Origin of the sequence: Mobiluncus porci (assembly GCF_009695935.1) — a bacterium.
Lineage (GTDB): Bacteria > Actinomycetota > Actinomycetes > Actinomycetales > Actinomycetaceae > Mobiluncus > Mobiluncus porci.
Map to the genome: position 1 here is coordinate 57,672 of NZ_VUMY01000010.1, position 45,145 is coordinate 102,816.

The following is a 45,145-nucleotide window of genomic DNA, read 5'->3' on the forward strand; positions in this document are numbered from 1 at the left end:
GGGAAGCCAGGACGCAACTGGGACGAGCCGGGGCTACAGTGGTGGCATTTGCTCCTTTTGATGATCTGGAATACCTGTGCCACCTAGGTGGGATTTCGGTGTTAACGAAACCGGATCCGCGACTCGACGAATTTGAAGACAGCGATGCTACGCGGATTTTGAACCAGGTGATGACGCTCCTCATGCCGCCGCCACCTCCGGATCCGCGCCAGATTCAGGTCTCGACTTCAACCGGTAATTCCGAGTTGGATGTCTCTGAAACCGGTAAAGTAATTGCCTTTTGGGGAGCGGCTGGATCACCCGGAAAATCCACCCTGCTGGTGAACGTGGCGGCTAGCTTGCGAGCCTACGGGCGAGTTTTGATGGTGGATGCGGATACGGTCGAGCCCGCTTTGAGCCAGATGTTGGGGATACCCTTGGAGACCTCGGGACTGGTGGCCGCTTGTAGGCTCGCCGAACAGGGTCGGCTCAATGCGGCGTCTTTTGAAACTACCCTAACCAGCGTTGGTTTGGAGGTAGACCTCCTGACCGGAATGACAAAGGCGGATCGGTGGCGGGAAGTCGGTGAAAAACCACTGGCGACTTTACTGGATTGGGCGCGGGAAACTTACCGCTGGATTCTCGTGGATTTGGCTTCCGGAGCTGACGATCCGGAGGATTTTTTCGCCACCATGGGACCGTCAAGATTCGGGGCCCAACGAGGCGCTTTTTCAGAAACCGATCTCTTAGTCGAGGTTGGTCTGGCCGATCCGGTGGGTTTGCGGAGGTTGATTGTGAACCACGAACGGGCGGCGGCTCGGGGGCTGTGGACCTGTCCGCAACTGGTGGTGGTAAACCGCGGGAGGGAAAGCGTGGGTGGCAGCCAGTGGTCGAGGTCTTTGCGCCAGATATTGAGCCAAGAGCTTCCGGAAGTGAAAGTGGCTTTGGTCCGAGAAGCTCGTGAGGAAATTGATCGAGCCTTGGTGGCAGGTTGTGATGTCGCGACCTCGAATCCAGAAGCGGCCGTGCTGGAAGACTTCACTTCAGTTCAAAATGAAATTCTCCGCGTATTCGGAATGGTTCCGAGCCGGAGCGTCTCGCGAGGAAGAAAGCTTCCTAAAGGCGAAGGTCAGGCCATGATCTGGCGTTCCTGGAAAGAGCATTTTTCCGCGGATTCTCCGGCCCTGCAAGCGCAACCCGCCGACTGAGGAGGAAAAGATGTCGACACATAACGTTAAGCGTCTATATATTTCACTAACTCCGGAAGCCTTGAACGAGGCGGCCTTGAACTCGGAGTTTGCCCTTATCGTGGATAAAAACTTTCTTAGTTCCAGGGGTTTTTCTCCCGAGGAAGAGCCACGAGGAGAGGAACTCGAGATTCTTGAAGACGAGGCGCTATATCGAGCGGCCGCAGACTCCCTCGAGAGGCAAAATGGCAGCGAGATACCCCGACGGGTAGTTGCGGTGGCTGAACTGGGCGAAGGGTTCGAAGCGTTACCCGAGGGAGAGGCCGGCCAATATCGGTTAACTCGCCCGCTCCAGTTTTCCGAAGTGGTGTCTTATCACGTAGACGAACCGGAAGCTGCTTCCTATCTCGTAGAGTACCTGCAAGCCCGCGGCGACCTCGATTTACCCGCGCCGAATGAATCACCGGAGTTGCTTTCGCCTGGGGACGCTTCTAAGTCCCTTTCGGCGGAGGTTTCTCCCGAGGTTTCCCACGAAGGAACCGCCCCGCTAGCTCCCCCCGATCTCTCCGCGTACTCTGAGTTACCCGACCTGCTGTGGTTCGATGGCACTGAACTCGACCTCGTGCGTCAATTCTTGGCCGGAAGACCATAGAACTCCATCTTGCTAACTGATTGGGGTTTTTCGCCCTCGTCAGAGATGTCCTCACGGTAAATCTTGATACCGGTTGGAATCTCGTCGACGAGCTTGTTCTTGTGGGAAATGATTCCCACCGTAAGTTTCGATTCCGAGATGTCATTCATGCGCTTGAGCACGTCAATGACCTCTTGGAGTCGGTTGTCGTCCAAGGTGTCAAAGCCCTCGTCAATGAAAATATTTTCCAGAGAGGCGTTTCCGCTTTCCATCTTCACCACTTGAGACAAGGCTAGAGCGACCGCCAAAGAGACATAGAACTGTTCACCACCCGAAAGTGAGCCGGGCGTGTTGAGCTGGTTGGTTTCCAGGTTACGTACCATCAGGCCGAGCCCGCGGCTTTTACCGCGTCCCTTGGGCTTTTGAGTGGCGCCAGCGTCGTCACTCTCGAGAGTCGGTTCCGACTCGGCTGTCTCGATTTGGTGCAGTCCGGAGGAAAACACTTGAATGTTGTGATTTGCTACTTGCAGGATTTGCTCCAGGCGCTGCTCTAAGAAGTAGGTGGTGAGCCTCTGACCGGTGGTAGACCCGTCGAGCAGTCTGCTTAGCTCCTCCCAGACCCGATATTCCTGGTACTCCTTCTCCAGACGCTGATGGGTTCGAGTGAAATCCTTTGTGGAGTCAACAATATTGGAGGAGATCTCCTTGATGGAACCGGCTTTTCTGGAGACCAGTTCCGATTCCCGCGTTACTTCATCGAGGGCGGTTTTGGCCTTATCGCGTTCTTGACGGGTTGCTTCCCGGTCTCGCTTGTCCTTACCGCGATAGGGGGATTCTTCACCCTCCAAATAGCCTTGAAGTTTGGCGACTTCCTGTTTGTAATCCGAAACGGTTTTTTCGTCCATCTCGAGAACCTGAGGAACCTTGTGCCATTTCTTCGCTTCAGTCACTGAATCGAAACTGCTCTTCTCGAGGGTTTTGCGAAGAATATCCTCCCTTTCGGTGTAGATATTGGCGCTCAACTGTAGCGACCGTATCGCCTCGCGCAGCTTCTTAGTGCGCGAGATCCACAGGTTGTTTTGCTTGATTAGCTCATTGGCGTCAACATCATCGATTTCTTCTTTCAGCATCGCCGCTAACTCTGCTTCGCTTTCTGCCAGTTGTTTGCGCAGAGGGGCGAGCTTGCCATTCAGTCCCGAAATCTTGTTTTCAAGCTTTGTAATTTCTTCGTCAAAAGACTTGCGGGATTTTTCCAAGGCATCCATCTCTTGGTGGGATTGGCTGAAAGTTGATTCCAGCTTCTTGACTGTTTTTCCCTCCTTTTCCACCTGAGCCCTAATTTTCTTCACGGTGTCACTGTCCTCAGACTGCCCTAAAGCCTCCAGCTTCGTTACCAACTCGGTGGCCTCATGGAAACGTTGGGCCGCCTTACCGGCGTCGCTCAGCGCAGTTTGTTGCGCCGTCAGAGCCTCATCGAACTGCTCCTTAGTGGCACTCTTGCTGGTGGAAGGGACCTCCCCGAGGGAAACCGCTTTAGTGCTTTGATAAGGCACGTGACAGATGGGGCAGGGTTCACCCTCCACGAGCTCGCTAGCCAGCTCTGCGGAAACGGAATGTAGCCAGGCCTCATGAATAGCGCTGGTGCGCTGGCTGGCTTCGACTAGCGTTTTTTGGGCAGAGTCATCCAAAAGCTGCGCTGATTCGCGAGCCCGAATCGCTTGAGCCAAAATCAGCTCCGGAAGAGTGTCCCGATTCTTTTCCACGCTTTCCTTATTGGCTTGGTATTCCTTGAGTTCTCTTTCGAGTTCGGTGATTTCTTTCTCGCGGGTTTGCTTGACCTTGAGACTCGCGGAGATGGCGCTGTTGCTTGATTGCAACTGGGTGGCGGCGGTTTCAAGAATCGGGGCGAAACTGAAGAGCGGATTATCCTCCGGGTGCTCTGACAGCTGTGGCAAGTCCGTTTTCAAAGCCGCCTCGGCTTGAGTCCGCAAATCTTTCTCGGTTCGGGAGTCGGCGATGAGGGATTCCAACAACTTATGCGCGGAATCTATATCGGTGTCCGTTTTGCGATGCGCCTTTTCCAGATTTGTGGCTGCTTCCAAGACTGGAAGCGCTGATTTGGCCTTGGAGTTGGCTTCTTCCAACTCGCTCATTTTTTCGCTTTCATCGCCCAATTCATCGAGTTTTTTACGGAAAAGGTGGGCCTTCTCTACTCTCTCATGGAGGGTCTTCTTTTCGCCGTAAACGTCGTTAGCCGTTTTCACCGCGGCGGATTTCGCGGCGGCCTCTGCGCTGATGGTTCTTTCCAAATTGGCGGCTTGCGCCGCAAAAGCTTTGAGGATCTCCTGGAGCGAATCGCCGGAATCGTAGTAGTAGGTGGCGGCTCTGGAACGATACTCGTCGAGCTCTTTGAGGCGTTCCTGCCAGTCGAGGTCGTCGGCAAAAATATCTTTCTTCAGCTGACTATCCAGACGAGACAACAGTTCCTTCTGGGCGGCCTCATCGGTTTCTTTCCCGACCTTGACTTCGGCAAGATGGTTCTTGGCGGTCTCGATTATCTTGTCATAGATCCCCGCATTGAACACGGATTTGAGCAGATCCTCGCGTTCTTTATCAGTGGAGTTGAGAAACCTGGAGAATTTTCCCTGCTGTAAGATAACCGTTTGTGCAAACCGGGTTGGATCCATTCCGAGGATTGCCTCAACATTTTTGCCTTCAACCTTCTCGGGGCGGGGAAAGCCGATTTCACTGTCGCGGAAAATATGGGTGGTGAGGGTTTGCTTGGCGCCTGCTGTCCGCGGGATGGAGAGACGCTGTGTCACCTTATAGAACACATTCCCCTTAGAAAAAACGATTTCGGAAGTGGTGGGTAGTTTCTCGTCGGCGTACTGGGAACGCAGGCGTCCATTCTCCAAAATCGATTTAGAAGCAGATCTTCCATATAGCCCGAAAATTAAGGCATCAAGGATAGAGGATTTTCCCGAGCCGGTCCCCCCGTGGATGAGAAATAGATCGTTGAACCCCAGATCATCAAAATTGATCAAAGGAGAATTCCGATAAGAAGTAATTCCTTGGAATTTCAAAGTTCGAATGCGGATGTTATCAGTCATTATTAACTCCTTTCACTTCGTCGATGAGGGCGGGAATGCGCTTCAAAATTTCTTCTTTGAACTCGCTATGTTCCAGCAGAGGCCTGAGGAAATCAGTGGTGACGCTGAGCTCGGAGGCGGCGCTCAGGTTCTGCATAGTCAGGTGAACGGTGTCGAGACTGTAGCCCACCCGCACTAGAGAATGCGGGAATAATGCTTGTACCTGGAGCCGAGAATCATTGGAAGATGAGTCCAAAATCGTGATTTCACACCACCAGTCGCGGTAGTCTTGATATTTGTCAGATTTGAGGTTTTCAACCGTATCCTGAATTACTTTGACGTGGTAGGGCATTGGAGCGGGAATTTCCCGTATCGAGGGGGGCTTTCCCGCCTCAACTTCCACGAGTAGAGAAACCTTAGCTTTTTCCTCCGAGGCTCGGTAAGGCAAAGGCGAACCGGAGTACTGGATATGGGTCTTAGCGGGTACTTTTCCGCAACTGTGGAGGTGCCCGAGAGCCAAGTAGTCAAACAACCGCCCCTGCTGATTGTATTCTTCGAGCTCATCGACGACTGAGGCGCGAATCGGCAGGAGATTTCCCGCAGCGCTCAAGGTGTCGGCAAAGTCAGACTTACAGAAATAATCGTGAGCCATCGCGACGATGGGCACCTTAACCTCGCCGCGTTGATCCAGATCCCGTCCGATGCGACGTAGCGCCGCACCAAATAGCGCTTCCGAAGTGTCCGGCAACAGCCCCTCCCCAAGACTATTCCCATCTGCATCGACGGTTTCCACCCCTTCATCAAGATGTGTCCCCTCCTTGTCCCGCCAACGAGAGAGCTCGACCACATCGGAGTAGGGGCTGAGATAGGGGATGGGATAAACCAAACCTTTCAGCATGTTTTTCTCACGGATTTCAACGGCCTGTCCGACTTGAGTCGCGGAGGTGAAGAGATGGAGACGCTCTCTTACCAGGTTTATATAGCTCCGCATCCGAGAAGCGCCGTCGTGATTACCGGAGATAAGGATAACATCAGTGAGTTCAATGGCTCGTTCCATGAACCCGCCGTAAAGGTCGTTACTAATGTCGGAGGGGTTAATCTTGTCGAACACGTCGCCCGCAACCAGCAGGGCATCGACTTGTTCTTCTTCAATGACCGCGAGGAGGTGGTCAAGGTAAGCGCGTTGATACTCTTCCAAATCCCTAGAGTAAAAGGACCGGCCGAGGTGCCAATCGGAGGTGTGTAAAAGTTTCATGCTTCCAGCATAAACCGAGGCTAGAAACGAAAATTTCCCTAACTTGCATTCGAGTTTTTCGCTGAAAATACAACAGAAAACTGGGTTTGCTGAATTTATTAGTCTGTGGGGGAGCCAATCAAGTCCAGCACCTGAGAATGTAGCCGACCGTTGGTGACTACCGCTCCGGGACCCTTCACCCCATCCGTGCCATCTAGGCCGGTAAAATGTCCGCCCGCCTCCGTCACAATCGGGTAGAGAGCCCCCATATCCCACAGGTTCAGTTCCGGTTCGGAGGCAATATCCACCACGCCTTCAGCCACTAGCATGTATGACCAGAAATCCCCGTAGGCTCGAGTTCGCCACACCTGTTGGCTCAGATTCATGAAACCGCGTAGCCGCTTGGCTTCGGCCCATTCCCCGATCTCGGAGTACGAGAAGGAGGCCTGCTCCAAGGTTCTTATTTTGGAGACGTGAATTTGGCGCGCGGAAGAGCGAGACCGTCCGGTCCAAGCGCCGCTACCCGCTGCGGCCCACCAGCGACATCCCAGAGCCGGGGCACTAGCCACGCCGACGACCATTCTTCCCTCCTCCATCAGCCCAATCAGGGTCGCCCAAACCGGAACTCCGCGAAGAAAATTGGAGGTGCCATCGATCGGATCAATGACCCAGCGTCGCGAAGCATACCCACTGGACCCCTCTTCCTCCCCGACAACGGCATCGCGGGAACGAGAATGAGAAAGTTGGGTGCGAATCATGTGTTCAGCGCTTCTGTCCGCATCGGTAACTGGTGTGAGGTCGGGCTTATCGTTTACCTCGAGGTCATCGGCGCGGAAACGGGACATGGTGAGGGCATCCACCTGGTCAGCCATCACCAGAGCCAACTGTAAATCTTCTTCCCAACGTTTAGAATCCATAGTCTAAACCTAGCCTAAAATCTGGACTTTTCCAGGAAGCAACGCGGTTTTCGGCTAAGCTAAGACGGTGAAGGAAACAGCGTCAAGCCCCGTCTGGGTGGCTCCGCGCGCCGCGGGCCCAATTTTTGCCTCCGTAAGACTTCCGGGGTCGAAGTCATTAAGCGCTCGCGAGCTACTTCTCAGTGCCATAGCAGATCAAGACAGCGAAATCTACGGACTGCTTTATGCCCGCGATACCGATTTGATGGTGAAAGGATTGACCGGACTCGGAGCGACGATAACCCCCTGGCCACCCCTTGTTGACCAACCGGTACAAATTAGCCCCATTCCGGGGATTTGGAGGAAACCCCCCGCAGATGGAATAACACCACCGGCTGCAGAAGATTCGGAACAACCGGTACAAATTGAATGTGGATTGGCGGGAACGGTGATGCGATTTCTGCCTGCTTTGGCGGTGGCTCTGGGACGGTCTGTTCGTTTCACTGCAGACGACAGTGCAAATGCGCGCCCACTATTGCCACTATTGGCGGCGCTCGAGGAGTTGGGTGCCACTTGGAAAAGCGAGAACCCGACTCAAGGTCTGTTTCCTTTCGTAATCCATCCCCCGAAAGCTCAGATTCCGAGAGAGGTCAGTGTCGACGCGTCTGCTTCCTCGCAATTTGTGTCTGCACTGTTGTTGAGTGCTCCACTTTTCGGAAAAAACTTTACCATTCGTTCCAAAACGGCAGAGGTGCCGTCCTTGCCGCATCTGCAGATGACTTTGGAATCCCTAACTTTGCGCGGGATTGACGCTAGCGGCGCCAAGCAAACCGACGGTACTTGGGAGTGGAGCGTCGAGCCGAGTCCTGTCCTGGGCCAGGTGCTTAGCATCGAGCCGGATTTATCCAACGCGGGACCATTTCTGGCGGCGGTGGGCATTGCCGGTGGCAGAGTCTCAATCCCTGGTTGGCCCACTCGCACGACTCAGGCTGGTGATGCCTGGCGCAGCATACTTCCTGAATTTGGTTTGAAAGTCGAGTTGAAATACGGAATTCTCAGTGTCCAAAGCGAGCGGCCCCTGAAACCGATAAGGATGGACTTTTCAGAGATGGGCGAGCTCGTCCCCACCGTGGCGGCCTTGGCCGCCTGTGCTGACGGTACGTCCGTTTTGAGTGGCCTGCACCATCTGCGCGGACACGAAACGGATCGACTGGAGGCACTTTCCACAGAGCTAAAAAACCTCGGAATCCATTGTGAAATCACCCCCGACGAGGGGCTCCTGATTGAGGGTATCTCTAAAGAAAGCCTCGCGCTGGCGGAATCCTCCCAGCAGCCGATGCTGATGCATGCCTATGGGGATCATCGCATGGCCACGTTTGCTGCACTGATGGGTCTGTACCGCCCGGTACAAATCGACGATATTGGTGCCACCTCCAAGACCATGCCCGATTTTCCCCAGATGTGGACCCGCTTTTTAGGGGTCACCAATGACTAGGCGCGATATTGGAACCGATGACCCGCGAGTGCGAGTGCGCCCCGGTAAAGGGACCCGTCCTCGCACCAAGAAACGCCCCAGCTTTGAAGACGCCATTCCTGGCTTGGTGACAGCAGTGGATCGGGGACGTTTCACCCTGGCTATCAAAGGGCAAACCGCTTCCGTGCAAGCCGTGAAAGCGCGGGCTCTCGGCCGGAAAGGGATTATCGTCGGGGATCGCGTGGGGCTGGAAGGGGATACCTCGGGAACTCCCGATACCCTGGCGCGAATCGTCACCCTCCAAGAGCGAACCACCGTTCTGCGTCGCTCATTTGATGAATCGGAAACCGGAACCAAGGAAAAACTTATCGTGGCTAACGCCACGCAGATGCTGATTGTGGTGGCCGCAGCAAATCCCGAGCCGAAGACGGGGATGATAGACCGAGCCATGGTGACGGCTTTGGATGCGGGAGTGAAACCGCTGCTGGTCATAACGAAAACGGATCTTGACGCCGGAGAAGGATTGACGCGTGAATACGAGAAGCTACTGCCGGTATATCTTTTACGGAGAGAGGACTATGACGCTACGCCATCAAGCACCGTCCCCACTGGTGTCCCTGCTACGACGACTACGCCACCAGACCCGTCCCCGCTTGTTGCGCTAAAAGCAGCTCTAGAAGACGAGGTGACGGTGCTCTTGGGTCATTCCGGGGTAGGGAAATCCACGCTCATCAATGCCCTGGTTCCGAGCGCGCAAAGGGTTACTGGGCAGGTCAATACCGTAACCGGAAAGGGTCGCCACACCTCATCTTCTGCTGTCGCTTTCTCGTACCGTGGAGGCTGGGTTATAGACACCCCCGGAGTGCGGTCTTTCGGGTTGGCCCATATTGATGCGGATGGTCTCTTGGCGGGGTTCACGGAACTGGCGACAATCGCCAAAGACTGCCCTCGCGGATGTACTCACCGCGAAGATGCCCCCGATTGCTTGTTGGACTCCCACCCGGAATGTCGCGCCCGAGTCGCATCATTTCGCCATCTTCTAGCGGAAATTCCCAAACCTTACTGAAAACAAGCGCAATGAATATGAAATTTGAGGAAAGTCGCCATAATTCAAAAGCTAAACCCGCGCTTCATTAAACAATGCCATGGGCTTGGTAAAACTTTTCTAAGTTTCTCGAGTTGAGGTGATTTCCTAGGCATTTAGTCCTAAATTAATACTGTTAACGGAAATATTTTCCAACCACCGCGAAAGGGAATAATAGTGGCCCAGACAGAGACGTCAGCAAATCAACCATCCGAAGAATTCATTGCCGAATTCCATAAACAATACCTCCAGAATCCAGATTCCGTTCCTCCGGAATGGCAGACCTACTTCCAGCAGATGGAAGAACTGGGTCTGATGGAAAAGGGCGAGAAATCTGGAACCGACGAGGCAACCCCGACTCCAGGCGATGCGGATTCAGCTACAGGATCCGAAACTGACAGTCAACAAATCCGTTCCGAGGACGTGTCGCGTTCCGACCTCCCTCCAGCTCCCCGCTCCCAAGTGCATCCCCCGAGCTCGCCCTATGCGGCGAAACAGGCCGCGGAAATGCTACAGAACCGAGCGGAAGTCGCCAAAGCCGAGGATGTCTCGGAGCGAATGAAGGGCGTTTCGGCAGCCATTGCGAAGAATATGGATGCTTCCCTGTCGGTTCCGACCGCCACATCCTATCGTCAGATTCCCGCCAAGGTGCTTATCGAAAACCGGCTCCAGATTAATGACCACTTGAAGCGCACCCGCGGCGGTAAGGTTTCCTTCACCCACCTGATTGGCTATGCCATTGTGGAAGCCCTTTCCGAGCTCCCCGAGATGAATGTCCGCTACGAGCTCAAAGACGGCAAACCCTATATCGACCACCTGGCGCATGTGGGGTTTGGTCTCGCTATTGACCTGCCAAAAGATGACGGTTCTCGCCTCCTGGTAACCCCGGTGGTTCACGATGCTGACACGCTGTCCTTCCAGGAATTCGTCAACGCCTATGAGGAGCTCGTGAAGAAGGCACGCGACGGAAAACTCACCATGGATGACTATTCGGGAGGTACCGTCACCCTCACGAACCCCGGAACTCTGGGTACTCTCATGAGCCAGCCGCGACTTGTGGTTGGTCAAGGTTCCATAATCGGGGTTGGTGCCACCGGCTATCCGGCGGAATGGGCCGGGGCGAGTGACGCCCAGATGGCAAAAGCCGGTATCGGCAAAATCTTCCACATGTCCTCGACCTACGACCACCGCGTTATCCAAGGTGCCCTGTCCGGTTCTTTCCTGGGATTGGTGGAAAAGAAGCTCAAAGGTGAAGACGGCTTCTATGACCGCGTGTTTGATTCTATGAAGGTTCCCTACGAGCCTTACGTGTGGACTCGCAACGAGGTTTACAACTCCTACAGCGAGCAGTCCAAGCCCGCGCGCATCCAGCGTTTTATCCACGCCTATCGCTCGCGGGGACACCTCATTGCTGACACCGATCCGCTCGATTACCGCGTGCGTCGCCACCCGGATTTGCGTTTGGATCGCTACGGCCTGTCGATTTGGGATTTGGATACGGAGTTCCCGATTGGGGTTTTCGGCGGCAAGAAGAACCAGCGGATGACCCTGCGCGAATTGCTCGGCCAGTTGCGCGACACCTACACGCGCACTTGTGGCGTGGAATACATGCATATTCAAGATCCGGAACAGCGGATTTGGATGCAGGAAGCTTTGGAAAAACCCTATGAGCCACCGAGCAAGGTTGTTCGCGGCGCCATCCTGGATCGCTTGAACGCGGCCGAGGCTTTTGAAAACTTCTTGCAAACGAAATATGTGGGACAGAAGCGTTTCTCCCTCGAAGGTGGGGAGTCCCTTATTCCGCTGATGTTGCGGATTATGGACGATGCCGCTCACGATGGACTAGCGGGCGTGACTATCGGGATGGCCCACCGTGGACGTCTCAATATGCTCGTGAACGTGGCCGGTAAATCCAATGCTCAAATCTTCTCCGAGTTTGAGGGCAACATGGATCCGGGCTCAGTGCAGGGCTCTGGTGACGTGAAATACCACTTGGGAACCGAATCGGTCTACGAGTCCTACGAGGGTAAACACACCCAGGTTTACATTGCCGCGAACCCCTCTCACCTGGAGGCGGCTGATCCGGTGGTGGAAGGCATCGTTCGGGCTCAACAGGACAAGATGGGGCTTGATGATGACTACGGTTATCTCCCCGTCTTGATTCACGGCGACGCGGCTTTCATCGGCCAAGGCGTCGTCTATGAAACCCTGAATATGAGCCAGCTGGAGGCTTATAAGACCGGCGGAACCGTCCATATTATTGTGAATAACCAAATCGGTTTCACCACTTCGCCGACCAACGGACGCTCCACCAATTACTGCACTGACCTTGCTAAAGGCTTGCAGGTGCCGATTTTCCACGTCAACGGGGATGATCCGGAAATGGTGACTCGGGTCGCTGGCTTGGCCTACCGTTTCCAGCAGACTTTCCACAAAGACGTCATTATCGATATGCTCTGCTACCGGCGTCGTGGCCACAATGAAGGCGACGATCCCTCGATGACCCAGCCGGTTATGTACGGGCTGATTGATAATCTTCCCTCCACTCGCACGGTTTACGTCAACAACCTCATTGGTCGTGGCGACTTGACTCACGAGGAAGCCAAGGCGGCGATGGATGACTTCCACAAGAAGCTAGAGAAGATTTTTGAGGAAACGAAAGAACACGGTTACACCCCGACTCGTCAAGGCGAGCAGGGCGGCAACGACTGGAATCTTCCGTCTTCCAACGATGACCTGGGTGGCCAGATGGTGGGTTGGTCCTCAGCGGTGTCTCCCGAAGTGCTGGGAAGAATCGGTGATTCCCAAGTGTCCTATCCCGAAGGCTTTACCCCTCACCCGAAGGTGGCGAAGCTGCTCGAAAAGCGCCAAAAGATGTCTCGAGAAGGCAATATCGATTGGGGCTTCGGGGAGCTCCTCGCCTTCGGTTCCATCTTGATGGAAGGCACTCCCATCCGGATGTCTGGCGAGGATGCGCGGCGCGCGACCTTCGTCCAGCGCCACGCGGTCATCCACGACCACAACACGGGTGAAGAGTGGACCCCGCTGTCATTCCTAACTCCGGGCCAGGGCAAGTTCATGATCTATGATTCTTCCCTTTCCGAATATGGCCCTCTCGGTTTCGAATACGGCTATTCTGTGGAACGCCCCGAGGCCTTGACCCTGTGGGAAGCCCAGTTCGGTGACTTTGCTTTTGCGGCCCAGACGATTATTGATGAATACATCAGTTCTTCGGAACAGAAGTGGCACCAGCACTCTTCTTTGGTCATGCTCTTGCCCCACGGTTTCGAGGGGCAAGGCCCCGATCACTCTTCGGCGCGCATCGAGCGGTACCTGGATTTGTGTGCCCAAGACAATATGTGGGTTGTCCAGCCCTCCACTCCGGCTAACCACTTCCACATGCTGCGGATTCAGGCCTATCGCCGCCCGCGGACTCCTTTGATTGTTTTCACCCCGAAGCAACTGCTGCGTTTGAAAGCCGCGGTTTCCTCGGTGGAAGACTTCACCCATGGTTCTTTCCAGCGGGCTATCGGCGACCAAGGCGGCCTCGATCCAAGCGCCGTGAATCGCGTGATTATCTGCACGGGTCGTGTGTATTACGACCTCGTAGCCGAGCGGGAAAAGCGCGGAGATAAGGCGACCGCGATTGTGCGCCTCGAACAGTACTACCCGCTCCACGATGATCTCAAGGCGATTGTGGATCAGTATCCGAACGCGGAGCTGGTCTGGGTGCAGGACGAGCCGGAAAACCAAGGCGCCTGGCCATTCTTCTACATCCACCACGACCGTTTCGTCGGGGGACGCGACGTTCGCGTGGTGTCTCGACCGGCTATGGCGGCTCCGTCCACCGGCATCGCCAAAACCCACAAGGCACAGGCCGCGACCTTGATGGATGCGGCTTTCGCCCGGTAAGTAGCGGGTTTTGCGATGACAGGCGGGGGCTCCCGAGTTCAGGAGCCCCCGTTTGCTGGAATATTTCAGCGTGCGGTGGATAGTTCGAGAGGGCTAGCCGCGATAGGCTCAGGGTATGTATCTATCCGGAGAGCGAATTAAGCGCGTGATGACGCCGTGGCGCATCGTCATCGTGGTCACTTTGCTGTTCGCCCTCGCCCAAGACGCGTGGACTATCTTGGACGAGCCTCCCTTCATCAAACCCCAAAACTGGGTCATTGAGGCGGTGGGTTTGTTCCTTTTTGCCCTGATGGCGCACTATCCGCGAGTGTGTGGTTCCCTAGTCGTCATTATGTGGGCGGTGTGCGCCTATTTTCCCGAATACATCGTCTTCTTCGGAACGGCAGTCTGCGGATTGGTGACGATGGCCTATTTTTCCTCTCGGCGGCTCTACCAATTCCTTATCCCATCCATAATCCTGATGGCGATTTCAGATTTCACAGCCGGAAGTTTCGATGCGCTTACTGCCCTATTCGTCGTCCTCGGCTACCTCATTGTTTCTGCAGTCGGCTGGTCTTTCGGACACTACCAACGTCTAGCCGAGAAAGCGGGTCGCGAAACGGAAAAAATCCGGCTCCAAGCCGGAGTTGACCAGGTGCAACTGCGCAATGCTCTCGCCCAAGATTTGCACGACTCCCTGGCGGCTGACCTAACGAGGCTGACTCTGATTACGGAAAATTTGGCCAAGAATCCTCAACTCGAAGACTCAGTGCGGGAGTCGCTAGATTTGGTATCCGGCCAATCCCGAGAAGCCTTGGTGGATCTTCGCACCACTATCAGGCAGTTGAAGACTCCCGTTGATGAACAAAGCTCGGGGAGGACACTGTGCGAGATTCTGCAAGACAGCGTGAATGTGGCGAAAACCGCCAATATTACTTTGGAACTGGAAATTCCAGACGATCTCGAAAACCAGTTGAATCGCTACGAAGAAACCACCTTGCAAATGCTAGTGACCGAATCGACAACGAACCTCGTGAAATACGGGAAATCAGGGACCACCGCCGAGATTTCGGTCGAGATTGCGGGGGATGATATCGAGTTCATGGCGACCAATGAAATCGGCGGGAACCGCGTGGACTACGCCATGACTTCGGGCCTGGGATTGAAACAGATGACCGCCTACCTGGAGAGACGAGGGGGAAGTCTCGAATACGTAGCCAGCCAGGGTAAGTGGCTGGTGCACGCGGAGATTCCTCGTGACATGCATAACAAAATGTTGAACACGCCCCTGAACCATCGGGGACAGCGGGCGAAGAGACAAGATGAGATAAAGGGAGAGATAAATGGCTGAAAACCAAATCCTGCCGTTGAAGGTTCTGATGGTGGACGATGACCAGATTGTGCGCACCTACCTCGGAGCGTCACTGCAATCTGATCCGCGGGTATTCCTTCTCAAAACCGCAGAAGATGGCGTGGAGGCGCTGAAAATCATGGAGGAGTGGACTCCGGACGTGGTTTTGATGGACGTGGATATGCCGCGGATGGACGGAATTGAAGCCACTAAACAGATTCGGGAAAAATACCCCCAGGTGCGGATTCTCATCTTCACGAACTTCGAGCAGCGCCCCTCGGTGATGAAGGCCATACAGGCTGGCGCGTCCGGTTTCGTCACCAAGGACAAGCCGGTGGAAGAAATGGTGGATGCCCTGTTGGCGACCCGAGACGGGAAACGGATTATTAGCGAAGATCCGGCCTCAGCTTTGGCTGACATGGTGGCTGGAGCGGGGAACCGCGAGCCTGTTGATACCGCATTTGTGGAATCGGTCCAGGCAATCCCCGACCGGCTCAAGAAAGTCGTGCCGCTCCTGATTGAGGGGAAATCCAATCGGATTATCGCTAAAGAACTCCATACTTCCGAGGGAACTGTGGGGGACTATGTCTCCAAGATTTTGAAGTTGACGAATTGCGAGTCGCGCACGAGTTTTGTCGTCAAGGCGTTTAAGAACCAGATTAAGTTCTGAGCCTTGGCGAGCAGGGGACGGTTCCGCTTTGTTCCGGCTACGCCGACGGGTCAGACCCTTTGGCTATACTTCGTTACGCCAAGAGGCATGACCCGTCCGCTGTGCCTTCGCAGAGTCTAAGTCTTCCCAGTCGAAAAAAGGCTCCGGCGGAATTCGCCGGAGCCTTTTGAGGCTTAGAACTTAAGCGTTAGGGCGCTTGCCGTGGTTAGCGGCATTTTTGGCCCGCGAACGACGCTTGCGACCGCGCTTGGACATAGTCAGGCTCCTTTTCATAAACATTTGAACCTAGATATTCTCGCACAAATCAGCCACGCGCTCAATTCCGAAGCCGTCCGCGGAGCCAATCTAGGAATTTTCCCGAATCGTCACCATAATCCGTTCCCGCAGCTCCACCGGCGCTTCGCAGTGGCAAGAGGCCTGGAGTTTGGTGACAATCTTTTCCAGCTCTGCTGATTGCGCAGCGCAATGGGGGCATTCTTTCAAATGTGCCTGCAGCGGCGCCAATAGGCTCGGGGCTAAATCGTGGTGAATAATTTCCCACAAGTGCTCTTCCACCATCCCGCAGTCATAGTCTTGGAATGGCCCACAATGGTAATCAGGATTCTTCGTCTGGGGTTTTTCTACCGACTCTAGCTTCTCCGCGGCGTTTGGCGGAATTTCCTGTCCCAGTAGCTGATGAAGATGACTGTCAGAGGCGTGCCCCGATGATTCATCAAAGGGTTCGGTGCCTGTTGACTCACTCATTTTATTTCCCTCCCTGACTTGTTACCAGGTTGCGGTCGGTAGCTTCTCCGACCGGACGGCTGAGAATCAACCGATCCTGCAGTAGGTCCTTTAGCTTCTTTCGACCGCGGTGGAGGCGGGACATTACCGTTCCCTGTTTAATCTCGAGAATCTCGGCAATTTCCTTGTATGAAAATCCCTCTACGTCAGCCAAATACACGGCCTCGCGGTACTCCTGGGGTAAAGCATCCATGGCGGCCAGAATGTCTTCGGTTCCCAGCCTATCCAAAGCGGTCGCCTCGGCGGAACGTGTTTCCGGATGAGAAGTGTCTTGAGCCAGTTGGTAGTCTTGAATCTCATCCACGGTGGAAGTCTTAGGCTCCCGCGTCTTCTTCCGATAGGCATTGATGAAGGTGTTGTTCATAATGCGATAGAGCCAAGCCAAAAGATTCGTTCCAGGTTGGAAAGAATCAAAGTGTTTGAACGCTTTCAAAAACGTTTCTTGCACCAGATCCTCGGCATCGGCATTGTTGCGCGTCAGGCGCAACGCCCCGGAATAGAGCTGGTTCAAATAGGGCATGACCTCAGATTCAAAGGTCCCGGTTGCTGTCTTCGTAGTCATTAAGAAGAAGTCTAGCGGCAAAATGGGTCCAGACGGGTGAAACGAAACCCGCAGTAAGAGGGGACAATCATTTATCGCATTCAAAGACACATTACTGTAAACGCTCTCAGCACCAGTTTTATTCCCGTCCCGTGGTTTTTGCTCGATTACTTCTCCGCGGTTTCGACAGTTTGTAGATAAAAACCTCGGCAAAACTTGGAGATTTGTGGTGAGATAGAGTTATGAAAACTCTGCTTCGTTTGTTGGCTCGCCCCATGTTGGCCTCGGTATTTGTGTTTGATGGGTTGGATGCGTTGCGTAACCCTGATGACCATGTGGAACGCTTCAAAAAGATTGAGCCGGCGCTCGAAAAACTGGGGCTTCCTCCCGTGCTGACTTCTGATGCGAAACTCCTTTCTCGTCTTGCTGGAGCTGTGACGGCGATCACCGCCACCGGATTAGCGCTGGGAAAATACCCGCGGACCTGCGCTGCTATTTTGGCGGCGGTTAACTTCCCCATTACGGTCGTGAACAACCCGATTTGGGTGGCAAAAACCGATCGTGAACGACAGGATTATTCGCGCGGCCTCATCGTTGGAGCATCCTTAGCCGGAGGCTTGGGGATGGCGATTCTAGACAACAACGGTCAGCCCTCCTGGAAGGTGCGTCGTGAAATCGTCAAAGCAACAAAGGCGGATTTGGCTAAATAGGCCGAGCAATATATGGATCCAGTACTTATAGATTGGCTGCTGGTTGCAGTAGGGGTGGTTCTCACCCTCGGCACTGCTCTTTTCGTAGCAGCCGAGTTCTCTTTTGTCGCCGTGGACACGACCAAGGTGGCGATGCGAAGCGCGAATGGTGACAAGCGTGCGACGCTCATCAAGAAGGCCATTTCGAAACTCTCCACCCAATTGTCGGGAACCCAAGTGGGGATTACCCTGACCACGATCCTGCTTGGTTACACCACGCAATCCGCTTTAGCGCGTCTCATCACCGGAGGGTTAGGCCATACCGCGCTGGCTTTGGGGGTGGCCACTGCTATCGGAAGTGTGGTAGCGCTACTGTTGACCAACCTGTTCTCCATGGTTTTCGGAGAGTTAGTTCCTAAAAATTTGGCGCTGGCTGACCCACTGGCCACTGCCGGAGCAGTAGTTCGTTTCCAAAAAGCGTTTACCTTCGTGTTTAGTCCCATCATTGCGGTGCTGAATGGTTCAGCCAACTGGGTGCTTCGGCGTATGGGGGTCGAGCCTGCCGAAGAATTGTCCTCCACGCGCTCAGCCCAGGAACTCGCGGCTTTGGTGAGGCAAAGCGCGGAGGCAGGAAAACTCGATGTTTCTACCGCTTCTCTGTTCACAAGGTCCATTCACATCTCGAAGTTGAGCGCCAAAGACGTCATGACGGATCGGGGGCGAATCCACTATCTCCAACAGGATGACACCGCTCAAGATCTCATCAATAAGGCCAAAGAAACCGGTCACTCGCGGTTTCCGGTGGTGGGCGAGGACGGTCTGGATGACATTCTCGGTTTCGCTAACCTGCGTCGCGCGGTTTCGGTTCCGTATGAGCGGCGTTCTGAGGTGGTAGTCGCCTCCTCCTCTCTCATGTTTGAGGTGCCGCGGGCTCCGGAGACTATGGGGTTGGCTGACCTGCTGTTACTGCTGCGGGATGCGGGAAGTCAAAGCGCTGTGGTGGTTGATGAATACGGTGGCACTTCCGGAATGGTGACCCTGGAGGACGCGGTGGAAGAAATCGTCGGTGAGGTGAGCGATGAACACGACCAGCGCGCTGCGGGGATCAATGCGGTGACGGAGAGCTCCTGGCTGGTTCCAGGGTTGATTCGTCCCGATGAGCTCATGCTCCAAACCCATGTTGAGCTCCCCGATGAGGGTCCGTACGAGACGCTGGGCGGGTTGATGATGAACGAACTCCGAAGGATTCCAACCCAAGGCGATGAGATTGAAGTCAGCGGCTACTTACTCCATGTAGAACAGATGGAAGGCCGAAGAATCGCGAGGGTTCGTATCACTAAACTGAATCCTGCGGACACTGCCGAGGGGGACCACCATGAATGATTTGCTGGGGCTCTTGGCTATGGTGGTTTTGCTGGGAGTAAACGTTTTCTTTGTCGGGGCAGAGTTTGCCATTACGGCTTCGCGTCGCGCCGAGATTGAGCCCTTGTTGAAGGAAGGGAAACGTGGAGCCGCTGGGGCGCTTTTCGCTGTGGAGCACGTCTCGGAGATGCTCGCCGTCTGTCAACTTGGTATCACGCTGGCCTCAACGGGGTTGGGTGTGGTGGCGGAACCCGCCTTGGCGCACTTGTTGACGCCCCTGGTGGAACTGCTTGGAGCGCCGCCCCTTACTGCCCATGCGGCGGCGGTTCTAATCGCCCTCTTGATTGTGTTGTATCTTCACGTGGTAGTGGGGGAGATGATTCCGAAGAATCTTTCGGTCTCCGCCCACAGTTCGCTAGTGTTGTTCTACGGCCCGATTATGGTGGCTCTCGCTCGGGCAGTGAGGCCTCTGGTTGACGGCATGAACAAGTTTGCGAATGTATTTGTCAGGCTCTTCGGAAAGGAACCTCGAGACGAGGTTATCAATACTTTCACGGTGGAGGAAATGACCTCGATTGTTGAAAAGTCTCGCGCCGAGGGAACGCTGGAAGACGATTTGGGGCTGTTGTCTGGAACTTTAGAGTTTTCCACCGAAGTTGTTTCCGGAGTCATGCTGGGGCGTGAATCCCTGGTAACTTTACCGGTGGATGTCGTCGTGTCCCAGGCGGAAAAAGCCGTGGCACGAACCGGATTTTCTCGGTTTCCGGTGGTGAACGAGGCTGACGAAATCTGTGGCTATCTCCACATTAAAGATGTCATTGCCGTTGCTGAATCGCGCCGAGAGCAGCCCCTGGAATCGTGGAGAATTCGTGAGCTAACGGAGGTCACTCCGCAGATGGAAGTCGAAGACGCGTTGCGTGTCATGCAAAAGCAGGGCACTCACCTTGCCGGAGTGGTTGATGCTCCCGGCGAGCCCATTAAAGGTGTGATTTTCTTGGAAGATATTTTGGAGGAACTCGTGGGCGAGGTGAGGGATTCGTTGCAGCGGGAAAATGACTAGAATCGTGGGGAAAAGCCGCTGAGACCAGATATGGTTTGAAATAAATTCGCAACAATTTCTCCGGTGAATTATCAAGAACTTTTCAGATTTCTCTCAACTAGGCGGGAAAAATGTGGACAAATGTTACTAAAGTGACAAATGAGGTTTGAAACTCGTTGCAATTTGTTACCGACTTGTTATAAACTCAATTCCAAGTTGTGATGCATCGAGGAAGGTGACTTGTGGAAAGCGAAAGGCCTCGCTCCCGCAAAGAGCTCAGGGAACTGGAACGGCGCCGTAATCGCCGTCATAATCGTCTAAATCTATCTCCCAAACGAAACTTAGCCTCCGATTTACCGCGGATAGGATTACTTGGTTTTTTGGCTTCGGTGACCGTGGTGGCTCCCTTGTCCGGCTTGGTTTCTCCGGATTTATCCATCGCCGCTCCGAGTGGAGATTTCGAAACCAATGAGACCCTCCTATCCATCATTGCTTCTGCCGACGAGGTGTCCGTCTATGACTCGGATTTGAATGCTGTTCCTGCCTCGGCGCGGACTCGATTGATGGAAGCGAAACAGCTCGGTAACTGTGTTTCCAAAGAAAACTCCGCTAACGGAGACGTTCGGGCTGCCGCTAAAGACCAGTCCATCGTCTGGCCGATGTATGCTGGATCCTACAATTTCACCTCCCCTTGGGGAATGCGGATCCATCCGATTACCGGACAACGCACGATGCACGAGGGTGTGGATTGGTCGGCTCCAGTGGGAACCGCTATCTACGCCGTAGCGGATGGGGAAGTCACGTTCGCGGGAATGGAAGGTTCTACCGGAACCATCACCATCAAACACGAAATCGATGGCCAAGTATTTTATTCTCGTTATCTCCACATGTACGCTAACGGAATCTACGTTTCCAAGGGCGACAAGGTAAAAGCCGGAGATCTGATTGCCGGCGTGGGATCCACCGGTCGTTCCACGGGGGCTCATCTTCATTTCGAGATTCGACTAACCGAAGACAAAACTGTTGACCCCATGACTTTCATGAAGAAGCAGGGCGCGGTCTATATCAATGACGTCTGCGAATAACGCTAGCGTTTTTGGGTGGCCGATTTGATGAAGGACAATGGGAGTGTGCCCTCCCATCCGGTTTCTTCGCGTTCGGTGTATCCTCGTCCGGCGCAACTTTTCCCGCTCGGTGTCGCCGGAAAACCCGCGCTCCTGGCGCATCGGGGAGCGCCCCGCCAAGGGGTCCCGGAAAACTCGCGCGAAGCATTTGATGAGTGTCTTGCCGGAGGGGAAGCGGCGGGGTTAGAAACGGACTTGCAAGCCACCCGTGATGGCTATCCGGTAATCAGCCACGATCCTTTCTGGCACGGGGCAAAAGGCGACGTGGAAATAGCCGCTGTAACTTGGAAAGAACTCTCCCGTCACCGGCTTCTCAACGGGGAGGTCCCCTTGGGTCTGGAAGAATTTTTGGACCGATACCCAGGGATTTATGTCAACATTGACTTCAAGGTTTCCGCGGTCGTTCCTCAAGCGCTGAAAATCCTGGAGGGGAGAGGAGACCTCGGAAGAATGGCCTTGGCTTCTTTCTCAGCCCCGCGAGTGTGGAAAATTGCGCGGCGACTGGGACCCCAGCCAGGCTATCTTCCCGGCGGCTTGGATGTGGCTAGGTTCTTGCTGGCCTGTGAAAGTGGGGTAATCTTTGGCGGAAAAAGCCGGCGGGAGTGGGAGACAAATGAAGATTCTCTAGGGGGAAAAAGAGAATCATGGCAAAAAATCCTTTGGGAACTGCGCGAAAAACAGCGTTTGGGTCGCCTGCGCGACTTCGGGATACTTCCGAGACTGCTGTTCGATTACCACTGTGCTTTTGCGGTTCCCGAGACCTTTCGCGGCTGGCCCTTGGTGACCCGAAGATTCGTCGCGGGGGCCCACGCGGTGGGATGTCCGGTCTATGTTTGGACGGTCAACGATGCCAACCAATATCGTCGGCTGGCGGCTTGGGGAGTAGACGCGGTTTATAGCGATATTGTCCATACATTACGCCACGCTTCCACTAAGTGATTTCACAGTAATAATTATGAAAAATCGTTGAAAATATGGGAAAAAATCGGAGATGGCTGAATTTGGTGTCAGAAAAACCTAAAAAGATGCTTGGAACTGTCGAAGAGAACTGGTAGATTACTAAAGGTAAGAGATTCTTGAAAGGAGTAAGGCAATGGAACGTTCGGCAGTCCGCCTGGCCGCTGTAGTCGCTAAGCAGCGTCAGAATGACGCTATCGCCAGCGCAAAGTCCGTTGTCGACGAGCATACCCAGTGGGTTTTGTCTCATCTTTCCCAATCCGATCGGGATCTCATTCACTCTGTTACCGGTGAGGTTATCGCCCCGGGAGCCGACACTGCCTCTTTGTTCGCTTTGACCTTGGCGGAGTCGCGAGTTTCTAGCGCTCCGGCAGCCCGTTCGGCTCAGTCACAGATGGTGTTGCGTCGCCCCCAGCCCATGAGCCAGCACGACCGCGTGGCGACCTTCACTTCGATGCGTTCCATGATGGGCAGTGGCTCGGTGGGACGTGCCCTCGATACTGAGGCGTAAAAGTTCTTGAAATAATCAAACCCGACCCCTACGGTCGGGTTTTTGTTTTCTTGGTGGTAGGGACGCTTTCGCTCTGTTTTGCGTAAAGGTGCTACGCGTAGACAAACTGTCTCTTGGTGCCATTAATCTGTCGTGCCCTGGACGGGACTCGAACCCACGACCTTTTGCTCCGGAGGCAAACGCTCTATCCACTGAGCTACCAGGGCTTGCTAGAAGTAGCCCCTCAATAATAGCGCGATTAACCGGCGCCGGTGAAACTGAGGACCAGGAGACCGAGGTTTAGGGCAATAATGAGGCCGGCCACGATGATGTTTATGGCAAGTAAAGGCTTGGGGTCGGCAAACTCTCCCATAATGTCTCGCCTCGAAGTGTAGACCACCAGCGGAATCAGGGCGAAAGGAATCCCTAAAGACAAAAGCACCTGGCTCAAAACCAGTGCCCAAGTCGGTTCAAAACCGATGGCCAAAATAACCAACGCGGGAATGAGAGTCACCAAGCGGCGCGCCAGCAGCGGCACGTGAATCTTCAACAAGCCGTGCATGATTTCTGAACCGGCATAGGCTCCTACTGAGGTGGATGCCAATCCGGAAGCCAATAGTCCCACCGCGAAAACCGTGGCTACTCCCATTCCGAGTGCTTGGGCAATGACCTGGTAGGCGCCGTCGATAGTATCCGTCTCGATCCCGCCGTGGTCGCCCTGTAAGGCAGAGGCGGCGAGAAGCACCAGGCTGATGTTGACCGATCCGGCAATCAGCAGTGCCCAAAACACATCCAGTTTCGTGGCCTTGAGGATGCGGCGTTTCCAAACGTTATCTTCCTCGTGGCCGTGACGATCTTTGGTTAAAGAAGAATGTAGATAAATCGCGTGGGGCATCACGGTAGCGCCGAGCATGGAGGCGGCCACGAGAACCGAATCGGAGGAAGGAAATGTGGGACGGAGCCCGGCTACGGCAGCTTGCCACTGGGGCGGAGCCACTACCAGGCCGCCCACGAATCCCAAGGTGATAATGAGCAGTAATCCCATGACAATGCGTTCAAACACAATCTGTCCGGAGGTGTTTTGCAAAGCCAGCAAGGCGATGGAAACGGCTCCCACGATAACCCCGCCGACTAGGAGTGGGGTGTGGAACAGCAAGTTCAGCGCGATAGCCCCGCCCATGACTTCCGCGAGGTCAGTGGCGGCTGCCACGAGTTCTGCCTGGACCCAGAAAGCCAGACGGGAGCGCTTCTTCAGGCGGCTGCCCAGCATTTCCGGCAGCGACTTGCCGGTGACAATCCCGAATTTGGCGCTCTCGTATTGAATCAGCATTGCCATGAAGTTAGCCAGCACCAAGACCCACACCAGGGCGTAACCGTAGCGGGAACCGGCAGTGATGTTGGCCGCGACGTTTCCGGGATCAACGTAGGCGACTGCGGCCACGAAGGCGGGCCCCATCAACGCTACCAATGACTTACGCCCCACGGCTTTGGCAGGGTCATTATCGAAGCTAGAATCCAAGTTAGGTTCACCTTGCCTGTTCATGCAGTAAATTTATCGCATTTGCTGCCCTGATTTTACCGATTAATCGCGAGCGAATTAGTGCCCTTGATTGGGATGAATCGGGCTTGACCGGTAGGCTTGGGGGGTGACTCCAGAAGAATTAACTAAACGGATTATTGCAGCTTTAACCGAGGCTGTGGACGCAAAATCGCTTCCCCTCACCCCCGAGGTTTTGACAGAAAAGGTCAAGGTAGAGCGACCAAAGTCCCGTGATCACGGGGACTGGTCGACCAATATTGCGATGCAACTTGCGAAAACTGCGGGAATGAATCCGCGGGAACTCGCAGAAATTTTTGCCGCAGCGATTGGTGACCTTGAGGGAGTGGACGCTACGGAAGTCGCCGGTCCCGGGTTTATTAACATCCGTCTCGAAGCGGGGGCTGCGGGTGCGCTGGTAGAAGATATCCTGGGGGCCAGTTCGCGTTTTGGAGCCGGTGAAGCCTTGCAGGGCCAACACGTGAACCTCGAATATGTTTCTGCCAATCCCACCGGTCCGATTCACCTGGGTGGGGCGCGTTGGGCAGCGACTGGGGATTCCCTGGCGCGTCTGCTGGCGTTTTCGGGGGCGAAAGTAACTCGCGAATACTACTTCAACGATCACGGCACCCAGATTGACCGTTTTGCGGCGTCTGTGCTAGCAGCGGCTCGCGGGTTGCCGGCTCCGGAGGACGGATACGGCGGGCAGTATATTGCTGACATTGCCGCTGCGGTGAGGGAAAAAGCCCAGGCGGCGGGGGATCCCGATCCTGTGGAGCTCGAAGACGCGGCGGCGCAAGAATATTTCCGCGCCCACGGTGTCGAGATGATGTTTGCTGAAATTAAAGATTCACTCAAGAACTTCCGCACCGAATTCGACGTGTTCTTCCACGAAAACTCCCTGTACGAGACCGGCAAAGTTGAGGCCGCCTTGGAGTTTTTGCGCACCAAAGGCGAGGTCGAGGAAAAAGACGGAGCAACTTGGCTGCTCACCACGAAACACGGGGACGACAAAGACCGTGTGGTCATCAAATCCGATGGGAACGCCGCGTATTTTGCTGCCGATATCGCCTATTACCGCGACAAGCGCGAGCGTGGAGCAGACTGTGCGATTTACCTCCTCGGAGCCGATCACCACGGCTATATCGGACGCATGATGGCGATGTGTGCGGCCTTCGGAGACAAACCGGGCGTGAATATGCAGATTCTTATCGGCCAGATGGTGAACCTTTACCGCAATGGCGAGCCGGTGAGGATGTCGAAGCGAGCCGGCAACATTGTCACCCTGGAGGATTTTGTGGACGCGGTCGGGGTGGATGCGGCTCGCTACGCCCTGGTGCGTTCCTCCATGGATACCCAACTTGACATTGACCTCGATGTTTTGGCGTCGCATACGAATGACAATCCTGTTTATTATGTGCAATACGCTCATGCGCGCACCGTGAATGTGGCGAAAAACGCCGCTGAACACGGGGTTAGCAGAGCCGGTGGCTTCGATCCCGCGCTGTTGTCAGATCCGGCTGACGCGGAGCTTATTGGCGTCCTGGCGCAATTCCCCTCCGTGGTGGCCACCGGCGCGAAAGAACGCGAGGCCCACCTGGTGCCCCGCTACCTGGAAACTCTCGCGGGGGCGTATCACACCTGGTATGGGCGTCGGCGTGTGACTCCGGCGGGAGACGATCCGGTCACGGGCGAACACCGCGCGTTGCTCGCATTGAATGACGCGGTGGAAATCGTCATCAAGAATGGCTTGGACCTGCTCGGAGTTACCGCCCCGGAGCGGATGTGAGTTTTCACCACACCGACCAAGAGCCCACTGACCAAGAATTATTAGGAAAGAGGATTTATGAGCGGACATGCCCTAACAGCAGATGATCCAGCGCGTTTCCCGGCAGGTGCCCAGGAGTTGGATGCGCTTGCGGCCGCGGATCCCAGCGAACGCCGCGATATGTGGCCGGCTGGTCTGAGTCGCAGCGCGCGGGGGGAGATGGAGCTGTGCGGGCGCTCCGTGGCGGACTTGATTAGCTCAGAAGCGAAAACCCCCGTATTCGTGATGGATGTGGCGGATTTTCGCGCGCGAGCCCGTGCCTACAAGACAGCCTTCGATAAGGCCTTTGGTTCGGGTCGCTCCCAGGTCCACTATGCCGGAAAGGCGTTTTTGACCCTGGAACTGGCGCGAATCGCCGCAAAGGAAGGCCTCGGTCTCGATACCGCTTCAGCAGGTGAGCTGACCCTCGCGATTGCTAGTGGCTGTGACCCGAAACTCATCGGTTTGCACGGCAACGGGAAATCTGAGGATTTGTTGCACCATGCGGTAACTGCCGGCATCGGGCGGATTATCGTGGATTCTCTGGCGGAGATAGAGCGATTGCAGCGGGTCTTGGATGGGCTACCCCAGGCGGCGAAAATTCCGGTCATGGTGCGTATCACTACCGGAGTTCACGCCGGAGGACACGAGTTTATTGCAACGGCCCATGAGGACCAAAAATTTGGGCTCTCCTTACTGGGCGGAGCTAGTGAAGGGCTTTCTCCGGAACATCAAAATTGGACTGGGCGTTACAATATTGCCTCGAATGATTCTCCCGCTATGGTGGCGGTGAAGCTGATTTTGGCTGATGAAAGGCTCGATCTCGCCGGCCTACACTCCCACATCGGCTCCCAGATTCTGGATTTCGAAGGTTTCAAGGCGGCCGCAAAGAAGGTTCTGGAGTTTCGGGCTGAAATCGAGCGGAAAACCGGTTATCTCGTTGACGAGTTGGATCTTGGTGGGGGCTACGGGGTGGCCTACACGCCGGCCAGCGAACCCGGACCCAATCCCGAGGAAGTTGCCCAAGGTTTGTACCAGACGGTACAGGAAGTCTGCAATGAGCTGGACGAGCCTATGCCTTTTGTTTCCGTGGAGCCGGGACGTTCCCTGGTAGCGTCCACCATGATCACTTTGTACCGAGTGTTAAACATTAAGGACCAGCCGGTAGGAACGCGCGAAGACGGGTCTATCATCTACCGCCGCTATGTGGCGGTTGACGGGGGAATGAGTGATAATATCCGCCCTGCCCTCTACGAGGCTGACTACACTGCGGCCTTGGCTAATCGTGTTTCCGAAGCTCCGCTCGTAGCCGCTCGTGTGGTCGGCTCGCACTGCGAATCCGGAGATATCGTGGTTCACAATGTGGCTCTGCCTAGCGACCTCGATGAGGGAGATATTCTCGCCGTGCCGATGGTCGGCGCTTACGGCTGGTCAATGAGCTCGAACTATAACTGGTTCACTCGACTCGGGGTTCTCGGAGTGGATCAAGGCAGCCAAGATAGTGATGGAACGCCCGTTACAAAATGGTTGTTGGAGCCGGAGACAGTTGATTCCATGCTGGCTCATTTCGATCCGGCCTATCGCGAATACTTGAACGCCTCGCCCCAGCCGAACGCGTGAGCGATAGCGGCATCAGGCGCTTTGCTGAATATAAAACAGGGAAGGAACACCCATGAAAGAAGTAAGAATCGGACTCCTCGGCGCGGGCACGGTGGGCTCCCAAGTGGCTCGCATCCTCTCGGAACAAAACCGAGAGTTGTCAGAACGCGCCGGGGCGAACCTGGTGCTGTCCGGGGTCGCGGTGCGGGATGTCTCCAAGACACGCGAGGGGATTGATCCGGCCTTGATCACTGACGATATTGAACGGGTGATTCAAGAAGCCGACTTGGTGATTGAACTCATGGGCGGGATGGAACCGGCTCGCAGCGCCATGCTCGCGGCTTTGAACCAGGGGAAAACGGTCGTGACCGGCAACAAGGCCGTGTTGGCCGCTCACGGACCGGAACTCAACGAAGCTGCCGAAGCCCACGATGCCAGCCTCTATTTCGAAGCCGCCGTAGCGGGGGCAGTGCCGGTAGTTTACGGCTTGCGCGAATCTCTGGCAGGGGATCGGATTAACCAGGTTCTCGGAATCGTCAACGGCACCACGAATTTCATTCTGGACCAAATGACCACCCAGGGCTGGTCCTATGAACAGGCTCTGAAAGTGGCCCAGGATCTCGGCTATGCCGAGGCGGATCCGAGCGCCGACGTGGAAGGACACGATGCTGCCGCAAAATGCGCCATTTTGGCGTCATTGGCTTTCCACACCAGAGTTTCCATTGCTGACGTCCCTACCAAGGGCATTACCGACATCACTGCCGAAGACATCGAGCAGGCGCGCGAGGCCGGATACGCGGTGAAACTTCTTGCGAAAGCTCAACGAGTCTTGGTGGACGGAGTCGAGCAAATCGCTCTGGGAGTTGAACCTACCTTGGTGCCCTTGACCCATCCTCTGGCTGGAATCAATGGGCCCTACAATGCGATCGTTTTAGAGACCGAGTTCGCCGGTCGGCTCATGTTTTATGGGGCAGGAGCGGGCGGCGCTCCCACGGCCTCGGCAGTCCTTTCAGATGTGGTCGCGGGAGCGGGACATATAGCCCACGGGGGACACGCGCCTAGAGAATCCGTCTACGCCGATTTGCCGATTTGCGAACCCGGGAAGGTACTTTCCAGCCTCCAAGTCCGCCTCGAGGTGTCTCAACAGATTGGTGCCCTGGCCCAAGTTGTGCAGGCATACCAGGAAGGTGGTGTTTCGGTGGCTTCAGTGCGCCAACCCCCTGTGGGAGACCAAGAAGACCAGGCCACACTGATTATTTCCACCCACCGCGCCACGAAGAACCAGCACGACGATATCCTCGCAGTTTTGGCTAAATCTCCGTTAGTGCATAAAATCGCATCAGTGATGTCTGTTGAAGAAGGCTAGTAATCACAAGCGAAGGGGATCGAATTAAACATGGCTAATATGTGGAGCGGCCTGCTGGAAGAATACCGCAATAGGCTCCCCGTGGAAGTCTCTGACCCGATTGTGACCCTCTATGAGGGCAACACGCCCTTGGTGCGTTCCCCCAGATTGGAGACTCGTGTTGCTGAAGCCTCCGCGGGTGCGGGGGTAGACGGGAGCGGCACCGAAATCTACGTGAAATTCGAGGGCGCCAACCCGACCGGTTCCTTCAAAGACCGCGGGATGACGATGGCGATGACGAAGGTCAAAGCCGCGGGAACCCAGATGGTTGCCTGTGCCTCGACGGGAAACACCTCCGCTTCGGCCGCGGCCTATGCGGTGGCTGCCGCAATCGGGTGTGCGGTCATTCTTCCCGCCGGAAAGATTGCGCTAGGGAAACTCGCCCAAGCCGTCATGCACGGAGCGCAGTTGGTGGCAGTGGACGGAAACTTCGACGACTGCCTACGCATCACCCGCGAACTCACCGAACAGTATCCGGTGGCTTTGGTGAACTCGATTAATCCCTATCGCTTGCAGGGGCAAAAAACCGCTGCCTTCGAGATATGTGACGCGCTGGGGGATGCGCCGGATATTCATGTTCTCCCTGTCGGGAACGCCGGCAACATCAGCGCTTACTGGATGGGGTACAACGAATATTTCGGGCGCAAAGTGACTTCATCAATCGAAGACTCGGCTCTGCATCTGAAGCCTTTGACGACAAAACTTCCGCGGATGTGGGGGATTCAAGCCGAGGGAGCGGCGCCTTTCGTGGTGGGCCATCCGGTTGACAATCCGGAAACAATCGCGACGGCGATTCGGATCGGGAATCCGGCTTCCTGGGCCTATGCGGCTGCGGCGCGCGACGATTCCGGCGGTTTGATTACTGCCGTTTCCGACCAAGCGATTATGGAAGCCCAAGCGATTATTGCCGCCGAGGTGGGGGTGTTCTGTGAGCCGGCTTCCGCGGCTTCGGTGGCGGGATTGTTAGCTTTGGCATCCGCGGGGCAGGTACCGGCCGGAGCCCGCATTGTTTGTACCCTGACCGGCAACGGATTGAAAGACACTGCGACGGCAATGGAAGTTCGCGGAGACGTGACTCCGCCGGTCATCGCTCCGGAACTATCCGCGGCGGTGCAAGCTCTCGGCTTATAAAAGTGGGACGACAAAGCACGCCCCCATCGTCCCAGAGATAATGAGTAAGGATTTGTTGATGAACTTTGTGCGCGATGAGGTGACAGTTTCGGTTCCCGCTTCTTCAGCGAACCTCGGGCCCGGATTCGATGCCATCGGGGTGGCCCTGGAGATGCGAGACGAGGTCACGGTGCGAGCCACTACTGGTAAGACCCGCGTCACTGTCGAAGGTGAAGGCGCGGGCGAAGTTCCCACCGATGACTCCAACATGGTGGTTGAGGCTCTGCGGGCCGGCCTTGACGCGGTCGGAGCCTCCCAGATTGGCATCGAGATGCGCTGCGTGAACCGCGTCCCCCACGGGCGCGGGCTCGGCTCGTCCTCGGCGGCGATTGTTTCGGGTCTTGCAACGGCTTCTGCTCTCCTCGAGCCGGGGGCCTTGACTCGCGACGAGATCTTCGAGATTGCTGCCCACATGGAGGGTCACCCTGATAACGCGGCTCCCGCAGTTTATGGCGGGGCGGCTCTGGGATGGATTGAACCCGCGGATCCTCTAACCGGCGCTCCGGCACAGGCCTTTGCCAGGTCCTTTGAGGTCTCTCAGGACGTCCGTGTCACCGTGTTGATTCCCGAGTTCGAGTTTTCGACCTCGAAGGCGCGCGCGATGCTTCCTGATGCGGTGCCACACCGTGATGCCGCCTTCAACGCGGGGCGAGCGGCGCTGTTGCCGATTGCGCTGTCCCAACACCCGAGCCTGCTCTACTATGCCACCGAAGACCGTCTCCACCAGGAATATCGCCGTGCGGGGATGCCCTCGACCCTGGATCTGATTGACCGGCTGCGCGCTGAGAAACTTCCGGCCGCGGTCTCCGGCGCCGGCCCCACGGTCATTGTTTTTGCCCACTTGAACGCCGCAAAGCGCCAAGAAATTGCCCGAGAAGGCTGGAAACCCCTTGAGCTCCCCGTTGCCACTCAGGGGATCATCGTCAAAGAGTGACTCAAACGAGTCCGAGGAAATCCCTAATCGCAGGTAACTCGCGGGTCATTTGGGCGTAGCCAGCTTCGAAGTTGGTGGCGAGCTTTGCCGGATCATCCTCATAGTTTTGGACTCTCATGTTCTCCGGATAGAACAGATAGGCTTGGCCTTCCGCTTCCAAGCCGCGCAGCCGCGCCAGGGTTCGGTTATAGTTTTCCGCGCGGTGCCTCAGCGCGCGCGCCGCCAGGGGATAGTTCCCCAAGAGGCGGTTTGCGAGGCGGGAGGCCGGAGAAGTCTCCTTCACATAGCCGCGCGGACGAGTTAAAACCACAAAAAACTTGCGGTATCCCTCAAGTTCCGCCACATCTAAGGGAATCCCGCCGCTGGCTCCGATAGCACCGTCCATATAGGGCTCCCCAGCAATCAAAGTCACGGGTGTGACCACCGGCATCGAGGAGGAGGCTTTACAGACGTGGGCTAGTTTCAATTCGCTATCCACTTGCGCGGAGGAAAAATACACGCAGGCTCCTCGTGCGGCGTTATACGCCCCAATCCGCCACTTCGCGGGATTGGCTTGGAACCGCTCGTAGGGGAGTTCCAAGAGTTCCCCCTCCTGAGTCATCTCATAATAGATTCGATCCAGGTTGAAAACACCGTGGCCAGTGAGAAGACTGCGTTTACCGGCGAAAAACCTGTCCTCAGCGATATCAACAGAGCTTTGGCGGGAACGTTTGGGAAGCCGCGCAATGTAGTTCACGAGATTTGCGGCTCCGGAAGAAATCCCGCAAACATAATCTAGGTAGACCTCCGACTCCAAAAGGGCGTTGATTGCCCCGGCGGTGTAGCTCCCGCGCATCCCGCCGCCCTCAAGAACTAAGGCGGTGTCGAAAACGTTGTTTTCCAGCAGATTTACCAAGATATCCCGTCCCTTTTGGAAAAAACTACTCGTTGCGAAGCACGTAACGGACTTTGAAGCCGGCTGCAGTGAAAGTCTGTTCGAGATCGTCAGTGTTCAAGGTATTCACCCCGAGAATCACCAGAGAGCTTTCCATTCCAGTTCGGTAGACCGCGATATGGGTGATGTTGGTTTCGGTTTCTCCGGTAACGGCAGCGAGACGGGACATAACCCCGGGCTGGTCATCGGCTTCGATCACTAAGCGGGTGCCCTTTTCGCGGGCTCCGTTGATTTCCACAAAGGCATCCAAAACATCGGACTCGGTAATCACCCCAACGAGTTTTTCCCCGTCCAGCACCGGAAGAATCTCGACTTCCTCGTTGCGCATCAGAATCGCGGCCTCTTCCAGGAGGGCATCCGCGCTGATGGTCGGCGGATTCTTATGCATGACCTTGTAGACCTTCAACTTGGAAAGCAGATACGCCACCTCCCCGAAAGACAGGGAAGTTGCATCCGAAGGCGAGGCTCGGTTGATGTCGGCTTGGGACACGATGCCGACGAGCTTCCCGTCACGCAAAGCCGGTAGCTTCGTCACATGGTGTTCCTTCATCATCTCGATAGCGTCCGGCACCGTCGCGCCAGAGTCAATCGTGAAAGGGTTCGCGGTCATCCGCCACTTCACAAACATCTTTATCCTCCCAGGTAGGCGTGTTTAACATCTTCGCTAGCCAGAAGTTCTGAAGCTTCACCGCTCAAAACAATCTTGCCAGTTTCCATCACGTAGGCGCGGTTTGCAATCCGCAAAGCCATATTGGCATTTTGCTCCACCAAGAGGATGGTTGTCCCGGTTTCGCGAATTTTCACAATGATATCGAAAATTTCTTGAACAAACAGCGGGGCGAGACCCATTGATGGTTCGTCGAGCAAGAGCACCTTCGGACGCGCCATGAGCCCGCGTCCCATCGCGAGCATTTGCTGCTCCCCGCCGGACAAGGTGCCAGCGAGCTGGGTCTTGCGGTCGGCGAGAACCGGAAAACGTTCAAACACCATCTTCAAATCGGCGGCGATTCCCGCGCGGTCGCGACGCTGGAAAGCCCCCAAGTCAAGATTTTCCATCACGGTGAGTTGCGGGAAAACCCGCCGCCCTTCCGGAACGTGGATGAGTCCGGCCTTTACTCGATCCCGCGCGGAGGTCTTGGTAATCTCTTTCCCGTCGAGGAAAACCGAGCCCTCCAAGGGCTTTTCGAGACCGGAGGCAGTCCGGAGAGTGGTGGTTTTCCCCGCCCCGTTGGCGCCAATCAAGGTGACAATCTCGCCCTCGCGGACTTCTAAAGAAATCCCTTTGAGGGCTTGAATCCCCCCGAAAGAAACCTTCAAATCGCGAATCTCAAACATCTTCCACCTCTTCCCCGAGGTAAGCCTCAATCACCTTCGGGTTATTGCGCACCTCGTCAGGAGTTCCCGAAGCAATCACGATGCCGTGGTCGAGAACGTAAATCCGCTCACAGATCTTCATGACCAGGCTCATATCGTGCTCAATCAGGAGAATCGTCAAGTTGTAGGTCTTGCGAATGAATTCAATCAGCTCCGTCAACTGCGCGGTTTCCGCCGGGTTCATGCCGGCCGCGGGCTCGTCGAGCAGCAGGAGCTTCGGGTCGGTGGCGAGCGCGCGCGCAATCTCTAGGTGGCGCTGGTCTCCGTAAGACAGGTTTCGCGCCAGCTCTTCGGCTTTGGTCTCCAGATTCATCATCCGCAATAGCTCCAAAGAACGCTCGCGAACTTTCTGCTTGGATTTTCCCCAAGACGGCAGGTGGAAAAACGACGACAGCAGCGAGTACTTTTCGCGCTGTTCCATCGCGAAAACCACGTTGTCGAGAACGGTTAGCTCCTTGAATAGCCGAATGTTTTGGAAGGTACGAGCCATTCCGGCGTGAGAAATCATGTAGGGTTTTTTCCCGCCGAGTTGGATTTCCTTGGTATCGGGGGTGAAACCGATAGTGCCCGAAGACGGCGGGTAAACGCCGGTCAGCAAGTTGAATACGGTAGTTTTTCCCGCACCGTTGGGTCCAATCAGGCCGATGAGCTCCCCGCGTTCGAGGTGCATCTCCACATCGGTTACCGCGGCGAGACCACCGAAGTTGCGGGTCAGTTTGTGGACATCAAGAATCGTGGTCATTTCGCCGCCTCCTGCTCCGCCTTCTGCTCGGTTTTCGGCTCGGTCTCCCGCTCCGTTTTCGGCTCGGTATCTACCGCGGCCTCGCCCGAATTCGGCTTTCTTCCGGGAATGAGAGAGCCCAGTAATTTCAAAGATAGCTCCTTCGTTCCGAGCAGCCCTTGTGGACGGAACACCATCAGGATGACCAGCACCAGCGAGTAGAGAATCATCCGAATCTCGGGGAAGGGCTGGAGTAGGGTCGAGACCACCGCCAAGAGAATGGCCGCAATCACCGAACCGGTCAAAGAACCAAGACCGCCCAACACCACGATGACGAGGATATTGATTGACATCATGAAGTTGAATAGGTCGGGTTTGATGAAGAAGAAGTTGGCCGCGTAAATCCCGCCGGCGAGAGCCCCGAAAGCCGCGCCGACCGTGAAGGCCAGGGTCTTGGTGCGGGTCGAATAAACCCCGATGGATTCCGCCGCGATTTCGTCCTCACGCACGGCGATGCAGGAATGGCCGTGGCGAGAGTTCAAGAAATTCTTGATGAGGACGATGGTTCCGGCAGTGAAGATGAATAGCCAGTTCCAGTTGACGAATTGCGGCGTCGTCAAACCGGCCGCCCCGTTGGTGAAGTCGAAGTTCAACAAGAGCACACGGATAATCTCGGCCATACCGAGCGTCGCGATTGCGAGATAGTCGCCTTTCAAACGCAAGGTCGGCAACCCAATCAAAACTCCAATCAGCGCCGCCAAGAGGCACCCGACCAGGATCCCCAGCAAAAAGCCCCACACGGTCGGAATCGAGATAGTGATTAGCGCGGTAGAGTAGGCGCCCACCGCCATGAAACCGGCGTGGCCCAAAGAAAACTGGCCGGTGAAGCCGGTGACGAGGTTTAAAGACACCGCGAGAATGATGTTGACACAGATGGTCACCATCGTGTTTTGGATGTAGGCATCAATGATGCCACCCATGATGAGCCCCTGCACGATGCCGTAAATCGCAAGCAGAATTAAGAGTTGAATCAAGAAGCTTTTCTTACCGGACATGGCTCACACCTTCTCTCTCACGTTCTTGCCGAGAAGACCGGTCGGTTTGAAAATCAGCACAATAATCAAGACGAAGAACACGACCGCATCGCGGTAGGTGGAGAAGCCGAGTCCCGAAACGATAGTCTCCAAGATACCGATGATGAAACCGCCGATTAGCGCGCCGGGGATGAGTCCGATTCCGCCCAAAACGGCGGCCACAAAGGCCTTCAAACCGGGCATAATGCCCATCAGCGGATTGATGGAGTTGTAATAGGCTCCGACCAAAACGCCAGCCGCGCCAGCTAGGGAAGAGCCGAGGATGAAAGTGAAAGAAATCGTGTTATCAACACTGATACCCATGAGTTTCGCAGCATCTTGGTCTTGAGACACCGCGCGCATTGCCTTACCCATGCGGGTCTTTTTCACGATGAACTGCAGGGCGATCATGAGGAACAGCGATACCCCGATGATGACGATTTGCATTCCGGAAATCGTGGCTCCCGCCACCTTGAAAGAAGCAGCCATGAATCCGGTTTGGGTGGGATAGGAACGAACTGAGGCTCCCACAAAATACATCATGGTGTATTCGAGAAGGAGCGAGACCCCGATGGCCGTAATCAAAACGGCGATGCGAGTCGAATTCCGCAAGGGCTTGTAGGCGACACGTTCAATGACCATTCCCAACACCCCACAAAGCGCCATCGCCACAATCAGCGAGGTGAAGATGTCGAGGCGGAAAATCGTCATGCAGGCAAAGCCAATATAGGCGCCAACCATATACACATCGCCGTGGGCAAAGTTGATGAGCTGAATAATGCCGTAAATCATGGTGTAACCCAAGGCAATCAGCGCATAGATGCTCCCCAGCGATAGCCCATTAATGAGCTGTTGGAGTATCAGTTCCATAAGTTTCCCTTTTCGGACTTGGGGGAGGGGCACCGCCGGACAGAGCCGCGGTCACCCCTCCCACAAGCAGTTTAGCGATTACTTCAGCCCGTAAGCTTCCGCCGCCGCCTGTTCGCCGTCTTTCAGGTTGATGACAACAGCGGTCTTAATCGGGTCGTGGGTCTTCGGATCGATATCGAACTTACCGGTCACACCATCGAAGCCTTTGTAACTAGCCATGGCTTCCTTCACCGCGTCGCCGGTTAGCTCCTTGGCGTTGCCCAAGGCGCCCGCCACGAAGTACGCCGTATCGTAGCCCAGAGCGTTGAAGGAGGACGGATCTTCACCAAACTTCGCTTTGAAGTCCGTGATGAACTTCTGGAGTTTCTCGTTGGAGGCATCCAAAGCGGAATAGTGGGAGGTGAAGTAGACATTGTTGAGAGCCTGGGCGCCGGCGAGTTCCAGCAAGGTCGGGGAGTCGAAGCCGTCGCCACCGAGAATCTTGGAGTCGATGCCCAGTCCGCGAGCCTGCTTGATGATGAGGCCGACTTCCTGGTAGTAACCCGGGATGTACATCACATCGAAGGTCTCGCCCTTCAAACGGGTCAAAACGGAGTTGAAGTCGGTGTCACCAGCCACGTAGGCTTCCTCACCGGTAATCTTGCCGCCGGCCTCTTCGAAGGTCTTCTTGAAGTTTTCAGCCAAGCCCTTGGCGTAGTCGGAGGAGTTGTCCTTGTAGATAACCGCAGTCTTCGCGCCCAACTTGTCGAAGGCGTACTTCGCCATTACCCCGCCCTGGTAGGAGTCGGAGAAGCAGGTGCGGAAAGCGAAGTCCTGGAGCTTGCCCTTGGTCACCGTCACATCATCGGCGGTGGCAGAACCGGAGACAACCGGAACCTTGGACTGGTTTCCCACGGGAATGACCGCTTTGAAAGAACCGGAGGTGGCCGGACCAATCATGGTCACAACCTTGTCCTGGTTCATGAGTTTAGTGGCCAAAGTCGTGGCCTCGGCGGGCTCAGATTTAGAGTCGTATTTCACGACTTCAATCTTCTTGCCGTTCACGCCACCGGCGGCGTTGATTTCGTCAAAAGCCATCTCGATGCCGTCAACATTTTGCTGACCGTAAGTCGCGACCGCTCCGGAAAGCTCGTAGTTGACACCAACCTTGATGGTGTCGCCCTGGGCGGCATTACCGCCGGTATTAGCTCCGGAGCAAGCGCTGAGGCCGGCTGCGGTCAGGGTAGCGAGAGCAAGTGTTGCCATAATGCGTTTCATTAATATGCCTCATTCTCTATTTAGTATCCGATAGGGGAGCTGGGGAAAATCCCCAAAGTCATAACGGTTACTTTAGTTTGACGAGATATCTTGAGCCAAATTTCGATAAGAAAAGTTTCAATAGTTGAACATCGTTGTGGTAGGGCCACGGTATCGGAAGAGAAAGATTGAATGGTAAAGAAACTGGAGGGTCGATTAATAGTGTTGAGTGAACAGGCATTTTAGACATAACGCTGCAAAATGGTTTCTACTGCTGACAAGTAGCCAGCTCCAAAAAGAGCCAGATGCAGGGTCAACATATAGATCCGATGCAGCGGAACCCGTTCTTCCCAGCCTTTTGCTAGTGGGGAGACACTGTTGTATCCGGCATAAATTTCGCTCATTAAGGGAGTGCCGAAAAGACCGCACTCCGCGAGGTCAGTTTCCGCGTGTCCCCCGTAGGCGCTCGGGTCAATCAGAGTGATGCCTTGATTGGTCCACATGAGGTTTCCGGCCCAAAGATCCCCGTGGAGGCGAGCCGCGGGGGTTTTCACCAAGGGAGGCTGCGGGGTGTCGAATTCGCCACTTTCCAACAAGTGATAGACCTTTTCGAGGCGTTTTGCGGTGGTAGCGGGGAGGTCACCATTCATCGCGGAGGCTTCGGCGACGGGTCGAAGTCTCTCGGCAACCAGCCACTCGCCGAAGCTTGAGTACGTCGATTCTTCACTAAGTGGGACTACGGACATGGGCATTTTCCCCTTATTGGCCCTTGTCGAATCCCAAGTATCGGGAGCGGCTCCCCAACAGCGCGCCCCTTTCGCATGAGTGAGAGCCAGCGCGGCGCCAAAAGCGCGCGCGGCAGCCTCGGTGGGAGTGGTGCTTTCAAGATAATCGAGGTGGAGGCCCTCGCCGTCCAAGCCTCTAATCGCGACGATGTGCGCCCCGCCGTCGGGTTCGGCCTCTCGCAGCCAGTTGAGTCCCGCAGCCTCGTACTCGAGCTCCGCGTTGGTGGCGCGCTTGATGAATTCCCCGTGGTTCATACCTCCACCCTACCGGAGCAAAACCTTTCCGCGCGGGAGCATTTGGCAAGATGGTTTCGGGAAGGTATGATTCTATCTATGCGGTTTTACCGCGAGGTTCGAAGCTAATCCCGAACCGTTTTCCCTGATTCTTTTTCTTTCGAATCAGTGTGCCCAGGACAAAAGCCCTTCGGGCTGGACCCATTTCAAGATAAGGACCCTTGTGAACGACAACCAATCACTTGCTGCAATGAAACTTAACGAACTGCGTGAACTAGCAAAGTCGCTGGGAATCAAAGGCATTTCGCAGGCTCGTAAACCCCAACTTATTGAGGCTATCCAAGAAAACCAAGCCGCGCAGGGATTCGGACCTGCCCAGAATGCAAAGCCGACAAAAGCGGAAGACACGGCTGAAAAAGACACCGCTGCTTCCACCCGCGGACGGACTCGCCGTCGCGCTTCGTCCCCCGCCGGAGAACCCGAACATGAAGCCGCTACTCTCGATGTGAAGGCAGCATTGGCCCACGATTTGGGAGCCACCCCGTCCAAGCGAGATGCCGAGGAAACCGACCGCGAGTTGGAAAACAATCCGGCTCTCGAGGCAGTCGCTAATGAAGCCAGCGCGAAACGAGAGCACAACCAGGAGCGTTCCGAGCGTTCCGACCGCTTTGAGCGCCGGAACCGGAACCAGGATCGCAACTCGGATCGTGGGCGCGGGCGAAACCGTAATCGCAACCGCGGTCGGGATCGCGATGATTACGACAACAATCAGAACAACAATGGTGAAGATTTGAGTCCGGAAGAAATGCTCCCCATCGCGGGCATTTTGGACGTGAAAGAAAATCACGCCTTTGTTCGGACCTCCGGTTATCTCCCGGGGCCAAACGATGTCTATGTCACTTTGGGGCAGGTGCGTCGTTGGGGATTGCGTGCGGGAGACGCGATTGTGGGGGCCATCCGTAAGCCGCGGGAAGGTGAAGTCCAGCGCGTCAAACACAACGCCTTGGTTCATCTCGAATCCATCAACGGGATGGCGATTGAAGAAGCCGCTGAACGGGTCCAATTCGAGAAACTGACTCCGCTCTATCCCGATGAACAGCTTCGTTTGGAAACCACCGCGAAGGCTATCACTCCGCGGGTTATCGACCTGGTGGCGCCCATCGGCAAGGGCCAGCGCGGTTTGATTGTCTCCCCGCCGAAAGCCGGTAAGACCATCATTTTGCAACAAATTGCCAACGCGATTTCGGCCAACAACCCCGAAGTTCACATCATGGTGGTTCTGGTTGATGAGCGTCCGGAGGAAGTTACCGATATGCAGCGCACCGTGAAGGGTGAAGTGATTGCTTCGACTTTCGACCGGCCAGCCAATGAACACACGACTGTCGCGGAGCTCGCAATTGAACGGGCCAAGCGCCTCGTGGAGCTCGGCGGCGATGTGGTGGTGTTGCTCGACTCCATCACGCGTTTGGGCCGTGCCTATAACTTGGCTGCGCCGGCCTCAGGTCGCATCTTGTCCGGCGGTGTGGATGCCTCCGCGCTCTATCCGCCGAAGCGTTTCTTCGGTGCGGCCCGCAATGTTGAAAACGGGGGTTCCTTGACGATTCTCGCGACCGCCCTGGTTGAGACCGGTTCGAAGATGGACGAAGTGATTTTCGAAGAGTTCAAGGGGACCGGCAATATGGAGCTTCGGTTATCGCGCGAGCTTTCTGAGAAGCGCATTTATCCGGCGGTGGATGTCAATGCTTCCGGTACGCGCCACGAGGAAGTCCTGTTCAACAAGGATGAGCTCGCGATTATGTGGCGGCTGCGTCGTTTGTTGGCTGGCCTCGAGACCCAACCGGCGACCGAGCTAGTGTTGAAGAAACTCAAGGATACCCAGTCCAATGCGGAGTTCCTGATGGTGGTCGCGAAGACGACACCTGCTGAGTAAGTTTTTGGGACGATGGGGACACGCCCCCATCGTCCCATTTTGTCCGGACAAATGTTACTAAAGTTACAAAAGTTTCTGGTGTTAAAGATGTTAATTTCGTGAAAAATGTTAAATTTGTTGCGAACTGCCGATTGATGCGACTAGAGTTATAAAAGCTTATACCTCGGGAGGAAGTCTTGGCTCGCAATTACCTAGGCAACAAGTGGAGAAATCGAATCGTCATCGGTACCGCCGCCATGGCGATTACCCTCAGTCTGGGGACGATTCCGGCAGCTATTGGTGCGCCCGGCTCTAAAGAAGAGCGCATTGCCCAACTCGAAAGCCAAATCGCCCAGAACCGCGTCCGCGCTGACAAAGCCGCGCTGGCTGTTGATGAAACCGCTGCCGCTTATGCCGCGGCCTTTGATGAACTCAGCGCTGCCCAGGCTTTGGCCACCGCGGCTAGCGAAAAAGCCAAGAAAGCCGCGGAAGAAGCCGACGCCGCCAAAGCCAAACTCGGTCTGTTGGCAGTGGCTAAATACCGGCAGGATAAGAACAATTTTGCCGGTTTTGAGGCCGTTACGGAAACGGACGCCTTCCACACCCAAGCCCTGAAACAGGAAGTCAACGACATTCTGGGTGCGCAAGCAGATGACCAGGCGCAGGGGCTCACGGCCTTGCAAAACGTGGCGGAAGTCCTGCAGGATGAGGCCGCTAGGGCGATAGCCGGCAAAAAGGCAGCCGCCGAGAACCTAGCGCAAACTGAGCGCAGCGCTCGGGCTGAAGCCGAATCTGCGGTAGAAGATCTCCAAAACGCTCGTGCGGAACGGGAAAAAATCATTGTTGAGCTAGCGAAGGCTCGCGAGGTGAGCCTCGCCCAGGAACGTGAGCGTCAAGCGAAGGTAGAAGCCGTTCACCAAGCAGCTTTGGCTGCCGCTGCGGAAAAGAAGCGCGCTGAAGAAGCCGCTTTAGCGGCCCGGCAGGCTGAAATCAAGAAGGCTCAAGACCTTCGTGACGCCCAGGCTCGAGCCCAGCGAGAAGCAGCGGCAGCAGCTAAAGCCCAAGCCGAGGCTCAGGCCGCCCAGCAGGCGCGTGCCGACGCCCAGGAACAGGCTCGCGCTCAGCAAGCCGCCCAGCAGGCGCAACAACGCGCCAATCAAGCTCGCCAAAAGGCCCAGCAAGTTGCACAGAAACCGGCCACAACCGCACCTAGCGGAGCGGCAGCGACGGGCGCAGGCGGCGCCTTGCTGAACTGGGCGAAGGGAAAGATTGGACTGCCGTACATCTGGGGAGGAAATGGCCCGGGCGGCTACGATTGCTCCGGATTGATTTACGCCGGCATGCAGGCGCAAGGGCGTAACATTGCACGGGTGGCTTCGGGGCAATATTCGAGCTTGGCTAATGTTAGCTACGACCAGCGGCAGCCGGGAGACCTGATTTTCTATTCCTCAAACGGCAGCGCCTCAGGCGTGTACCACGTGGGTATTTACGCCGGTAATGGCCAGATGCTGCATGCTCCCAGCCCGGGGCGCAACATCGCAATCGTGCCCATCTACAGCCCCGATAAAATCATGCCCTATGTGGCAAGGCTCTAGTCTAGGTCTATGAATCAGAGTGCTCCTTACATAACTTCCGCGGGAACGGACGCGCGGGTGTGGGAACGCGATGCGGGCGGAGCCCTGGGGGAAATCCAGCTTGCGCTGAAGGATTTTTTGGAAGGCGTTAAGCGTGAACGGGTGCTCCTGGTCGCGGCCTTGTCTGGCGGACCGGATTCCCTGGCTTTAGCAGCGGCGATGTCTCGGGTGGCAATTGCGCGCGAGGATCCGTGGCAGGTGGCGGCTTTCACTGTCGACCACGGGTGGCGCGCGGAATCCGCGGCGGAGGCTGAGGCTGCCGCGGCTTGCGCCAGAGAGTTCGGTTTCGAGGTGGCAAAGGTGCTGCGCGCGCAAATCCCCGAAGCGACCGGTGGGCCGGAGCGAGCGGCGCGCGAAATGCGCTGGCGTTTACTCGCTCGCGCGAGCGTTTCCGAAGCGAAAGCGCGGGGTTTGGACTCGGCGGTGATTCTGACCGGTCACACCCTTGACGACCAGGCAGAAACTGTGCTGTTGCGCCTAGGTCGGGGGGCTTCGCTTCAGGCCGTAGGGGCTATGGGTAAGGTGGGTTCGCTCAACCCGAAAACCGGACTGCCTTTACGGAACCTGCCTCTTGAGGAGGATCTGGATGAACTTTATGAAGACGAGATAGGCCTCGAAGTAGGGCGACCCCTGCTCGGGGTGCGGCGCGTAACTACCCACGCGGCCTGTGAAGAAACCGGCCTGGTGGCGGTGGTGGACCCCACCAACAAAGCCGATGGCCCCGCGCGGCGTGCGGACGGGGAAGCTCTCCCGCGAGCCGCTATTCGGGAACGGGTTTTGCCTGAGTTGGCACGGGCTCTAGGTCAAGACCCCGCCCCGGCTTTGGCCAGATTCGCTCGCCAAGCCCAGGATGATGAAATGGCTTTGCACGGGGAGGCCAACAAAATATTGTGGAAAGCCCTGGTTGATGAGCCGGACTGGGAGCCGGGAGACCCTATCAAGCTCGAGATTTCCGCCTTCGAGATGGTCCACGAGACGATAGTCAGTCGAGTCATACTGCGGGCACTCACTTGGGCGGGAGCCCGAAGCGGGGACCTCACGGAAGCGCACCTTCGCGAGGTGACGCGCCTCATTCGCGCCTGGCACGGGCAAGGGCCGCTGGATCTCCCGGGGATTCAAGTGTCTCGCCAAGACGGGTTCCTGGTTTTTGAGCGCCCGTGCCCCTGACGCGCTCGCAATGCTTTGCCAAACTGCCTAATAAAATCACGCCAAATTGCCGAACAAATTCGCACCAAATTACCTAATTAAATCCCGCCAAATTACCTGAAGCAGTGTATTATTGCTGGTGAGCTCAATAAAACTTTTGTGTGTTAGAGATGGGGAGACGATGGCTTCTGAGAACCGGAAATATCACCAACGAGTGGCGAATACACCATGAAAGGTTAACCCGCTGAGCTTCTTGAAGGTTGTACTCCCATTTAGAACCCGTCAAGTCTGGAGTTGGGGCTACTGCATGTTGGATTCACGAAAAAACCAGTCAGAAGAGATAGTGATTCCCATGTCCTTGGCGTATTCCTGATTAACGCGGTGCTTCAATTCGTCAACGAGTTGATGGGTGTCCAGATTAACCCGATACAAGAATTCGGTATACTGACCAGACTCGCGCGTTTGGCATCCCACCAGTGCGTAGTTCTTGAACAAGGTCAAAGAGTGGCATAACACGGATGAATCCGTGGTTAATTGGATTTGTCCGGTTTTGTTCCAATAAAGATCATGAAATAATAACAGCGAAGGATTGTTGTTTGATAGTGAAACGAATGTGTTATTATAAAGTTTTGCCTGGTTGATACCGTCTTGAAAACTGTCTGATTGGAAAATAATCAGGTTATCTGAAGTGAAATGGAGTAGTCTGTAAGACAAGTCACTCATCTGTGTGATACAGACGATTTTATCACTGACAAAATGGCAGGCGTGAAACCACTTTAGGTTTGTATCCTTTTCTAGATGGCTGACTATATGTCCAGTCTCTAAATCCAGAATAAAATAAGAAGCTTGTTTGGAAGTGCCGGAAACAAGCGCTAGTGAATCTGTGGTATCTATAGAATCTACAAAACAGTCAACAGTGGTTTTCCATAGAGGTTTGCCTTGTTTGTCTATTCTGACTATCAAGTCCGGATACCACATATCCGGAATATTATTTCCTACCTTATTTTTTGAAAGGATAGCGCCACCCTGGGGTAGCGAACTTACGGCAGTATATCCGCCGAAATTATTATCTGTATTATATACATCTAGCACTTGCCAACTTTGATCCTTATTTACCTGGAGTAGGCCATTGCTGCGAGCTGCGGCTATATATATTGAATTGGTGTTCCAATTCGAGGCAAACAAATAGTTCGAATAAGGGATATTTGCTAATTTCTTTTGGGATCGTTTGTTATTTTCAAAACTGATAATAGATGACGGTTCGTCGAACATGTCGCTTTGGATGGAAATCGACTGGTTTTCGTTTAAATCAAATTTACCACTAGTATTAACTGGAGTATATGAGCAACTTGAAAGTGTTACTAAAGAAGCGCAGGAGAGTATAATAAGTAGAAAGCGATTCATTATCGACTCAAGTCGCTCCAGAGTGCTATCGTCGCGTCTGACTTTACCAATTCTGCCGGCGTTACTGCCTGATCCCAGCGAATATAATCAATATCATTCCCTTGGGAACGCCAGGCATTCCACACAAGCTGTGAACAATAGAATTTATCCGTCCTATATTTGTTAGTAGGATCGATGAAGTACGGCTTACCTACCTGTGCTTCTGCCCATTCTGCTGCCCCTTTTCGTTTGCTCAGGCTAGAAACTCTGTTACCCAATCTGATTCTATTGATATCGCGACTTGCCCAATCGTTGTAGTAATATTGCACGCCACCTACTTTTCTGGGTGAGAAATCTTTTGCGTATGCCTCTATAGTGTAAAGGGTAGATGTGCTGATTATAGCTGCGTGCCCAACAAAGGCTACTCCTGAAGATTGACCTGATGTTGAAACCCAAATTTCCCCGACTTCGCCCTGCGATGCATTTACTGTTTTTAGGTCAATTCCGCCGTTCCTATTCTGGAGGTCCAATTTTAGTTCATCCTCTACACGTTGCATAAGCTCCTTGTCTCGTTGCACCATATCCTCGAAATATTCCTTAGAAATTCCTGTTTCGGCAATTTTACTTTCTTCGCCATAATTATCTGTGCTTGTTCCGCTCACAACGCCTGAAAATAACATGCTAAGTGTAGCTAGAGATATGCCAATTTTCATTATATCATCTCCCTTGACGCTAATTACTACATTGGTTATACTTATAATAGCCATATTGCCACTATTATGTCAACTAGAATTCCTGAAGCGTCCTGGGTTTTGTTCCTACCTGTTTTTGAGAGGATAGGAACATGCCTAGAAGGTATTCACAAGAGTTTAAGGATCGCGCGGTGCGGATGGTCGTGGATCGTTTGGCTGATGATCCCTCCT

General features: G+C 55.1%; 38 protein-coding genes and 1 tRNA gene (1 of these 39 running past the window's edge). 21 read left to right on the forward strand and 18 right to left on the reverse strand.

Annotated features, from left to right (window positions below; translation table 11 throughout):
* Both FYJ63_RS06605 and FYJ63_RS06610 read left to right on the forward strand, forming a co-directional pair.
* On the forward strand, positions 1 to 1,187 hold the 3' portion of the coding sequence (locus tag FYJ63_RS06605; RefSeq protein ID WP_154544992.1) for a CpaE/TadZ family protein. Its footprint begins 190 nt before the window's first position; the window shows 1,187 of its 1,377 coding nt (coding positions 191-1,377); the start codon falls outside the window, past its left edge; it ends in the stop codon at positions 1,185 to 1,187.
* 10 nt (positions 1,188 to 1,197) lie between these two features.
* Positions 1,198 to 1,818, forward strand: coding sequence for a DUF6912 family protein (locus FYJ63_RS06610; protein WP_154544994.1), 621 nt, complete (start codon positions 1,198 to 1,200; stop codon positions 1,816 to 1,818).
* Here FYJ63_RS06610 and FYJ63_RS06615 read toward each other — a convergent pair.
* From FYJ63_RS06615 to FYJ63_RS06625, 3 genes are all read right to left on the reverse strand, one after another.
* Positions 1,794 to 4,907, reverse strand: a complete 3,114-nt coding sequence (locus tag FYJ63_RS06615) for an AAA family ATPase (protein ID WP_154544996.1) — start codon at positions 4,905 to 4,907, stop codon at positions 1,794 to 1,796. The two genes, FYJ63_RS06610 and FYJ63_RS06615, sit on opposite strands and share 25 nt — an antisense overlap.
* On the reverse strand, positions 4,900 to 6,141 hold the full coding sequence (locus FYJ63_RS06620; RefSeq protein WP_154544998.1) for a metallophosphoesterase family protein: 1,242 nt from the start codon (positions 6,139 to 6,141) through the stop codon (positions 4,900 to 4,902). Before FYJ63_RS06620 ends, FYJ63_RS06615 begins: the two co-directional genes overlap by 8 nt.
* Positions 6,142 to 6,239: 98 nt before the next feature.
* Complete coding sequence (locus FYJ63_RS06625) at positions 6,240 to 7,037, reverse strand: inositol monophosphatase family protein (protein WP_154545000.1); 798 nt, start codon at positions 7,035 to 7,037, stop codon at positions 6,240 to 6,242.
* 67 nt (positions 7,038 to 7,104) lie between these two features.
* Here FYJ63_RS06625 and aroA point away from each other — a divergent pair, with 67 nt between their 5' ends.
* The 5 genes from aroA to FYJ63_RS06650 all read left to right on the forward strand — a co-directional run bounded on the left by aroA (position 7,105) and on the right by FYJ63_RS06650 (position 15,486).
* A complete protein-coding gene (gene aroA, locus FYJ63_RS06630; protein WP_338106862.1) occupies positions 7,105 to 8,511 on the forward strand; it encodes a 3-phosphoshikimate 1-carboxyvinyltransferase in 1,407 nt (468 codons plus the stop codon).
* Positions 8,504 to 9,556 (forward strand): ribosome small subunit-dependent GTPase A, encoded by a 1,053-nt coding sequence (gene rsgA, locus FYJ63_RS06635; RefSeq protein WP_154545002.1) that lies wholly within the window; start codon positions 8,504 to 8,506, stop codon positions 9,554 to 9,556. The genes aroA and rsgA overlap by 8 nt, the downstream gene beginning before the upstream one ends.
* A gap of 195 nt (positions 9,557 to 9,751) precedes the next feature.
* Positions 9,752 to 13,486 (forward strand): multifunctional oxoglutarate decarboxylase/oxoglutarate dehydrogenase thiamine pyrophosphate-binding subunit/dihydrolipoyllysine-residue succinyltransferase subunit, encoded by a 3,735-nt coding sequence (locus tag FYJ63_RS06640; protein WP_338106863.1) that lies wholly within the window; start codon positions 9,752 to 9,754, stop codon positions 13,484 to 13,486.
* Positions 13,487 to 13,601: 115 nt separating this feature from the next.
* Positions 13,602 to 14,816 carry a sensor histidine kinase gene (locus FYJ63_RS06645; RefSeq protein ID WP_154545004.1) on the forward strand — a complete coding sequence of 405 codons (1,215 nt, stop codon included), beginning with the start codon at positions 13,602 to 13,604 and terminating at the stop codon, positions 14,814 to 14,816.
* Entirely contained in the window at positions 14,809 to 15,486 is a 678-nt protein-coding gene (locus FYJ63_RS06650) for a response regulator transcription factor (RefSeq protein WP_154545006.1), read from the forward strand. The genes FYJ63_RS06645 and FYJ63_RS06650 overlap by 8 nt, the downstream gene beginning before the upstream one ends.
* A gap of 180 nt (positions 15,487 to 15,666) precedes the next feature.
* Here FYJ63_RS06650 and FYJ63_RS11500 read toward each other — a convergent pair whose 3' ends face one another.
* From FYJ63_RS11500 to FYJ63_RS06660, 3 genes are all read right to left on the reverse strand, one after another.
* Positions 15,667 to 15,741 carry a 50S ribosomal protein bL37 gene (locus FYJ63_RS11500; RefSeq protein ID WP_407717186.1) on the reverse strand — a complete coding sequence of 25 codons (75 nt, stop codon included), beginning with the start codon at positions 15,739 to 15,741 and terminating at the stop codon, positions 15,667 to 15,669.
* A gap of 90 nt (positions 15,742 to 15,831) precedes the next feature.
* Positions 15,832 to 16,230 carry a zf-HC2 domain-containing protein gene (locus FYJ63_RS06655; RefSeq protein WP_154545008.1) on the reverse strand — a complete coding sequence of 133 codons (399 nt, stop codon included), beginning with the start codon at positions 16,228 to 16,230 and terminating at the stop codon, positions 15,832 to 15,834.
* 1 nt (position 16,231) lies between these two features.
* Complete coding sequence (locus FYJ63_RS06660; RefSeq protein WP_154545010.1) at positions 16,232 to 16,831, reverse strand: sigma-70 family RNA polymerase sigma factor; 600 nt, start codon at positions 16,829 to 16,831, stop codon at positions 16,232 to 16,234.
* 221 nt (positions 16,832 to 17,052) lie between these two features.
* Between FYJ63_RS06660 and FYJ63_RS06665 the strand changes: the two genes are divergently transcribed.
* The 6 genes from FYJ63_RS06665 (at position 17,053) to FYJ63_RS06690 (ending at position 22,492) form a co-directional block, all read left to right on the forward strand.
* Complete coding sequence (locus FYJ63_RS06665; RefSeq protein ID WP_154545012.1) at positions 17,053 to 17,520, forward strand: DoxX family protein; 468 nt, start codon at positions 17,053 to 17,055, stop codon at positions 17,518 to 17,520.
* Positions 17,521 to 17,532: 12 nt separating this feature from the next.
* A complete protein-coding gene (locus tag FYJ63_RS06670; RefSeq protein ID WP_154545014.1) occupies positions 17,533 to 18,882 on the forward strand; it encodes a hemolysin family protein in 1,350 nt (449 codons plus the stop codon).
* Entirely contained in the window at positions 18,875 to 19,921 is a 1,047-nt protein-coding gene (locus FYJ63_RS06675; protein ID WP_154545016.1) for a hemolysin family protein, read from the forward strand. Before FYJ63_RS06670 ends, FYJ63_RS06675 begins: the two co-directional genes overlap by 8 nt.
* A 368-nt stretch (positions 19,922 to 20,289) precedes the next feature.
* Complete coding sequence (locus FYJ63_RS06680) at positions 20,290 to 20,985, forward strand: M23 family metallopeptidase (protein WP_277028139.1); 696 nt, start codon at positions 20,290 to 20,292, stop codon at positions 20,983 to 20,985.
* Between the two features lie 15 nt (positions 20,986 to 21,000).
* Positions 21,001 to 21,963, forward strand: a complete 963-nt coding sequence (locus FYJ63_RS06685; protein ID WP_277028105.1) for a glycerophosphodiester phosphodiesterase — start codon at positions 21,001 to 21,003, stop codon at positions 21,961 to 21,963.
* A gap of 154 nt (positions 21,964 to 22,117) precedes the next feature.
* Positions 22,118 to 22,492 (forward strand): hypothetical protein, encoded by a 375-nt coding sequence (locus FYJ63_RS06690; protein WP_154545018.1) that lies wholly within the window; start codon positions 22,118 to 22,120, stop codon positions 22,490 to 22,492.
* A 133-nt stretch (positions 22,493 to 22,625) separates the two neighbouring features.
* Here the strand turns inward: FYJ63_RS06690 and FYJ63_RS06695 are convergent.
* Together FYJ63_RS06695 and FYJ63_RS06700 are read right to left on the reverse strand one after the other, a co-directional pair.
* Positions 22,626 to 22,698 (reverse strand) — tRNA-Arg (locus tag FYJ63_RS06695).
* Between the two features lie 32 nt (positions 22,699 to 22,730).
* Positions 22,731 to 24,014, reverse strand: coding sequence for an Nramp family divalent metal transporter (locus FYJ63_RS06700; protein ID WP_154545020.1), 1,284 nt, complete (start codon positions 24,012 to 24,014; stop codon positions 22,731 to 22,733).
* 103 nt (positions 24,015 to 24,117) lie between these two features.
* On the opposite strand from FYJ63_RS06700, the gene argS reads away from it, so the two are divergent.
* From argS to thrB, 5 genes are read left to right on the forward strand one after another with little or no spacing between them, the layout of a single operon-like run.
* Positions 24,118 to 25,797 (forward strand): arginine--tRNA ligase, encoded by a 1,680-nt coding sequence (gene argS, locus FYJ63_RS06705; protein WP_287847185.1) that lies wholly within the window; start codon positions 24,118 to 24,120, stop codon positions 25,795 to 25,797.
* Positions 25,798 to 25,854: 57 nt separating this feature from the next.
* Complete coding sequence (locus FYJ63_RS06710) at positions 25,855 to 27,435, forward strand: diaminopimelate decarboxylase family protein (protein WP_154545022.1); 1,581 nt, start codon at positions 25,855 to 25,857, stop codon at positions 27,433 to 27,435.
* Positions 27,436 to 27,487: 52 nt separating this feature from the next.
* Entirely contained in the window at positions 27,488 to 28,780 is a 1,293-nt protein-coding gene (locus FYJ63_RS06715; protein ID WP_154545024.1) for a homoserine dehydrogenase, read from the forward strand.
* A 30-nt stretch (positions 28,781 to 28,810) separates the two neighbouring features.
* Positions 28,811 to 29,950 carry a threonine synthase gene (thrC, locus tag FYJ63_RS06720; protein ID WP_154545026.1) on the forward strand — a complete coding sequence of 380 codons (1,140 nt, stop codon included), beginning with the start codon at positions 28,811 to 28,813 and terminating at the stop codon, positions 29,948 to 29,950.
* Positions 29,951 to 30,008: 58 nt separating this feature from the next.
* On the forward strand, positions 30,009 to 30,923 hold the full coding sequence (thrB, locus tag FYJ63_RS06725; protein ID WP_154545028.1) for a homoserine kinase: 915 nt from the start codon (positions 30,009 to 30,011) through the stop codon (positions 30,921 to 30,923).
* Between the two features lies 1 nt (position 30,924).
* Here the strand turns inward: thrB and FYJ63_RS06730 are convergent, their stop codons facing one another.
* The 8 genes from FYJ63_RS06730 to FYJ63_RS06765 all read right to left on the reverse strand — a co-directional run bounded on the left by FYJ63_RS06730 (position 30,925) and on the right by FYJ63_RS06765 (position 38,171).
* Positions 30,925 to 31,818 carry a patatin-like phospholipase family protein gene (locus tag FYJ63_RS06730; protein ID WP_229770029.1) on the reverse strand — a complete coding sequence of 298 codons (894 nt, stop codon included), beginning with the start codon at positions 31,816 to 31,818 and terminating at the stop codon, positions 30,925 to 30,927.
* A 25-nt stretch (positions 31,819 to 31,843) separates the two neighbouring features.
* Complete coding sequence (locus FYJ63_RS06735; RefSeq protein ID WP_154545030.1) at positions 31,844 to 32,485, reverse strand: CBS and ACT domain-containing protein; 642 nt, start codon at positions 32,483 to 32,485, stop codon at positions 31,844 to 31,846.
* A 2-nt stretch (positions 32,486 to 32,487) separates the two neighbouring features.
* On the reverse strand, positions 32,488 to 33,192 hold the full coding sequence (locus FYJ63_RS06740; protein WP_154545032.1) for an ABC transporter ATP-binding protein: 705 nt from the start codon (positions 33,190 to 33,192) through the stop codon (positions 32,488 to 32,490).
* Complete coding sequence (locus FYJ63_RS06745) at positions 33,185 to 33,973, reverse strand: ABC transporter ATP-binding protein (RefSeq protein ID WP_154545033.1); 789 nt, start codon at positions 33,971 to 33,973, stop codon at positions 33,185 to 33,187. Before FYJ63_RS06745 ends, FYJ63_RS06740 begins: the two co-directional genes overlap by 8 nt.
* Positions 33,970 to 34,986 carry a branched-chain amino acid ABC transporter permease gene (locus FYJ63_RS06750; protein WP_229770030.1) on the reverse strand — a complete coding sequence of 339 codons (1,017 nt, stop codon included), beginning with the start codon at positions 34,984 to 34,986 and terminating at the stop codon, positions 33,970 to 33,972. Before FYJ63_RS06750 ends, FYJ63_RS06745 begins: the two co-directional genes overlap by 4 nt.
* Before the next feature lie 24 nt (positions 34,987 to 35,010).
* Positions 35,011 to 35,895, reverse strand: a complete 885-nt coding sequence (locus FYJ63_RS06755) for a branched-chain amino acid ABC transporter permease (RefSeq protein WP_154545037.1) — start codon at positions 35,893 to 35,895, stop codon at positions 35,011 to 35,013.
* A 78-nt stretch (positions 35,896 to 35,973) separates the two neighbouring features.
* Positions 35,974 to 37,140, reverse strand: a complete 1,167-nt coding sequence (locus FYJ63_RS06760) for an ABC transporter substrate-binding protein (protein WP_229770031.1) — start codon at positions 37,138 to 37,140, stop codon at positions 35,974 to 35,976.
* 233 nt (positions 37,141 to 37,373) lie between these two features.
* Positions 37,374 to 38,171: a fructosamine kinase family protein gene (locus FYJ63_RS06765; RefSeq protein WP_154545041.1), complete on the reverse strand. Its 798-nt coding sequence runs from the start codon at positions 38,169 to 38,171 to the stop codon at positions 37,374 to 37,376.
* Positions 38,172 to 38,373: 202 nt separating this feature from the next.
* On the opposite strand from FYJ63_RS06765, the gene rho reads away from it, so the two are divergent.
* From rho to tilS, 3 genes are all read left to right on the forward strand, one after another.
* The gene (gene rho / locus FYJ63_RS06770; RefSeq protein WP_277028095.1) at positions 38,374 to 40,080 is read left to right on the forward strand and encodes a transcription termination factor Rho; all 1,707 of its coding nucleotides are present in this window, start codon (positions 38,374 to 38,376) and stop codon (positions 40,078 to 40,080) included.
* Positions 40,081 to 40,256: 176 nt separating this feature from the next.
* Positions 40,257 to 41,654, forward strand: a complete 1,398-nt coding sequence (locus FYJ63_RS06775; protein WP_229770032.1) for a C40 family peptidase — start codon at positions 40,257 to 40,259, stop codon at positions 41,652 to 41,654.
* A 9-nt stretch (positions 41,655 to 41,663) separates the two neighbouring features.
* Positions 41,664 to 42,860 carry a tRNA lysidine(34) synthetase TilS gene (gene tilS, locus FYJ63_RS06780; protein ID WP_154545045.1) on the forward strand — a complete coding sequence of 399 codons (1,197 nt, stop codon included), beginning with the start codon at positions 41,664 to 41,666 and terminating at the stop codon, positions 42,858 to 42,860.
* Positions 42,861 to 43,139: 279 nt separating this feature from the next.
* Here tilS and FYJ63_RS06785 read toward each other — a convergent pair whose 3' ends face one another.
* Both FYJ63_RS06785 and FYJ63_RS06790 read right to left on the reverse strand, forming a co-directional pair.
* Positions 43,140 to 44,111 carry a hypothetical protein gene (locus tag FYJ63_RS06785; protein ID WP_154545048.1) on the reverse strand — a complete coding sequence of 324 codons (972 nt, stop codon included), beginning with the start codon at positions 44,109 to 44,111 and terminating at the stop codon, positions 43,140 to 43,142.
* Positions 44,112 to 44,242: 131 nt separating this feature from the next.
* Complete coding sequence (locus FYJ63_RS06790) at positions 44,243 to 44,989, reverse strand: YiiX/YebB-like N1pC/P60 family cysteine hydrolase (protein WP_154545050.1); 747 nt, start codon at positions 44,987 to 44,989, stop codon at positions 44,243 to 44,245.
* Between the last annotated feature and the right edge of the window lie 156 nt (positions 44,990 to 45,145).

Coding starts and splice junctions, on each gene's coding strand:
- FYJ63_RS06610 (WP_154544994.1), top strand. CDS start 1,198: ATGTCGACACATAACGTTAAGCGTCTATATATTTCACTAACTCCGGAA.
- FYJ63_RS06615 (WP_154544996.1), bottom strand. CDS start 4,907: ATGACTGATAACATCCGCATTCGAACTTTGAAATTCCAAGGAATTACT.
- FYJ63_RS06620 (WP_154544998.1), bottom strand. CDS start 6,141: ATGAAACTTTTACACACCTCCGATTGGCACCTCGGCCGGTCCTTTTAC.
- FYJ63_RS06625 (WP_154545000.1), bottom strand. CDS start 7,037: ATGGATTCTAAACGTTGGGAAGAAGATTTACAGTTGGCTCTGGTGATG.
- rsgA (WP_154545002.1), top strand. CDS start 8,504: ATGACTAGGCGCGATATTGGAACCGATGACCCGCGAGTGCGAGTGCGC.
- FYJ63_RS06645 (WP_154545004.1), top strand. CDS start 13,602: ATGTATCTATCCGGAGAGCGAATTAAGCGCGTGATGACGCCGTGGCGC.
- FYJ63_RS06650 (WP_154545006.1), top strand. CDS start 14,809: ATGGCTGAAAACCAAATCCTGCCGTTGAAGGTTCTGATGGTGGACGAT.
- FYJ63_RS06655 (WP_154545008.1), bottom strand. CDS start 16,230: ATGAGTGAGTCAACAGGCACCGAACCCTTTGATGAATCATCGGGGCAC.
- FYJ63_RS06660 (WP_154545010.1), bottom strand. CDS start 16,831: ATGACTACGAAGACAGCAACCGGGACCTTTGAATCTGAGGTCATGCCC.
- FYJ63_RS06665 (WP_154545012.1), top strand. CDS start 17,053: ATGAAAACTCTGCTTCGTTTGTTGGCTCGCCCCATGTTGGCCTCGGTA.
- FYJ63_RS06670 (WP_154545014.1), top strand. CDS start 17,533: ATGGATCCAGTACTTATAGATTGGCTGCTGGTTGCAGTAGGGGTGGTT.
- FYJ63_RS06675 (WP_154545016.1), top strand. CDS start 18,875: ATGAATGATTTGCTGGGGCTCTTGGCTATGGTGGTTTTGCTGGGAGTA.
- FYJ63_RS06690 (WP_154545018.1), top strand. CDS start 22,118: ATGGAACGTTCGGCAGTCCGCCTGGCCGCTGTAGTCGCTAAGCAGCGT.
- FYJ63_RS06700 (WP_154545020.1), bottom strand. CDS start 24,014: ATGAACAGGCAAGGTGAACCTAACTTGGATTCTAGCTTCGATAATGAC.
- FYJ63_RS06710 (WP_154545022.1), top strand. CDS start 25,855: ATGAGCGGACATGCCCTAACAGCAGATGATCCAGCGCGTTTCCCGGCA.
- FYJ63_RS06715 (WP_154545024.1), top strand. CDS start 27,488: ATGAAAGAAGTAAGAATCGGACTCCTCGGCGCGGGCACGGTGGGCTCC.
- thrC (WP_154545026.1), top strand. CDS start 28,811: ATGGCTAATATGTGGAGCGGCCTGCTGGAAGAATACCGCAATAGGCTC.
- thrB (WP_154545028.1), top strand. CDS start 30,009: ATGAACTTTGTGCGCGATGAGGTGACAGTTTCGGTTCCCGCTTCTTCA.
- FYJ63_RS06735 (WP_154545030.1), bottom strand. CDS start 32,485: ATGTTTGTGAAGTGGCGGATGACCGCGAACCCTTTCACGATTGACTCT.
- FYJ63_RS06740 (WP_154545032.1), bottom strand. CDS start 33,192: ATGTTTGAGATTCGCGATTTGAAGGTTTCTTTCGGGGGGATTCAAGCC.
- FYJ63_RS06745 (WP_154545033.1), bottom strand. CDS start 33,973: ATGACCACGATTCTTGATGTCCACAAACTGACCCGCAACTTCGGTGGT.
- FYJ63_RS06755 (WP_154545037.1), bottom strand. CDS start 35,895: ATGGAACTGATACTCCAACAGCTCATTAATGGGCTATCGCTGGGGAGC.
- FYJ63_RS06760 (WP_229770031.1), bottom strand. CDS start 37,140: ATGGCAACACTTGCTCTCGCTACCCTGACCGCAGCCGGCCTCAGCGCT.
- FYJ63_RS06765 (WP_154545041.1), bottom strand. CDS start 38,171: ATGAACCACGGGGAATTCATCAAGCGCGCCACCAACGCGGAGCTCGAG.
- tilS (WP_154545045.1), top strand. CDS start 41,664: ATGAATCAGAGTGCTCCTTACATAACTTCCGCGGGAACGGACGCGCGG.
- FYJ63_RS06785 (WP_154545048.1), bottom strand. CDS start 44,111: ATGTTCGACGAACCGTCATCTATTATCAGTTTTGAAAATAACAAACGA.
- FYJ63_RS06790 (WP_154545050.1), bottom strand. CDS start 44,989: ATGGCTATTATAAGTATAACCAATGTAGTAATTAGCGTCAAGGGAGAT.